This is a genomic window from Peribacillus sp. B-H-3 (assembly GCF_048572925.1).
Classification (GTDB): Bacteria; Bacillota; Bacilli; order Bacillales; family DSM-1321; genus Peribacillus.
The window spans coordinates 1,970,418-2,028,088 of record NZ_CP183879.1; the positions used below are offsets into that span (position 1 = coordinate 1,970,418).

53 protein-coding genes and 1 pseudogene (2 of these 54 cut by a window edge) are annotated in these 57,671 nt (G+C 43.5%); 52 read left to right on the forward strand and 2 right to left on the reverse strand.

Annotated features, from left to right (window positions below; all coding sequences use genetic code 11):
* From pyrR to pyrE, 10 genes are all read left to right on the forward strand, one after another.
* On the forward strand, nucleotides 1-338 hold the 3' portion of the coding sequence (pyrR, locus tag ACN6MY_RS09780) for a bifunctional pyr operon transcriptional regulator/uracil phosphoribosyltransferase PyrR (RefSeq protein WP_419883774.1). It extends 208 nt beyond the left edge of the window; the window shows 338 of its 546 coding nt (coding positions 209-546); its start codon lies off the left edge, out of view; the stop codon is at nucleotides 336-338.
* Between the two features lie 237 nt (nucleotides 339-575).
* Entirely contained in the window at nucleotides 576-1,916 is a 1,341-nt protein-coding gene (locus ACN6MY_RS09785; RefSeq protein ID WP_419884128.1) for a solute carrier family 23 protein, read from the forward strand.
* Nucleotides 1,917-2,132: 216 nt separating this feature from the next.
* Nucleotides 2,133-3,062, forward strand: coding sequence for an aspartate carbamoyltransferase catalytic subunit (locus ACN6MY_RS09790; RefSeq protein WP_419883775.1), 930 nt, complete (start codon nucleotides 2,133-2,135; stop codon nucleotides 3,060-3,062).
* Complete coding sequence (locus ACN6MY_RS09795) at nucleotides 3,028-4,311, forward strand: dihydroorotase (RefSeq protein WP_419883776.1); 1,284 nt, start codon at nucleotides 3,028-3,030, stop codon at nucleotides 4,309-4,311. The genes ACN6MY_RS09790 and ACN6MY_RS09795 overlap by 35 nt, the downstream gene beginning before the upstream one ends.
* A complete protein-coding gene (locus ACN6MY_RS09800) occupies nucleotides 4,311-5,393 on the forward strand; it encodes a carbamoyl phosphate synthase small subunit (RefSeq protein ID WP_419884129.1) in 1,083 nt (360 codons plus the stop codon). Before ACN6MY_RS09795 ends, ACN6MY_RS09800 begins: the two co-directional genes overlap by 1 nt.
* A gap of 2 nt (nucleotides 5,394-5,395) precedes the next feature.
* The gene (gene carB / locus ACN6MY_RS09805) at nucleotides 5,396-8,602 is read left to right on the forward strand and encodes a carbamoyl-phosphate synthase large subunit (protein WP_419883777.1); all 3,207 of its coding nucleotides are present in this window, start codon (nucleotides 5,396-5,398) and stop codon (nucleotides 8,600-8,602) included.
* Nucleotides 8,599-9,378, forward strand: a complete 780-nt coding sequence (locus ACN6MY_RS09810) for a dihydroorotate dehydrogenase electron transfer subunit (RefSeq protein ID WP_419883778.1) — start codon at nucleotides 8,599-8,601, stop codon at nucleotides 9,376-9,378. The genes carB and ACN6MY_RS09810 overlap by 4 nt, the downstream gene beginning before the upstream one ends.
* The gene (locus tag ACN6MY_RS09815) at nucleotides 9,375-10,316 is read left to right on the forward strand and encodes a dihydroorotate dehydrogenase (RefSeq protein WP_419883779.1); all 942 of its coding nucleotides are present in this window, start codon (nucleotides 9,375-9,377) and stop codon (nucleotides 10,314-10,316) included. The genes ACN6MY_RS09810 and ACN6MY_RS09815 overlap by 4 nt, the downstream gene beginning before the upstream one ends.
* Nucleotides 10,288-11,004 carry an orotidine-5'-phosphate decarboxylase gene (pyrF, locus tag ACN6MY_RS09820; RefSeq protein WP_419883780.1) on the forward strand — a complete coding sequence of 239 codons (717 nt, stop codon included), beginning with the start codon at nucleotides 10,288-10,290 and terminating at the stop codon, nucleotides 11,002-11,004. Before ACN6MY_RS09815 ends, pyrF begins: the two co-directional genes overlap by 29 nt.
* Complete coding sequence (gene pyrE / locus ACN6MY_RS09825) at nucleotides 11,001-11,633, forward strand: orotate phosphoribosyltransferase (RefSeq protein ID WP_419883781.1); 633 nt, start codon at nucleotides 11,001-11,003, stop codon at nucleotides 11,631-11,633. Before pyrF ends, pyrE begins: the two co-directional genes overlap by 4 nt.
* A gap of 228 nt (nucleotides 11,634-11,861) precedes the next feature.
* Here pyrE and ACN6MY_RS09830 read toward each other — a convergent pair whose 3' ends face one another.
* A complete protein-coding gene (locus ACN6MY_RS09830) occupies nucleotides 11,862-13,586 on the reverse strand; it encodes an Rqc2 family fibronectin-binding protein (protein ID WP_419883782.1) in 1,725 nt (574 codons plus the stop codon).
* Between the two features lie 410 nt (nucleotides 13,587-13,996).
* Between ACN6MY_RS09830 and ACN6MY_RS09835 the strand changes: the two genes are divergently transcribed.
* From ACN6MY_RS09835 to spoVM, 17 genes are all read left to right on the forward strand, one after another.
* Nucleotides 13,997-16,675: a cation-translocating P-type ATPase gene (locus tag ACN6MY_RS09835; RefSeq protein WP_419883783.1), complete on the forward strand. Its 2,679-nt coding sequence runs from the start codon at nucleotides 13,997-13,999 to the stop codon at nucleotides 16,673-16,675.
* 159 nt (nucleotides 16,676-16,834) lie between these two features.
* Nucleotides 16,835-17,710, forward strand: coding sequence for a YicC/YloC family endoribonuclease (locus tag ACN6MY_RS09840; RefSeq protein WP_419883784.1), 876 nt, complete (start codon nucleotides 16,835-16,837; stop codon nucleotides 17,708-17,710).
* A gap of 54 nt (nucleotides 17,711-17,764) precedes the next feature.
* Nucleotides 17,765-18,028 (forward strand): extracellular matrix/biofilm regulator RemA, encoded by a 264-nt coding sequence (remA, locus tag ACN6MY_RS09845; RefSeq protein WP_071349446.1) that lies wholly within the window; start codon nucleotides 17,765-17,767, stop codon nucleotides 18,026-18,028.
* An 8-nt stretch (nucleotides 18,029-18,036) separates the two neighbouring features.
* Nucleotides 18,037-18,651 carry a guanylate kinase gene (gene gmk / locus ACN6MY_RS09850; RefSeq protein ID WP_071349447.1) on the forward strand — a complete coding sequence of 205 codons (615 nt, stop codon included), beginning with the start codon at nucleotides 18,037-18,039 and terminating at the stop codon, nucleotides 18,649-18,651.
* A 1-nt stretch (nucleotide 18,652) separates the two neighbouring features.
* Nucleotides 18,653-18,859: a DNA-directed RNA polymerase subunit omega gene (gene rpoZ, locus ACN6MY_RS09855; protein WP_419883785.1), complete on the forward strand. Its 207-nt coding sequence runs from the start codon at nucleotides 18,653-18,655 to the stop codon at nucleotides 18,857-18,859.
* 261 nt (nucleotides 18,860-19,120) lie between these two features.
* The gene (coaBC, locus tag ACN6MY_RS09860; RefSeq protein WP_419883786.1) at nucleotides 19,121-20,329 is read left to right on the forward strand and encodes a bifunctional phosphopantothenoylcysteine decarboxylase/phosphopantothenate--cysteine ligase CoaBC; all 1,209 of its coding nucleotides are present in this window, start codon (nucleotides 19,121-19,123) and stop codon (nucleotides 20,327-20,329) included.
* Nucleotides 20,330-20,335: 6 nt separating this feature from the next.
* Nucleotides 20,336-22,747: a primosomal protein N' gene (gene priA / locus ACN6MY_RS09865; RefSeq protein WP_419883787.1), complete on the forward strand. Its 2,412-nt coding sequence runs from the start codon at nucleotides 20,336-20,338 to the stop codon at nucleotides 22,745-22,747.
* A gap of 567 nt (nucleotides 22,748-23,314) precedes the next feature.
* Nucleotides 23,315-23,800, forward strand: coding sequence for a peptide deformylase (gene def / locus ACN6MY_RS09870; protein WP_419883788.1), 486 nt, complete (start codon nucleotides 23,315-23,317; stop codon nucleotides 23,798-23,800).
* Complete coding sequence (gene fmt / locus ACN6MY_RS09875) at nucleotides 23,797-24,756, forward strand: methionyl-tRNA formyltransferase (protein ID WP_419883789.1); 960 nt, start codon at nucleotides 23,797-23,799, stop codon at nucleotides 24,754-24,756. Before def ends, fmt begins: the two co-directional genes overlap by 4 nt.
* A complete protein-coding gene (gene rsmB / locus ACN6MY_RS09880; RefSeq protein ID WP_419883790.1) occupies nucleotides 24,743-26,092 on the forward strand; it encodes a 16S rRNA (cytosine(967)-C(5))-methyltransferase RsmB in 1,350 nt (449 codons plus the stop codon). The genes fmt and rsmB overlap by 14 nt, the downstream gene beginning before the upstream one ends.
* Nucleotides 26,093-27,184, forward strand: coding sequence for a 23S rRNA (adenine(2503)-C(2))-methyltransferase RlmN (rlmN, locus tag ACN6MY_RS09885; RefSeq protein WP_419883791.1), 1,092 nt, complete (start codon nucleotides 26,093-26,095; stop codon nucleotides 27,182-27,184).
* Nucleotides 27,185-27,188: 4 nt separating this feature from the next.
* Nucleotides 27,189-27,938 (forward strand): Stp1/IreP family PP2C-type Ser/Thr phosphatase, encoded by a 750-nt coding sequence (locus ACN6MY_RS09890; protein ID WP_419883792.1) that lies wholly within the window; start codon nucleotides 27,189-27,191, stop codon nucleotides 27,936-27,938.
* 5 nt (nucleotides 27,939-27,943) lie between these two features.
* The gene (pknB, locus tag ACN6MY_RS09895) at nucleotides 27,944-29,962 is read left to right on the forward strand and encodes a Stk1 family PASTA domain-containing Ser/Thr kinase (protein ID WP_419883793.1); all 2,019 of its coding nucleotides are present in this window, start codon (nucleotides 27,944-27,946) and stop codon (nucleotides 29,960-29,962) included.
* A 21-nt stretch (nucleotides 29,963-29,983) separates the two neighbouring features.
* Complete coding sequence (gene rsgA / locus ACN6MY_RS09900) at nucleotides 29,984-30,865, forward strand: ribosome small subunit-dependent GTPase A (protein WP_419883794.1); 882 nt, start codon at nucleotides 29,984-29,986, stop codon at nucleotides 30,863-30,865.
* 2 nt (nucleotides 30,866-30,867) lie between these two features.
* On the forward strand, nucleotides 30,868-31,512 hold the full coding sequence (gene rpe, locus ACN6MY_RS09905; RefSeq protein ID WP_419883795.1) for a ribulose-phosphate 3-epimerase: 645 nt from the start codon (nucleotides 30,868-30,870) through the stop codon (nucleotides 31,510-31,512).
* A gap of 200 nt (nucleotides 31,513-31,712) precedes the next feature.
* Nucleotides 31,713-32,366, forward strand: coding sequence for a thiamine diphosphokinase (locus tag ACN6MY_RS09910; protein ID WP_419883796.1), 654 nt, complete (start codon nucleotides 31,713-31,715; stop codon nucleotides 32,364-32,366).
* Between the two features lie 116 nt (nucleotides 32,367-32,482).
* Nucleotides 32,483-32,563, forward strand: coding sequence for a stage V sporulation protein SpoVM (gene spoVM, locus ACN6MY_RS09915; RefSeq protein WP_046522178.1), 81 nt, complete (start codon nucleotides 32,483-32,485; stop codon nucleotides 32,561-32,563).
* A 230-nt stretch (nucleotides 32,564-32,793) separates the two neighbouring features.
* On the opposite strand, the gene rpmB is transcribed toward spoVM, so the two are convergent.
* Complete coding sequence (gene rpmB / locus ACN6MY_RS09920; RefSeq protein ID WP_028392895.1) at nucleotides 32,794-32,982, reverse strand: 50S ribosomal protein L28; 189 nt, start codon at nucleotides 32,980-32,982, stop codon at nucleotides 32,794-32,796.
* Nucleotides 32,983-33,232: 250 nt separating this feature from the next.
* Between rpmB and ACN6MY_RS09925 the strand changes: the two genes are divergently transcribed.
* From ACN6MY_RS09925 to ACN6MY_RS10045, 25 genes and pseudogenes are all read left to right on the forward strand, one after another.
* Nucleotides 33,233-33,595 carry an Asp23/Gls24 family envelope stress response protein gene (locus ACN6MY_RS09925; RefSeq protein ID WP_419883797.1) on the forward strand — a complete coding sequence of 121 codons (363 nt, stop codon included), beginning with the start codon at nucleotides 33,233-33,235 and terminating at the stop codon, nucleotides 33,593-33,595.
* Between the two features lie 15 nt (nucleotides 33,596-33,610).
* Nucleotides 33,611-35,284, forward strand: coding sequence for a DAK2 domain-containing protein (locus ACN6MY_RS09930; protein WP_419883798.1), 1,674 nt, complete (start codon nucleotides 33,611-33,613; stop codon nucleotides 35,282-35,284).
* 204 nt (nucleotides 35,285-35,488) lie between these two features.
* Entirely contained in the window at nucleotides 35,489-36,151 is a 663-nt protein-coding gene (gene sdaAB, locus ACN6MY_RS09935) for an L-serine ammonia-lyase, iron-sulfur-dependent subunit beta (protein ID WP_419883799.1), read from the forward strand.
* Between the two features lie 54 nt (nucleotides 36,152-36,205).
* Nucleotides 36,206-37,090, forward strand: a complete 885-nt coding sequence (sdaAA, locus tag ACN6MY_RS09940; protein WP_090988118.1) for an L-serine ammonia-lyase, iron-sulfur-dependent, subunit alpha — start codon at nucleotides 36,206-36,208, stop codon at nucleotides 37,088-37,090.
* A complete protein-coding gene (gene recG / locus ACN6MY_RS09945; protein ID WP_419883800.1) occupies nucleotides 37,087-39,135 on the forward strand; it encodes an ATP-dependent DNA helicase RecG in 2,049 nt (682 codons plus the stop codon). The genes sdaAA and recG overlap by 4 nt, the downstream gene beginning before the upstream one ends.
* A gap of 143 nt (nucleotides 39,136-39,278) precedes the next feature.
* The gene (gene fapR / locus ACN6MY_RS09950) at nucleotides 39,279-39,863 is read left to right on the forward strand and encodes a transcription factor FapR (protein WP_419883801.1); all 585 of its coding nucleotides are present in this window, start codon (nucleotides 39,279-39,281) and stop codon (nucleotides 39,861-39,863) included.
* Nucleotides 39,860-40,843: a phosphate acyltransferase PlsX gene (plsX, locus tag ACN6MY_RS09955; protein WP_419883802.1), complete on the forward strand. Its 984-nt coding sequence runs from the start codon at nucleotides 39,860-39,862 to the stop codon at nucleotides 40,841-40,843. The genes fapR and plsX overlap by 4 nt, the downstream gene beginning before the upstream one ends.
* Nucleotides 40,844-40,865: 22 nt before the next feature.
* Nucleotides 40,866-41,807 carry an ACP S-malonyltransferase gene (fabD, locus tag ACN6MY_RS09960; RefSeq protein ID WP_419883803.1) on the forward strand — a complete coding sequence of 314 codons (942 nt, stop codon included), beginning with the start codon at nucleotides 40,866-40,868 and terminating at the stop codon, nucleotides 41,805-41,807.
* A gap of 1 nt (nucleotide 41,808) precedes the next feature.
* Nucleotides 41,809-42,552 carry a 3-oxoacyl-[acyl-carrier-protein] reductase gene (gene fabG, locus ACN6MY_RS09965; protein WP_419883804.1) on the forward strand — a complete coding sequence of 248 codons (744 nt, stop codon included), beginning with the start codon at nucleotides 41,809-41,811 and terminating at the stop codon, nucleotides 42,550-42,552.
* A gap of 113 nt (nucleotides 42,553-42,665) precedes the next feature.
* Nucleotides 42,666-42,899, forward strand: coding sequence for an acyl carrier protein (locus tag ACN6MY_RS09970; protein WP_419883805.1), 234 nt, complete (start codon nucleotides 42,666-42,668; stop codon nucleotides 42,897-42,899).
* Nucleotides 42,900-43,051: 152 nt separating this feature from the next.
* On the forward strand, nucleotides 43,052-43,783 hold the full coding sequence (gene rnc, locus ACN6MY_RS09975; RefSeq protein WP_419883806.1) for a ribonuclease III: 732 nt from the start codon (nucleotides 43,052-43,054) through the stop codon (nucleotides 43,781-43,783).
* Between the two features lie 42 nt (nucleotides 43,784-43,825).
* Complete coding sequence (smc, locus tag ACN6MY_RS09980) at nucleotides 43,826-47,392, forward strand: chromosome segregation protein SMC (protein ID WP_419883807.1); 3,567 nt, start codon at nucleotides 43,826-43,828, stop codon at nucleotides 47,390-47,392.
* Nucleotides 47,393-47,427: 35 nt separating this feature from the next.
* Complete coding sequence (ftsY, locus tag ACN6MY_RS09985) at nucleotides 47,428-48,414, forward strand: signal recognition particle-docking protein FtsY (protein ID WP_419883808.1); 987 nt, start codon at nucleotides 47,428-47,430, stop codon at nucleotides 48,412-48,414.
* Between the two features lie 275 nt (nucleotides 48,415-48,689).
* A complete protein-coding gene (locus ACN6MY_RS09990; protein WP_071349473.1) occupies nucleotides 48,690-49,022 on the forward strand; it encodes a putative DNA-binding protein in 333 nt (110 codons plus the stop codon).
* A gap of 12 nt (nucleotides 49,023-49,034) precedes the next feature.
* Nucleotides 49,035-50,375: a signal recognition particle protein gene (ffh, locus tag ACN6MY_RS09995; protein WP_071349474.1), complete on the forward strand. Its 1,341-nt coding sequence runs from the start codon at nucleotides 49,035-49,037 to the stop codon at nucleotides 50,373-50,375.
* Between the two features lie 163 nt (nucleotides 50,376-50,538).
* Nucleotides 50,539-50,811 (forward strand): 30S ribosomal protein S16, encoded by a 273-nt coding sequence (rpsP, locus tag ACN6MY_RS10000; RefSeq protein WP_419883809.1) that lies wholly within the window; start codon nucleotides 50,539-50,541, stop codon nucleotides 50,809-50,811.
* 12 nt (nucleotides 50,812-50,823) lie between these two features.
* A pseudogene (locus ACN6MY_RS10005) lies at nucleotides 50,824-51,053 on the forward strand (KH domain-containing protein).
* A gap of 349 nt (nucleotides 51,054-51,402) precedes the next feature.
* Entirely contained in the window at nucleotides 51,403-51,789 is a 387-nt protein-coding gene (locus ACN6MY_RS10010; RefSeq protein ID WP_419883810.1) for a YlqD family protein, read from the forward strand.
* Nucleotides 51,790-51,799: 10 nt separating this feature from the next.
* Complete coding sequence (rimM, locus tag ACN6MY_RS10015) at nucleotides 51,800-52,318, forward strand: ribosome maturation factor RimM (protein ID WP_419883811.1); 519 nt, start codon at nucleotides 51,800-51,802, stop codon at nucleotides 52,316-52,318.
* A complete protein-coding gene (trmD, locus tag ACN6MY_RS10020) occupies nucleotides 52,318-53,055 on the forward strand; it encodes a tRNA (guanosine(37)-N1)-methyltransferase TrmD (RefSeq protein WP_419883812.1) in 738 nt (245 codons plus the stop codon). Before rimM ends, trmD begins: the two co-directional genes overlap by 1 nt.
* Nucleotides 53,056-53,183: 128 nt before the next feature.
* The gene (gene rplS / locus ACN6MY_RS10025) at nucleotides 53,184-53,531 is read left to right on the forward strand and encodes a 50S ribosomal protein L19 (protein WP_071349480.1); all 348 of its coding nucleotides are present in this window, start codon (nucleotides 53,184-53,186) and stop codon (nucleotides 53,529-53,531) included.
* Nucleotides 53,532-53,818: 287 nt separating this feature from the next.
* On the forward strand, nucleotides 53,819-54,685 hold the full coding sequence (ylqF, locus tag ACN6MY_RS10030; protein WP_419883813.1) for a ribosome biogenesis GTPase YlqF: 867 nt from the start codon (nucleotides 53,819-53,821) through the stop codon (nucleotides 54,683-54,685).
* Between the two features lie 171 nt (nucleotides 54,686-54,856).
* On the forward strand, nucleotides 54,857-55,627 hold the full coding sequence (locus ACN6MY_RS10035; RefSeq protein WP_419884130.1) for a ribonuclease HII: 771 nt from the start codon (nucleotides 54,857-54,859) through the stop codon (nucleotides 55,625-55,627).
* 7 nt (nucleotides 55,628-55,634) lie between these two features.
* On the forward strand, nucleotides 55,635-57,578 hold the full coding sequence (locus ACN6MY_RS10040) for a hypothetical protein (protein ID WP_419883814.1): 1,944 nt from the start codon (nucleotides 55,635-55,637) through the stop codon (nucleotides 57,576-57,578).
* A protein-coding gene (locus ACN6MY_RS10045) for an EscU/YscU/HrcU family type III secretion system export apparatus switch protein (protein ID WP_419883815.1) crosses the window boundary here: on the forward strand, nucleotides 57,575-57,671 show its 5' portion. It continues 182 nt past the right edge of the window; only the first 97 of its 279 coding nucleotides appear in the window; its start codon is at nucleotides 57,575-57,577; its stop codon lies beyond the right edge, outside the window. The genes ACN6MY_RS10040 and ACN6MY_RS10045 overlap by 4 nt, the downstream gene beginning before the upstream one ends.

Consider the following 57,671-nt stretch of genomic DNA (forward strand, 5'->3'; position numbering starts at 1 on the left):
CCTTATACCGCGATGATTTAACGAAGAAGACAGAAGATGGAAATCCGCTGGTGAAAGGCTCGGATATTCCGGCCGATATCTCTGAAAAGAAAGTAATCGTGATTGACGATGTGTTATATACTGGAAGGACAGTAAGAGCAGCCATGGATGCTCTAGTGGATATCGGGAGGCCATCACAAATACAGCTGGCAGTCCTTATAGACAGAGGCCATCGTGAATTGCCGATCAGAGCTGATTATGTGGGGAAAAATGTCCCGACATCACAAACTGAAAAAATCATGGTCGCTTTAAAGGAAATAGATGCAACAGACCAGGTAAGCATTTTTGAAAATGAATAGTATACCCTTTTAACGAGCAGTCCAGAGAGGCTGACAAAGGGGAGAAACAGACAATGCCGGAGGGGCCGGCATGTCTGCAGGACCCTCTTTGTATACAAAGAGGGTCTTTTTCATGCAATAATACGGGCAGACCATAGCCCGGCAAGGTCATTGGCAATTTTAATAAAAAATGAAAGCCGATGCCTGCCGTGGCTGTAAGATAACGGCTCATTTCTGAAAAATAAGGGGGATTTCATGATGGAAGAAAAGAAAAAAACGGCCGTTCTTGATGTACGGGATGTGCCTAAAGCAGGACAGTGGGTTACCTTAAGCCTGCAGCACTTATTCGCAATGTTTGGAGCAACGGTGCTTGTGCCGTTTCTAGTGGGGCTTAGCCCAGGTATTGCCCTAATATCAAGCGGGCTGGGTACCCTTTCTTATCTGCTGATTACAAAGGGCCAAATACCTGCCTATCTGGGATCTTCATTCGCATTCATATCCCCGATAATAACGGCCAAGGCTGCCGGCGGACCGGAATCGGCTATGATTGGCTGTTTTGCAGCGGGCCTTGTATACGGACTAATTGCCCTCATTATAAAAAAAGCCGGCCTGCGCTGGCTGATGAAGCTTCTCCCGCCAATAGTAGTGGGACCGGTCATTATCGTAATCGGACTCAGTCTTGCGGGAACTGCAGTGAATATGGCAATGTATAAAAATTTCGGTGCACCGGCAAATGAATTGATTTACAGCAAAACACATATAGCCATTGCACTTATAACACTGGCCGTGACCATTTTAAGCTCTGTATTCTTCAAAGGATTTTTTGGGATTATCCCCATCCTAATCGGAATAATTACCGGCTATGCCTCTTCTGTTATTGCAGGAATAGTGGATTTTTCCGGAATAAAGACCGCACATTGGTTTCAAGTCCCGGATTTCATGATTCCTTTTGGGACATACACGCCGCATTTTTCCTGGCAGGTAGTGTTCATCATGCTCCCGGTGACCATTGTTACTCTTTCTGAACATCTTGGACATCAAATGGTATTAAGCAAGGTAGTCGGCAGGGATTTTATTAAAAAACCGGGTCTTCACCGTTCGATCATGGGTGACGGGGCAGGGATCATAATTGGCTCATTGATAGGGGGGCCGCCGCTGACATCTTATGGCGAGAATATCGGAGTTTTGGCCATTACAAGGGCTTTCAGTGTCTACGTGATTGGAGGCGCTGCTGTAACGGCTGTCATCTTTGGATTTGTAGGGAAAATATCGGCTGTCATCAGCTCCATCCCGCAGGCGGTTATGGGAGGCATCTCCATCCTGCTGTTCGGCATCATTGCATCTAGCGGATTAAGAATGCTTGTAGATCATAAGACAGATTTTGAAAGTAAACGCAATTTAATGATTTCTTCGGTCATCCTGGTTGTTGGGGTAGGAGGAGCATTTATAAAGCTCAATAAAGACGTCTCTCTTTCCGGGATGGCCTTGGCAGCACTGATTGGAATTGTGCTTAACCTTATTCTCCCGGGAAAAGATAAGGAAGTTAAAGTTTTTGAGGATGCAGAACTAGATGAAAAGGGCAGCCGCTCAGTTTCCTGATTTAATGTGTGTATAGGATGAATGAAATAGACTTGAAATAACAAATACAGAGATTCACCTTTTAAAGGAAGTCCAGAGAGGCTGATAAGGGTGTAGCAATAAAAGTCCATACTGTGCGCAGTTTCACTGCATCACAGCCTTGAGCTTTTATTATATGCACCCTGCCTTGATGGCAGGGCTTTTTTTTGAGATAAAGCGTAAAGGGGAGTGTTTTGGATGAAAGATTTATTAACGATGAATGCCTTAACCACTGATGAAATGAAAGAAATCATCAGTTTGGCAGAAGGTTTTTCAAGAGGTGATGAGTGGAGGCCGGAACACCAGACGATGATTAGCAATCTTTTTTTTGAGCCCAGCACAAGGACGAAAATCAGCTTCGAAGCAGCGGAAAGGAAGCTTGGGCTAGATATAATTCCTTTTGAAGCAGGTTCTTCGAGTATGTTAAAGGGAGAATCTCTGTACGATACAGCAAGGACGCTGGAAGCGATTGGCATACAAGCTCTGGTCATCAGGCATGAACAGGATCATTACTTTGATGAACTGGCAGACAGGCTCAAGCTTTCGATCATCAATGCCGGAGATGGCTGCGGACATCATCCAACACAATCTCTATTGGATTTAATGACAATCAAACAAGAGTTTCATGGTTTTAAAGACTTGAAGATTTCAATCATTGGAGACGCTGCACATAGCCGGGTTGCGGGGTCAAATGCAGAGGCACTCAAACGATTAGGCTCAGAGGTAGTTTTTTCCGGGCCTAAGGAATGGTTTAATGATGATCGTGCGAGCAGTTATGTTGAAATAGAGGAAGCGATAGAAACTTCCGACGTGGTCATGCTGCTGAGAATCCAGCATGAAAGGCATCAAAGTCCATCATTTCTTGTGAAGGAGAATTACCTGCAGCAATATGGGCTCACCAAAAAGAGAGAGTCCAGCATGAAAAAAGGTGCAATCATTATGCACCCTGCCCCTGTCAATAGAGGAGTAGAAATAGACAATGACTTAGTTGAATGCAGCCGTTCCCGGATATTTAAGCAAATGGCAAATGGAGTATTTATCAGAATGGCTGTTTTAAGGACACTATTAGAGCGAAACGAAGGGAGATCTAACAATGAAAAAACTGATCAAAAATGGAGTATGGCTTGATGAAAATCATAACCTGGTGAAAACAGATATCGAAATAGATGGAAAATTGATCTCAAAAATTGGCCGCGATCTTCCTGTTGAGGGCTCTGAAATAATAAATGCAGAAGGACTGTTTATTTCACCGGGGTTTATCGACCTTCATGTGCACTTAAGGGAGCCTGGGGGGGAGAAAAAAGAAACAATTGCTACAGGTACGCTCGCAGCTGCAAGAGGAGGTTTTACAACAGTGGCTGCCATGCCAAATACAAGACCGGTGCCAGACAATGCGGAGCATTTGGAAAAGCTGGCAAAAAAAATTGAAGAAACGGCTGCAGTCAGGGTGCTGCCGTACGCGTCCATTACGGTACGTGAAGCCGGGAAAGAGCTTACGGATTTTGAAGAATTGAAGAATGCAGGGGCGTTTGCCTTCACAGATGATGGTGTAGGCATCCAGGAAGCGGGAATGATGCTCAGGGCTATGAAGAAGGCTGGGGAACTTGGCATGTCCATTGTTGCCCATTGTGAAGAGCATTCATTGATTAATAATGGTGCAGTCCATGAAGGAGCATTCTCAGCTGAATACGACATTCCCGGTATTCCTTCTGTATGTGAAAGTGTACATATTGCAAGAGATGTTTTACTGGCGGAAAAAGCCGGCTGCCATTACCATGTGTGCCACATCAGCACAAAGGAATCGGTAAGGACGGTCCGTGATGCAAAAAGGGCAGGAATCCGGGTTACTGCTGAAGTGACTCCCCACCATCTGCTGTTATGTGAAGAAGATATTCCCGGACTTGATCCTAACTATAAAATGAACCCTCCCCTTAGAGGAAGGGAAGACCAGCAGGCTCTGCTCGAGGGGCTGCTTGACGGTACCATTGACTTTATTGCTACAGACCATGCTCCGCACACAGCTGAAGAAAAAGCAGAAGGCATTCTTCTCGCGCCTTTTGGCATTACTGGCCTGGAGACAGCTTTTCCGCTTCTTTATACCAATCTGGTTAAAACAGGTGTAATCACCCTTGGTGAGCTAATTGATTTCCTGACCGTAAAACCTGCCGGGAGTTTTTCACTTCCATATGGCACGCTTGAAGAAGGCTCGCTGGCAGACATTGTGCTGATTGACCTTGAATACAAAAAAGAAATCAGGAGCGAGGATTTCCTTTCCAAAGGAAAAAACACCCCATTCATTGGGAAGATGTGCAGTGGGTGGCCGGTTATGACTATTTCAGAAGGTATAACAGCATGGGAACTTGGAGGGGGAAAATGATGAAACGGCAGCTTATCTTAGAAGATGGAACCATTTTTACAGGTGAAGCATTCGGAAGTGATTCAGAAAGATTCGGCGAGGTTGTATTCAATACAAGCATGACAGGCTATCAGGAAATCTTGTCAGATCCGTCATACTGCGGACAGATTGTCACATTAACCTATCCTTTAATTGGGAATTACGGAATTAACCGCGACGATTTTGAATCGATATCCCCTGCGGTTGCCGGTTTAGTGGTACGGGAAGCTGAGGATTTCCCCTCGAATTGGAGAAGCGAGCTGTCACTGGATGAATATATGAAGCAGAAGAATATTCCAGGCATCAGCGGCATCGATACAAGAAAGCTCACAAGGATTATCCGGAAGCATGGAACTCTAAAAGGCATTTTCTCAAACGAAGGGCGGAATGCAGAAGAAGCACTTCAGCAGCTGAAAGCTTCGGTGATTTCAGCCGACCAGGTGAAAAAGGTATCCGTAAAGACGGCATATCCTAGTCCTGGCAGGGGAAAACGGGTGGTTCTTGTTGACTTTGGCATGAAGCATGGAATCCTCCGGGAACTAAATAACAGGGACTGTGATGTGGTTGTCGTTCCATATAATGCATCACCTGAGGAAGTACTAAGCTTAAGCCCCGATGGAGTGATGCTTTCTAATGGACCTGGAGATCCAAAAGATGTTCCAGAGGCAATCCATATGATTAAAAACATTCAGCAAAAGGTGCCGCTATTTGGAATATGTCTTGGCCATCAGCTTTTTGCACTTGCAAATGGCGCGGATACAGAAAAAATGAAGTTTGGGCATAGAGGGGCGAATCATCCTGTCAAAGACTTAAAAACAGGAAAGGTTTCCCTTACTTCCCAAAACCATGGCTATACAGTCCAGGAAAGATCAGTTGAAGGCAAAGAGCTTGAAATCACCCATATCGGATTGAATGACAGCACAATAGAGGGATTAAAACATAAACGTTTTTCTGCATTCACTGTCCAGTATCATCCTGAGGCTTCACCAGGACCAGAAGATGCCAACTATTTATTTGATGAATTTCTTAGCATGATGCAAGCAGCTCAGAAAGAGGGGGAATGAATATGCCGAAACGAACAGACATAAAAAGCATTCTAGTAATTGGATCAGGGCCGATTGTAATCGGCCAGGCGGCAGAATTCGATTATGCCGGGACCCAAGCCTGCATTGCGTTAAAAGAAGAAGGATACAGGGTGATACTGATCAACTCCAATCCGGCTACCATCATGACGGACAGCGAAATGGCGGATGCTGTTTACATAGAGCCGATTACACTTGAATTCGTCTCTAGAATTATCCGTAAAGAACGGCCTGATGTGCTGCTTCCGACTTTGGGAGGACAGACAGGCTTGAATATGGCAGTTGAGCTTGCTAATTCAGGGATTCTCGAGGAATGCGGTGTTAAAGTTATCGGCACAAAGCTCTCTGCCATTGAAAAGGCGGAGGACAGAGATCTATTCAGGTCCTTGATGAATGAGCTGGGTGAACCGGTCCCTGACAGCGACATCATCCATTCCATTCAGGAAGCAAAGAATTTTGTCGAAAAGATAGGCTTTCCCATCATTGTCCGGCCGGCATTCACGCTTGGAGGAACCGGCGGCGGCATTTGTGAAAATGAAAAGGAGCTAGAAGAAATCGTAGCAGGCGGACTGAAAAACAGCCCTGTTTCACAATGTCTGATTGAGAAGAGCATTGCAGGCTTCAAGGAAATCGAATATGAAGTCATGAGAGATTCAAAGGATAATGCCATTGTCGTTTGCAACATGGAAAACTTCGATCCGGTCGGAATCCATACCGGGGATTCAATCGTTGCAGCCCCAAGCCAGACTCTAAGCGACAGAGAGCATCAAATGTTAAGAAATGCATCACTTAAAATTATCCGTGCGCTGAAAATTGAAGGAGGCTGTAATGTACAGCTGGCCCTGGATCCCGATAGCTATCAATATTATGTGATAGAGGTAAACCCGAGAGTAAGCCGTTCATCTGCGCTGGCTTCAAAAGCAACCGGCTATCCGATAGCCAAACTTGCTGCGAAAATTGCAGTCGGGCTTACGCTTGACGAAATGATGAATCCTGTTACGGGTAAAACCTATGCAAGCTTTGAGCCCGCACTCGACTATGTGGTAACAAAAATCCCGCGCTGGCCTTTTGATAAATTTGAATCGGCTAACCGCAGGCTGGGCACTCAAATGAAAGCGACCGGGGAGGTTATGGCCATTGGACGTACATTTGAGGAATCGATTCTAAAAGCGGTTCGATCGCTTGAGGCAGGATTGCACCATCTGGAGCTGCCAGGCGGATTTGAAGCCGCCATGCTGGAAAAACGTATCCGCAAAGCAGGGGATGAACGCCTGTTTTATATAGGGGAAGCAATACGCAGCGGAATAAGCATAGAAACCATCCATGAATGGAGTATGATTGATTTATTTTTCCTTCATAAACTGAAAAAAATTATATCGTTTGAAAAAGAAGCTGCTTCTTCTCCATTTGATAAAGAAACAGCCTGCAAAGCAAAGAGATTAGGATATTCCGATAAAAAACTTGCTTCACTATGGAATGCAAATGAAAAAGAAATCTACGCCTGGCGAAGTGAGGAAGGAATTGTTCCTGTGTTCAAGATGGTGGATACGTGTGCAGCAGAGTTTGAATCAGAAACTCCTTATTTCTACGGAACGTATGAAGAAGAAAACGAGTCTGCAGTCACTGATAGGGAGAGTGTCGTTGTCCTTGGATCAGGTCCGATCAGGATCGGCCAGGGGGTGGAATTTGATTATGCAACCGTGCACTCAGTCCGGGCTATTAAAGAGGCTGGCTATGAAGCGATTATCATCAACAATAATCCTGAAACGGTTTCAACGGATTTCAGCATTTCAGACAAGCTGTATTTTGAACCCCTGACAATAGAAGATGTCATGCATATTGTCGATCTGGAAAAACCGATTGGTGTTGTTGTGCAATTTGGGGGCCAGACAGCGATTAATCTGGCTGCACAGCTGGCGGAAAGGGGAGTCAGGATTCTCGGGACCTCCCTTGAAGACCTTGACCGTGCAGAAAACAGGAATAAATTCGAGCAGGCATTAACAGAGCTTGGAATTCCCCAGCCAAAAGGGAAAACAGCTTTTTCAGCAGAAGAAGCGGCAGCCATCGCAGATGATATCGGTTATCCAGTTTTGGTAAGGCCCTCATATGTGCTCGGCGGAAGGGCCATGGAAATCGTTTATAAACAAGATGAACTGCTTCACTATATGAAGAATGCGGTTAAGGTGAATCCAAAGCATCCAGTGCTTATTGACCGTTATTTAACAGGCAAAGAAATTGAAGTAGACGCCATTTCGGATGGGGAAACCGTGGTAATCCCAGGCATCATGGAACATATAGAGAGGGCGGGAGTGCATTCGGGCGACTCGATTGCAGTATATCCCCCGCAGAGCCTTACGAAAGAACAAAAAGAAAGAATTGCAGAATACACCACGCGCCTTGCCAAAGGCTTGAATATTATCGGTTTATTAAACATCCAATATGTGATCAGCAATAATGAAGTCTATGTAATAGAGGTAAATCCGAGATCCAGCCGGACCGTTCCCTTTTTGAGCAAGATTACAAATGTACCGATGGCCAATCTTGCAACAAAGGTTATTTTGGGAAGCAGCCTCGAAAAACTTGGATGGCCTGATGGCCTTATCGCTGAGAAAAAAGGAGTTTATGTAAAAGTTCCTGTGTTTTCTTTTGCCAAGTTAAGAAGAGTTGACATTACGCTTGGGCCTGAAATGAAATCTACCGGAGAAGTGATGGGTAAGGACCATACACTTGAGAAGGCTTTATATAAGGGACTTGTAGCATCGGGAATCAAGATAAAAGAGCATGGATCTGTTCTTCTGACAGTGGCGGACAAGGACAAACAGGAAGCTTTGAAGCTTGCACGCCGATTTCATAATATCGGATATAAGCTGCTGGCAACAAGCGGGACGGCGGCTCTATTAACAACAGCTTCTATACCGGTTTCGACTGTAGGGAAAATTGGCGAAGGGGAGAGAAGCCTGCTGGATGTAATCCGCAGCGGCGAGGCACAGCTTATTGTCAATACTCTGACAAAGGGAAAACAGCCAGAACGTGATGGTTTTAGAATCAGGCGTGAATCTGTAGAAAATGGCATTCCATGTTTAACATCCCTTGATACAGCTGCAGCAATTCTCCGGGTTATTGAATCAATGAATTTTTCAGCAGAAGCTATGGAAAAGACCGATAATATCCGGGAGATGATTACTTCGTGATTAAAAAAGAAAAAATGAAAATTGCCAAGCAGATAGAAATCGCTGAAAACATATTCGAATTGACACTTCAGGGCGGACTTGTCTCTGAAATGAAGCAGCCTGGGCAGTTTGTGCATGTGAAAACCGGGCCAGGAAGCGAGCCGCTCTTAAGAAGGCCCATCAGCATTTGTTCCATTAACAGCAAAGAAAATCAGTTTACTATGATATATCGGGCAGACGGGAAAGGTACATCACTTTTGTCGGAGAAAAAGGAAAATGATTCAGTGGACGTGCTTGGCCCGCTAGGAAATGGCTTTCCGGTTGAAAAAGTCAAGGCTGGCGATAATGTGCTTATTGCAGGAGGCGGAATCGGTGTGCCGCCTTTGTACGAACTTTCCTGGAGGCTGAAAAAACGCGGTGCAAATGTTCTTCACACATTGGGTTTCCAGACGAAAAAAGCTGTTTTCTATGAAAGACAATTTGCAACACTCGGTGAAACGCGTATAGCAACCGCAGATGGAACATACGGAAAGAAAGGCTTTGTCACTGATATTATGGACAGTATTGCCGGTGATTTTAAGTTCATCTTCTCTTGCGGGCCAACCCTTATGCTGAAGGAACTGGCAAAAAGATATGAAGATAAAAATTTGTATCTGTCACTTGAGGAACGGATGGGATGCGGAATTGGGGCGTGCTTTGCATGCGTCTGCCGTACTGGTGATGATAATGATGGAACGGGTTATAGAAAAGTTTGCAGCGATGGTCCAGTTTTTCGCGCAGGAGAGGTGATTTTATGAACAGGCTATACACTGAATTGCCAGGCCTGCAGCTGAAAAATCCTGTCATGCCTGCATCCGGATGTTTTGGATTTGGCAGGGAATTCAGCGGGCTATACGACTTAAACGAACTTGGGGCTATCATGATCAAGGCAGCAACACCCGAGCCCAGGTTTGGAAATGAAACCCCGAGGGTCGCAGAAACTCCTTCCGGAATGCTGAATGCTATAGGCCTGCAAAATCCAGGACTTGAAAAGGTTATAAATGAAGAGCTAAAATGGCTGACCCGTTATGACCTGCCCATCGTGGCGAATATAGCCGGCTCGCGGATTGAAGACTACATCACAGTCGCAAGGGAAATCAGCAAATCACAAAATGTGAAAGCGCTGGAGCTGAATATCTCCTGCCCGAATGTGAGGGAAGGCGGCATTGCTTTCGGAACGAATCCGGAAGTGGCTAAAACAGTCACAAAAGCAGTAAAAGAAGTATCTGAGGTTCCTGTCTATGTAAAGCTGTCCCCAAATGTAACAAATATCACAGAAATGGCTAAAGCAGCGGAAGACGGAGGAGCCGACGGATTAACCATGATCAATACACTATTGGGGATGCGCCTGGACATAAAAACGGCAAAACCGGTACTGGCAAACAAAACCGGGGGTCTTTCAGGCCCTGCAATCAAGCCGGTGGCGCTTCGGATGATTTATGAAGTAAGCCAGCAGGTGGATCTCCCGATTATTGGCATGGGCGGAATTTCGTCCGCAGAAGATGTAATTGAGTTTTTTTACGCAGGTGCAAGTGCTGTAGCAGTCGGCACAGCGAACTTTACCGATCCATTTATATGCCCGGAAATCATTAAAAAACTGCCTGTGCTTCTCGAAGAACTTGGGTTTGATCACATTTCTGAATGCAGGGGAAGGAGCTGGAAAAGACATGGAGAACCCGCTTATCATCGCGCTTGATTTTCCCGACGCAAAAAAAGCGAAAAAATTTCTATCGAATTTTAAAGATTCCGAGCTCTTTTTAAAAATAGGGATGGAGCTTTTTTATCAAAACGGACCGTCCATCATATATACATTGAAGGAACTTGGACATAAGGTTTTTCTGGATTTGAAATTGCATGATATTCCTAATACCGTTAAATCTGCAATGAAGGGTCTTGCTTCGCTTGAACCGGATATTGTCAACGTGCATGCAGCAGGAGGCAAGAGAATGATGGAGTCAGCGCTTGAGGGCCTTGATGCAGGAACGGCTGCCGGAAAGAAGCGTCCCATGTGCATCGGCGTTACACAGTTAACTAGCACTTCTCAATTGCAAATGCAAAATGAACAGCTGATAAAAGAAACACTTGATGCCTCTGTTTTGCACTATGCAAGGCTTGTCAGCGATTCAGGACTTGATGGTGCAGTTTGCTCAATACATGAAGTCAAAAGCATCCATGAACAACTCGGTACAGGTTTTTTCACGGTTGCTCCTGGAATCAGGGTGCAAGAAAATGATATTCACGACCAAAATAGAGTGGCTACACCGGAGCAGGCAAGATTGGCTGGTGCAGATGCCATTGTGTGCGGCAGGGCAATTACGGGTTCGGCTGATCCTGCCCTAGCATATGAATCTATTCTTAAAGCTTGGAAGGGGACAAGGGTATGAAAAGGAAAATAGCAGAGCATTTATTAGACATTGGTGCAGTCAGCCTCAAACCGCATGAACCGTTTACATGGTCTTCCGGGATTAAATCTCCTATATATTGCGATAATCGCCTGACAATGTCGTATCCGGAAGTACGCAATGAAATCGCGCTGGGCTTGAAGGAATTAATTCTTCAGCATTTCCCTGGAACAGAATTGATAGCAGGTACGGCTACAGCAGGGATTCCGCATGCTGCATGGGTCAGCACCCTTATGGATCTGCCGATGTGCTATGTTCGTTCAAAGGCAAAGGGGCACGGAAAACAAAACCAAATTGAAGGAAGGGTCAATCCAGGACAGAAAGCAGTCGTCGTGGAGGATTTGATCTCAACGGGCGGAAGCTCCATAACGGCTGTTAAAGCACTGCAGGAAGCTGGCTGTGTAATAGCTGGAGTTGCTTCAATATTTACCTATGAATTATCCAGCGGTATTGAGAGGTTTGAAAAAGAGCAAATCAAAACTTATTCGCTTTGTGATTATACATCTTTAATTCAAGCAGCAAGTGAATCTGGATATATTGCAAAAGGAGATCTGGAAAAACTTCGTCAATGGAAGAAGGACCCTGCTGATAAAGCCTGGCTCAGCGTGTAAAGCACAAACAAGCTTGCCCCCGGTGCGTGGGCAAGCTTTTAGCGGCTGGCAAACTATAATCACTTGAAAGTCATAAAAGAAGTCCAGGGCATGGCGAAGAAAACCATGGATGCTTTATTTAGGCTCTTTTTTTAAAGATGGCTGTTTTTATTAATGAGTTCTGAGAAGCGAACCCTTTAATAAAAACAGCCACTTTGTTCCGCAGCAACAAAGTTTACGAAATAGCCTTTATTTAACAGAGCGGTTTTCTTTTAGAGAGATGACCAAGTCAGCTTGTGGTGTGACGTAAACCGTCTGCTGGTTATCATAAATGACAAAACCCGGTTTTGATCCATTTGGTTTTTTTACATAGCGGACTTTTGTGAAATCCACCGGGACAGAACCAGAATCTTTTGCCTTGCTGAAGTAGGCTGCCAAAGCAGCTGCTTCCTTGATTGTTTGTTCGCTTGGTTCCTCGCTGCGGATGACAACATGGGAGCCTGGAATATCCTTAGTATGGAACCACAATTCATCTCTTCTGGCAAACTTATTTGTCAGATAGTCATTTTGCTTATTGTTTTTACCGACAAATATGGGATCTCCTTCAGAAGAATAGTAGGTTTCAAGCTGCGGCTTGCTATTTGCCGGTTTTTTCATTCCTTTTCTTTGCTTCTGGCGGATGTAACCTTCTTCCTGAAGCTCTTCCCTTATTTCTTCAATATCCCGCGGCGAAGCGGATTGAAGCTGCTGATAAAGGGTTTCGAAGTAAGCAACTTCTGTTTCAGCCTTTTCTATTTGATCCAGCACGAATCCTACAGAATTCTTTGCTTTTTGGTATCTGGAAAAGTATTTTTGGGCATTTTCAGAAGGTGACTTTTGTGGACTTAAAGGGATTTTTACCGTCTGGCTATCTTCGGTATAATAATTAACCACTTCAACCTCTTTCATGCCGCGTTTAATCTGGAATAGATTCGCTGTCAAAAGCTCGCCAAACAATTGATATTGTTCGCCGCGTTCACTATCCTTCAGTGTCTTTTGCAGTTTTCCTATTTTTTTCTGATTTTTGTCGATTTCATTTGAGATAAAACGCTCTAAATCATTCCCCTGCTGCTTGACCCTGTCCCTCTCAGCTTTTCCAAAATAATAACGGTCCAATAGCTCGCTTAAAGTAGGGAAGGTTCGCGTATTATGCCCAATATGTTCAAGCGGAATCATATAAAAGGACTCTTTATTTTCATCACTTATTAATGAAGGGGAATATTCCTTCCCTTTAAGAATATTAATCAGTGAAAAAAATGCGGCAGGAACTGTTGACCGGTTCGCTAATCCTGCGCGGCTGATTACTTCCTTTGCAAATAATGGAGAGACACCGGCATAATGGTCAACAAGCTGGCGATCAAGCTTTCCGGCATTGAAGTCAAGCACTCTTGAAAGTTCTTCCTCATTGGAAGTAAGAGGATTGATTTTCTCCTGCGGCGGCGGAGCCAGGTACGTTTGGCCCGGCAGGACAGCCCGGTAACTGTTGACAGCGTATGACACGTGTTTAACGCTGTCAAGGATCATATTTCTCTCTTGGTCAACAAGGATGATATTGCTGTGCCGCCCCATGATTTCCACAATTAATTTCTTCTGAGAAATATCGCCAAGTTCATTTCTTCCTTTTACCTCAATAATAATGATTCTGTCCAGGCCGGACTGATAGATATTTTCTATTGTGTACCCTTCAAGGTGCTTTCTTAAAAGCATGCAGAACATAGGCGGCTCTTTAGGATTCTCATAGCTCTCCTGTGTCACCTGAACCCTGGCATAGCTTGGATGTGCGGAGAGGAGAAGCTTATGGTTTTTCCCGCCCGCACGGACGATAAAAACAAGTTCATTTTTATACGGCTGATTAATTTTATTGATTCTGCCGCCTGTTAAAAGTGAGGAAATTTCCTCAGTCATTGCTTTGGTAAATAAGCCATCAAAAGACATATATCATACTTCCTTTACTCTAGTACTTGCATAATAAATATAAGGTTACCTTCCATCTTAACATTGAAGCGGGCAACTTTCGCTATAAGATGCTTTATTTTTGCCAATTCCCAGGCGCTTACGCTTTTCGTATATCCAGCTGCAGCGCCTAGCTCGCTGTGCAAAAGACGATTTGTCCTCCGAAGGCAAAGAACGCCTCCGATGGCCAAATCTCTATTTGCTTCGCGAGCTATTCAAGGCGCTTACGCTTTTCGGATAATTATATCATTTTTTGGGACGAGTCTGAATATGCATGGAAGAAGAGACGTGATGGATGTTTCATTGGTTCAGTGAAGGTGTGTTTGAATTTTATGGCTGCTAAAGGAAATGGGCCGCCGTTTTCATTCTAAGTGGAGGATGTGTGATACTGAATGAAGTTCCGGGAAATGAATGCAAAAGAAGTCGAGGCCGCCCTGCAGACAAATAGAGAGCTGGGGCTGACAGATGAAGAAGTTAAAAAGAGGCAGCAGGATAAGGGTTATAACGAACTTCACGAGGGTGAAAAACAATCGGCACTTTTACTGTTCTTTGCGCAGTTTAAAGATTTTATGGTAATCGTTTTGCTGGCAGCAACCTTGATATCCGGACTGCTCGGAGAATATATCGATGCCATTGCAATTATTGCGATCGTCTTCGTAAATGGTATTTTGGGCTTTTTTCAGGAAAGAAGGGCAGAGAAATCGCTTGAAGCTTTAAAAGACATGGCGGCACCGCAGATACAGGTTCTGCGGGGCGGTGAATGGAGGAAAGTCCCTTCGAGAGAAGCGGTTGTCGGTGATGTTTTTAAGTTTTCCAGCGGTGACCGTATTGGTGCTGATTTGAGAATTATAGAATCATCGAGCCTGGAGATTGAGGAATCTGCTCTAACAGGAGAATCTCTGCCTGCTGTCAAGACACATGAACCAATCGGACATGAACCCGATGGTATTGGTGATGAGGAAAATATGGCCTTCATGGGAACCATGGTCACCCGGGGAAGCGGTACAGGTATTGTTATTGGAATTGGCATGAATACGGCCATGGGAAAAATTGCAGACCTGCTGCATTCTGCAGAAACGGTGGTTACTCCTTTGCAGCGAAGGCTAGAGCAGCTTGGCAAGATCTTAATCGTTACAGCCTTGTTTCTGACTCTGATTGTAGTAGTTACAGGCGTAATTCAGGGCAATAACCTTTATACTATGTTCCTTGCGGGTGTGTCGCTTGCAGTTGCTGCCATTCCTGAAGGTCTTCCGGCCATAGTGACAGTAGCTTTATCTCTTGGTGTGCAGCGCCTGATAAAAAAGAAGGCAATCGTGCGCAAGCTGCCAGCTGTCGAAACCCTCGGCTGCGCTTCTGTCATTTGTTCGGATAAAACAGGGACTATGACCCAAAATAAAATGACTGTGACTCATTTATGGAGCGGCGGTACGACCTGGAATGTCAGCGGGACTGGATATGAGCCTCAAGGAGAATTCTTTCATGAAGGAAAAAAGATATCGCTGAAAGATGAAAAATCATTGAGGCAATTGCTTACATTCGGCATGCTTTGCAATAACGCAGAGCTTCTTGCAAAAGATGAAAAATACATCATGGATGGTGATCCCACTGAGGGAGCACTTCTGGTCGCAGCCATGAAGGCCGGGTTAAACAGAAAACAGTTAAACGAAAAATTCAGGATTATAAAAGAATTTCCGTTTGATTCAACAAGAAAAATGATGAGTGTTGTAGTGAGCGATGAGGCCGGCAAGCATTTCGTTGTGGCCAAAGGAGCCCCTGATGTGCTTATATCTCAATGTGAATCGGTATTATGGGATGATAAAACACAGTACCTAACAAGAGACAGCATCCAGCATGTACAAAAGGCAGTTGACGGCTTGGCAGAACAAGCTCTGAGGACTATTGCTGTAGGATATAAGCCGATTTCTTCCGGCACAGTACTGCTTGACGAATCAGAAGCAGAGAAAGACCTGATTTTCATGGGGCTGCAAGGGATGATAGATCCGCCGAGGCCAGAGGTAAAGCAGGCCGTAAAGGAGTGCCGGGAAGCTGGAATCAGAACGGTAATGATAACAGGAGATCATGCTGCTACTGCAAAGGCGATTGCAAGGCAGCTTGGGATATTGCGCGGAAAGGAAAAGGTCATGGAGGGAAGGATGCTTTCAAATATGTCTATAGAAGAACTGGAAAATGCGGTGGAAGACGTTGCCGTTTTTGCCAGGGTTTCTCCAGAACATAAACTGAAAATTGTTAAAGCTCTCCAAAATAAAGGCCATGTTGTCGCCATGACAGGGGATGGGGTAAATGATGCGCCTGCCATTAAGTCAGCAGACATTGGAATTTCAATGGGCATCACAGGAACAGACGTTGCAAAAGAAGCTTCCTCGCTGATTTTGCTTGACGACAATTTTGCCACCATCAAATCAGCAATTAAAGAAGGAAGAAATATCTATGAAAATATCCGTAAGTTCATCCGATACCTGCTTGCTTCAAATGTAGGGGAAATCCTGGTTATGTTTTTTGCCATGCTGTGTGCATTGCCGCTTCCCTTGATTCCTATCCAGATTCTTTGGGTGAATTTAGTGACAGATGGACTTCCTGCAATGGCATTGGGACTTGATAAGGCAGAGGGTAATGTGATGAAACGAGGTCCGCGCAGCCAGAGCGAAGGCGTTTTTGCAAGAGGGCTGGGCTGGAAAATTATTTCACGGGGGTTTTTAATCGGCCTATCCACATTGATTGCTTTTATGGTCGTGTATAAAGCACATCCGGACCGGCTGCCATATGCACAGACTGTTGCTTTTACAACATTGGTACTGGCTCAGCTCATCCATGTATTTGACTGCCGCAGTGAGGTTTCCATTTTTTCAAGAAACCCCTTTGGCAATCCTTATTTGGTAGGTGCAGTTCTGTCTTCACTGGTTTTGGTATTGCCTGTCATATATTATCAGCCGCTTCAGACGATATTTCATACTGTTCCCATTGTTCCTAGAGACTGGCTATTAATCCTCGGCATGGCATCCATTCCAACTTTTTTGCTTGCTGGATCTTTTTTAGTAAGAAAAACAAAGTGAAATATGATATAATTGTCAAGGTAGTAGAGTCCGCCTCTATTACCTTTTTATTTTATAATGATTTTAATGATATGCACTCATAATAGATTGCGTTTATTTAAGTAAAGTTTTAGAGCTTACAGGATCCATTAAGACAGTCATTGAAGGATGTGCCTCCACATGGTTATCAGTATGACAGGATACGGCAGAGGCATAGCGGAAAATAGCTCTGTGAAGGTGGCAGCAGAAATAAAGACTGTGAACCATCGATTTTGCGAATATAATATCCGGATGCCGCGGCAAATTTTGATGCTTGAAGAAAAGCTAAAGAAAAAAGCGAATGAATACATACGGAGAGGCAGGGCCGAAATCATGATTTCTATAGATGGTGCAGGCATGTCTCATAAAACGCTGGAGCTTGATTGGGGACTTGCAGAGCAATATTTTACGCTGATGGATGAGGCAAGCCGCAAATTCCAGTTAACTTCTTCAGCTTCCACTTCAGATTTGCTTCAAATTGAAGGCATGTTTGCCATCATGGAAACGGCACATGATCCCGATGCCATTGAACCTCTTTTAATGGATGCTTTTTCGTCTGCTCTCGATGCTCTCTGCAAGATGAGGGTTCAAGAAGGAAAAGCCCTTGCCAAAGATCTTGGAATGCACCTCAAGAAGTTTGCACATCGTTTGCAAGGTTTAAAGGATTACGCCCCTGCTGTTGCGCAGCATTATAAAAAACGGCTGGCAGACAGGATGATGGAACTCTCAGGAAATTTAATTGAGGAAGGCAGGCTGCTGACCGAAGTGGCAATATTTTCTGACCGTTCAGACATTAATGAAGAAATTACAAGGCTTGAAAGCCATCTTGCCCAATTTTCCGGCACGCTGAATGAGAAGGAGCCGGTGGGAAGAAAGCTTGATTTTTTGGTTCAGGAAATGAATCGGGAAGTCAACACAATTGGTTCGAAATCCTCTGATGCAGCTATTGCGCAAAATGTTGTGGAATTGAAAAGTTTTCTTGAAAAAATGAAAGAACAGGTTCAAAATATCGAGTAGTTTGATTATGATAATTGTAACATGGTCACAATAGAATATGGATGGGGGACAAAAATGTCTATCAAGCTCATAAATATCGGTTTTGGAAACATTGTTTCCGCAAACCGGATTGTTTCAATCGTGAGTCCGGAATCTGCTCCGATAAAGAGGATCATACAGGATGCCCGTGACAGGGGATCTTTAATAGATGCTACATATGGAAGAAGGACAAGGGCGGTTATTATAACTGATTCTGATCATGTTATTTTATCTGCCGTTCAGCCAGAGACAGTTGCAGCCCGTCTTCATGACCGGGATGACAGTGTGGAAGAGGGGTAAATAAAGAAATGAGAGAAAAAGGGTTACTAATCGTTTTATCCGGTCCTTCGGGAGTCGGAAAAGGTACTGTGCGAAAAGAAATTTTTTCACAGCCGGATACTGCCTTTGAATATTCAATTTCAATGACAACAAGGCTTCCTCGTGAAGGGGAAGTGGACGGAATTGATTATTTCTTTAAGACAAGGGAGGAATTTGAGGCCCTGCTGGATCAAGGGAAGCTTTTGGAGTATGCTGAGTTTGTGGGTAATTATTACGGCACCCCTGTTGATTATGTAAGAGAGACTCTGGACGCCGGAAAAGATGTTTTCCTGGAAATTGAAGTACAGGGAGCAAGGCAGGTTAGGGAAAAATTCCCTGAAGGCTTGTTCATTTTCCTTGCCCCACCAAGTTTGTCGGAACTCAAAAACCGCATAGTCACCCGCGGAACAGAGTCAGACGATCTGATACACCGCAGAATGACTGCTGCGAAGGAAGAAATTGAGTTAATGGACTTATATGATTATGTAGTGGAAAATGATCAAGTGGAGCTTGCGTGCAATCGGATCAATGCTATTGTTATTGCTGAACATTGCCGCAGGGAAAGAGTTTCATTACGATATAAAAAAATGCTGGAGGCTGAATAATATGTTATATCCATCTATCGATTCATTGCTGGAAAAAATTGATTCTAAATACTCCCTGGTTTCTGTGGCTGCCAAACGTGCAAGGGTCATGCAGATCAAGAATGACTGCAGGATTGAAAAGCCGGTGAGCTTTAAGCCAGTTGGCAAAGCGCTGGAAGAAATCCATACTGGCGAACTTACTTACAAAAACCAGTTTGAAGAGCAATAATTAGTTAACTGATTTATTTCCGAATATTCATCACATAGTCGATCTTATTCATTTTAAAGGGTTTGACACCGGATCCTAATTGAATTGAAGCTTTGCAAAAGGCTTTGCATTCAATTTTGGCCGGCTGTCTGCCCTTTTCATTTGCCGTAATAAGGCAGGAGCCAGCAAAAAAAAGAGGCAAATGTCTAAACCGCTAAAACGTGATTTTTTTGCCGGGTTCCTTCATAATGAAGGAAAAAGAGAGTAGTTGGGGGATATTAGATGCTTACAGATAAGAAAATACTCTTGTGTGTTACAGGAGGCATTGCTGTATTTAAGGCAGCTGCTTTAACTAGTAAACTTACTCAGGCAGGTGCAAAGGTGAAGGTCATTATGAGTGAATCAGCGTGCAAGTTTGTTGCCCCGCTGACCTTCTTGGCTCTGTCGAGAAATGATGTGTTCACAGATACATTTGACGAGAAAAATCCGGAAGTTATTGCACATATTGATCTCGCTGACTGGGCGGATCTCATTGTTGTGGCTCCTGCTACGGCAAATGTAATCGGAAAGCTTGCAAACGGAATTGCTGATGATATGGTAACGACAACAATTTTGGCTTCTAGCTCTCCTGTTTGGATTGCTCCTGCCATGAATGTAAATATGTATAGCAAACCTGCTGTTCAAAAAAATATTTTACAGCTTCATGATTATGGCTGCCGGTTTATCGAACCCTCCGAAGGCTATCTTGCCTGCGGGTATGTTGGAAAGGGCAGACTTGAGGAACCGGAAAAAATTATCAGCAATATCGAAAAGCATTTCAATCCGGTAAAAATCAGTAAACCCCTCAGCGGGAAAAAGTTTATCATTACCGCAGGCCCCACAAGAGAACATATTGATCCGGTCCGATATCTTACAAATCAATCATCCGGGAAGATGGGGTATGCCCTTGCCGAGCAGGCAATTGAAATGGGAGCGGAGGTTTTGCTGATTTCCGGCCCGGTTTCCCTGTCTCCTCCAGCTGGTGTGAGCTTTATTTCTGTCGAATCTGCTGAAGATATGTACCAGGAAGTCATGCGTGCATTTAAGGATTGTGACGCTGTCATAAAAACAGCAGCTGTAGCGGATTACACACCGGAAGAGTATCATGCGCAAAAAATGAAGAAACAGACTGGCGAGCATGTGCTTAGGCTGAAACGGACCAGAGATATCCTGCAGGAATTAGGCAGGGAAAAGTCTGGACAGATTCTGATAGGCTTTGCCGCTGAAACAGAAAACGTAGAAAATTATGCGCGCGGTAAACTGGAAAGAAAAAATGCAGACATGATTATTGCCAATAATGTATCCCTAGATGGAGCGGGATTTGGAACGGATACGAATATTATCACCATATATAAAAAAGATGGCACAAGCTTGGAGCTCCCTAAGATGAGCAAAAGGGATGCGGCCTTAAATATTCTTAACGAAGCTGTCCATCTGCTCAAAAAGGACTGATGATTCATGAATATAGCCTCGGTTATCGTTGATGTTCCTGCTAAACAGACAGACCGGGAATTCGATTACCGGATTCCTGATAAATGGATCGATGCGATCAGGCCAGGGATGAGGGTTATTGTCCCTTTTGGCCCGCGGATGGTCCAGGGGTTCGTTACTGCCCTAAAATCCGCCAGTGAGTTTGGGAAGCTGAGGGAAATAAAAGAACCTATGGATCTTGAGCCTGTTTTGAATGAGGAACTTTTGAGTCTTGGAGACTGGCTTACGGAGGAAACGATGTGCTTTAAGATATCTGCCCTGCAATCCATGCTTCCGGCAGCAATGAAAGCAAAGTATGAAAAAGTGCTCCAGGCTCCTCCAGGCAAACAAGAAACTCTGCATCCTGTCATCAAGCAATTGCTTGATCGAAACGGCTCTATAGAATGGAATGAAGCATTAAACAGCAATCATATGGCATTGCTCCAGGAAGAAGTTCAAAAAGGAAATCTGGAGCTGGTTTACCATGTGAAAAACAGGACTAATAAAAAAACGGCCCGTTATATCGAGCCGATCCTTTCTCCTGAAGAGCTGGAGGAATTTGATAAAACGCTATCGCAGAATTCAAAAAAACAGCGGGCTGTTGTCAGGTTTTTCATCAGCAGCCATGGGAAAATCAGCTTAAAGGAGCTTACGGAAAAAACTAATGCCTCCACAAGCACCATTAAGGCGCTTGAAGATAAGAAAATCCTTGCTGAAACAGAAGAAGAAATTTACCGCAACCCTTATCAAGACAGGATATTCGAAAGAACAAAGCCTTTTGACCTGACAGATGAACAAGCAGAAGCACTGAAGCCGGTGGTTTCGGCTATCGAAGCTGAAAAACATGAAGTATTCCTTTTGTATGGCGTGACTGGAAGCGGCAAAACGGAAATTTACCTCCAGGCTATTGATTCGGTTTTGCAAAAAGGAAAAGAAGCAATTATGCTTGTTCCGGAAATATCCCTGACTCCCCAAACAGTCAAGCGTTTTAAGGAACGTTTCGGTGAACAGGTGGCGGTCATGCACAGCGGGCTGTCTGCGGGAGAAAAATATGATGAGTGGAGAAAAATCCACCGCAAGGAAGTTAAGGTTGTTGTAGGCGCACGTTCTGCTGTTTTTGCTCCATTTGAAAATTTAGGGATTGTCATAATAGATGAAGAACATGAATCAAGCTATAAACAGGAGGAAACTCCAAGATACCATGCCAGGGATGCTGCAATTGAAAGGGCTCTTTCCCATAAGTGCCCGGTTATCTTAGGCAGTGCGACTCCTGCACTGGAATCCTTTGCACGGGGGCAAAAAGGAGTGTATACCCTTTTGACGCTAACTAAGAGGATGAACAATCATGCCATGCCTTCTGTCCAGATTGTGGATATGAGAGAAGAACTCCGTTCAGGAAACAGGTCTATGTTTTCAGAAATTCTTTTTGAGAAGATGAAAGATCGTGTGGAAAAGGGAGAACAAATGGTACTGCTCTTAAATAAAAGGGGCCACTCTTCTTTTGTTATGTGCCGGAGCTGCGGCATCGTACTGAACTGTCCCAACTGTGACATATCGCTGACCTATCACCGCTTTAATGACTCCCTTAAGTGCCACTACTGCGGACATGAAGAAGGCATGCCGTCTATTTGTCCAGAATGCAGCAGCGACCATATCCGATTTTTTGGTACAGGTACCCAAAAGGTGGAGGAGGAGCTGGTAAAGCTTTTACCCCAAGCGAGGGTAATCCGGATGGATGTTGATACAACAAGCAGAAAAGGTTCACATGAACGCCTGCTTACGGCGTTTGGAGAGGGAAAGGCAGATATCCTCCTCGGAACGCAAATGATTGCCAAGGGGCTCGATTTTCCCAATATTACACTTGTGGGTGTGCTCTCGGCAGATACCATGCTTCATTTGCCGGATTTCCGTTCTTCTGAAAAAACGTTCCAGCTGCTGACCCAGGTTAGCGGCAGAGCAGGGCGGCATGAATTAGAAGGGGAAGTTATCATCCAGACCTACACTCCTGAACACTACAGCATTGAATTATCAGGCACACAGAATTATGATGCTTTCTATGAGCGGGAAATGATGATCAGGAGACAAAATCATTATCCGCCATATTACTATGTAGCACTTGTTACGGTTTCTCATGAGGATTTAATGAAAGCCGTGTCCACTACCGAAAAAATCACAAAGTATCTAAGTTCAGGTTTGAGCAGCAAATCAATCATTCTTGGGCCGGTTGCGTCTCCAATTACCCGGATTAACAATAGATATCGCTATCAATGTCTGATAAAATACAAAAGGGAACCGATGCTGCCCAAACTCATGAGAACCATTCTGGAGCACTACCAGCAGGAAACATCACAGCATCACCTTCAGATTTCAATTGACTTAAAACCTCAAATCATGATGTAAACAGAATGAACTAAAAAATAAGCATGAATGCCATTCTTTAGCCCGGCCCATTATAATAATAATTAAAGCCTTCCTGAAAAACGGTTATCAGGAAGGCTTGTCTTTTGGCAAAAGGAGCGTTCCTTGAAAGAGTTTTGGCCTTTGAAGTCAAAGTGCGCCTTCTATTCTTCCGTGCCTTATGCTGGTTGAGGGCCCCCGGGATGGGGGTCACGAAGACGTTGCCGCAGGACGCGGCGTACTTAGTCTTTGTTCTGCTATTCAGGAACTTACGCTTTTTATGAAATCCAGCTTCAGTGCCTAGCCTCTCGAGGTCATAAGTCACGCAAGAATTGAAGTCAAATTGCGCCTTCTATTCTTCCGTGCCTTATGCTGGTCGAGGCTAAACAGGCACTTACGCTTTTTTAGGATGAAGAATTTTGTTTTTTAGCTTATAATGGTTTCTAGTTGTTGAGACTTCAGTTTCCTGCCGGCTGCCTGTTTTTTTACGGAAGCCGGCTGATTAGTTAAAATCGGGTTGTTTTTAAGCGGAGAACGTTTGCTGTTTTTATATAGGAGGTTTATTTTATATTGGCTATACTACCGATTGTTATGTTTCCGGATAAAATTCTGGAACAAAAGTGTGATAAAGTTACGAATTTTGACCGAAATTTGGCCATGCTGCTAAATAATATGCACGAAACGATGATTGAAGCTGATGGGGTGGGGCTGGCTGCTCCGCAAATCGGCTTGAGGAAAATGATTGCTGTAGTCGATCTTGATGACGAATCAGGTGTAATAGAATTAATAAACCCTGTTATTGTCGAACAGGATGGAGAGCAAACCGGACCTGAAGGATGCCTTAGTTTCCCCGAGATTTATGGAGAAGTAAAACGAGCTTACAAAATAAAGGTTCAGGCACAGGACAGAAAAGGCCGGCATTACGAAATCGAAGCAGAGGATTTCCTGGCAAGGGCGATCCAGCATGAAATTGACCATTTAAATGGCATTTTATTTACAAGCAAAATTACACATTATTTAACACAAGAAGAATTGGAAGGATATGAAGAAGAATGACAAAAATCGTTTTTATGGGAACGCCTGATTTTTCGGTGCCAGTCCTTCAGCGGCTTATCACGGATGGATATGAAGTGATCGGGGTTGTCACTCAGCCTGACCGCCCGGTTGGAAGAAAAAGGGTTCTTACTCCGCCGCCAGTCAAAATCGAAGCAGAAAAACACGGAATTCCTGTATTTCAGCCGGAAAAAATCCGCGTTAAAGAAGAATTGGATAAAATAATCTCATTAAAACCGGATTTAATCGTTACAGCGGCTTTTGGACAGATTCTTCCTAATGAACTTCTTGATTCCCCGAAAATAGGCTGCATCAATGTACATGCCTCACTGCTTCCGGAACTAAGAGGAGGAGCTCCAATTCATTACGCAATCCTCCAGGGGAAAGAAAAAACCGGCATAACTATCATGTATATGGCAAAAAAATTGGATGCCGGAGATATTCTGACTAAAGCTGTAGTGGAAATTGAGGAAAATGATAATGTAGGTACGCTGCATGAAAAGCTAAGTGCTGCAGGAGCTGATTTACTATCTGAAACCATTCCTAAACTCATCAAGGGAGAATTGTCTCCAATTAAACAAAATGATGAAGAGGCTACATTTGCACCAAATATAAAGCGGGCTGATGAGAAAATAAAATGGGATCATTCAGGTGAAGATATTTATAATCAAATCCGCGGGTTGAATCCTTGGCCAATCGCTTACACTTTGATGAACGGGGAAGTTTTAAAAATCTGGGAAGCGGCAAAACTGCATACTGACAAAGAAAAAGCTCCAGGTGAAATTATTTCAATTGAAGATAATGGGATTTTAGTAGCAACCGGAAATAAGACTGCCGTATTGATCACGGAACTGCAGCCGTCCGGGAAGAAAAGAATGAGTGCAAAAGATTACTTGCGCGGTGCCGGTTCGTTTATTACAGCCGGATTGAAGTTAGGAGAAGAGAATGAGTCAATATAAGAAAAATGTCCGTGAAATAGCATTGGATGTTATAGAATCAGTTGAAAAAAATCAGGCATACAGTAACTTATTGCTGAACACTGTCATTAATAAAAATAAGCTGTCCCAAGCAGACAGCGCACTGCTTACGGAAATTGCCTATGGCACCATACAGAGGAAAATGACACTGGATTATTATTTGCAGCCGTTTATCAAGAACCAAAAGAAAACACTTTCCTGGGTCATCAATCTGCTGAGACTGTCATTGTATCAAACCGTCTACCTAGATAAGGTCCCTGATCATGCGATTATTTTCGAAGCAGTTGAAATTGCCAAGAAGCGCGGCCATAAGGGGATTTCCTCTATGGTAAATGGAGTGCTGAGAAACATTCAGCGAAATGGCGTTCCTTCATTGGAAGATATTGAAGACGAAGCAAAAAAGATATCCATTTCAACAAGCACCCCCCAATGGCTTGTTGAACGCTGGATTGGACAGCTTGGGAAAGAAAGAACAGAAGAAATGTGCGAGCTGAACCTGATTCCCCCAGTACAGACAGCAAGGGTAAATACGAAAAAAATTACCAGGGATGAGCTGATCAGCGCATTAACAGAAGAAGGGTTTCAGGTTGAGAGAAGTACCATCATTCCTGAAGCAATACATTCCCTTAGCGGAAATCTTGCTCATTCGGAAAGCTATTCAATGGGTCTACTTTCCATTCAGGATGAAAGCTCCATGATGGCTGCATATGCACTGGGAGCAAGCGGCAATGATATGGTCCTTGATTGCTGTGCGGCACCTGGAGGCAAAACGACTCATATTGCGGAAGGTTTGTCGACTGGTCAGGTTACTGCTCTTGATCTCCATGAACATAAAGTGAAGCTGATCAAAGAGCAATCAGAACGGCTGGGTCTAAAGAATATCAAAGTTTTGGCATATGACAGCAGGAAAGTGCAGGAAGTTTTTAATAAGGAAGGATTTGACCGGATCCTTGTTGATGCTCCATGTTCAGGACTTGGTGTCATGCGCAGAAAGCCTGATGTAAAGTATACAAAATCAAAAGATGATATAATGAGGCTGTCCGTTATTCAGCAAAACCTTCTCGAGGCAGCTGCACCGCTCCTCAAAAAGGGAGGAAGGCTGATTTACAGCACATGCACAGTAGATAGGGAAGAAAATGATGAAGTCGCAGAAGCATTTTTGGCGGCTAATCCCGATTTTGAAATGGATACGGAATTGAAGGACAGAATGCCGGATGGAATTAAACCATTCGCAGTTAATCATAAAATCCAGGTCTTGCCTCAGGATTTTGGCGGCGATGGCTTTTTCATTGCCAGCTTTAGAAAGAAGGTACAGTAAATGGCAGAAGTGTTAACAGCAAGAAATAAAGAAGAAAAATCTCAGGAGAAGCCTTCCATCTATTCACTTGAGCTGCATCAGTTAAGGGAGTGGCTTTCAGGAAACGGTGAAAAGCCATTCAGGGCAGAACAGGTATATGACTGGCTTTACAAAAAAAGAGTCGGAAGCTTTGAAGAAATGTCCAATTTAAATAAAGGGCTGCGCGACAAATTAGAGGATAGCTTTTCCATAACAACTCTAAATACTTTAATACAGCAAACATCAAATGATGGCACAATCAAGTTTTTATTCGAACTCCATGACGGATATTCCATTGAAACAGTTTTAATGCGCCATGAATATGGTAATTCGGTTTGTGTCACGACACAGGTAGGGTGCCGGATTGGCTGTACATTCTGTGCTTCCACGCTTGGAGGATTAAAACGGAATCTTGAAGCAGGAGAAATCGTCGCACAAGTCGTAAAAGTACAGCAGGCGCTTGATGAAGCTGGAGAAAGAGTAAGTTCTGTCGTTATAATGGGTATAGGTGAACCGTTTGACAATTATGACCATATGCTTTCATTCCTTAAAAATATTAATCACGAAAAAGGATTGAATATCGGTGCCCGCCATATCACGGTTTCAACGAGCGGAATCATCCCAAAAATTTATAAGTTTGCGGATGAAGAAATGCAGATTAACTTTGCCATTTCCCTGCATGCCCCAAATTCGGAGCTTAGAAGCAAGCTTATGCCGATCAACCGTGCCTATAAGCTTCCAGATCTTATCGAAGCTGTGAAATATTATACAGAAAAGACAGGCAGAAGAATCAGCTTTGAATACGGCCTGTTTGGCGGTGAAAACGATCAGGTAGAGCATGCAGAAGAGCTTGCAAGGCTGATTAAAGGCATTAAGTGCCATGTGAATTTAATCCCGGTTAACTATGTGCCGGAACGCAACTATGTGAGAACACCTCGGGAACAAATTTTCCTTTTTGAAAAAACGCTGAAAAACCATGGTGTCAACGTTACGATCCGTAGGGAACAAGGCTCGGATATTGACGCTGCATGCGGCCAGCTTCGCGCTAAGGAGCGAAAAGAAGAGACGAGGTGAACCTATGAAGGCAATATTTATGACAGACAGAGGAAAGGTCCGCCAGCATAATGAAGATAATGGCGGTATCTTTCTTAATCCGCAAGGCGTCCGCCTGGCCATCGTTGCAGATGGCATGGGCGGCCACCGTGCCGGTGATGTTGCCAGTGAAATGACGATTGAATTTATGAGCAAAAGCTGGTCGCAGTCTGTTGACATTCTATCTCCGGATGATGCAGAGGATTGGTTTCGCGACCACATAGTCAAAGTGAACAAACTGCTGTTTGAGCATTCGGAAAAGAACACGGAATGCCAGGGCATGGGTACAACCATTGTTGCTGCCATATGTACGGAAGCTTTTATTACGATCGCCAATATAGGTGACAGCAGATGCTATTTATTTGACGGAAGCGAATTCAGGCAGGTTACTGAAGATCATTCTTTGGTTAATGAGCTTGTCCGTTCTGGGCAGATTTCGAGGGAAGATGCAGAGCATCATCCGCGGAAGAATGTTTTATTGCGCGCTTTGGGAACAGAATTATATGTAGAGATTGATATAACGACCATTTACATGAATCGGGGCAGCATGCTTTTATTATGCTCTGACGGCCTGTCCAATAAACTAAATGCAGATGATATGAAAAATATTGTGCTGAGAGAAAAGCAGCTCCAGGATAAAGCGGATTCTTTGATCGGCCAGGCCAATCAGAATGGCGGAGAAGACAATATCACCCTAGTGCTTGTTGAATTTTCGAATGAAAGCGAAAGCGGGTGAGTGGTATGCTGATCGGTAAAAGAATTAATGGCCGCTACAAGCTGTTGGATATGGTTGGCGGCGGAGGAATGGCCAATGTGTACCTGGCAAGGGATATGATCCTTGAACGCGAGGTGGCATTAAAAATTCTGCGCATGGATTTTAACAATGATGAAGAATTCATCAAACGTTTTAATCGTGAAGCCCAATCTGCAACTAGCCTTGCCCACCCTAATATTGTGAGTATATATGACGTCGGGGAAGAAGACGATATCTACTATATCGTGATGGAATATGTTAATGGCCTGACATTAAAGCAATACATACAAAAGCATTATCCTGTTCCGATAAGAAAAGCGCTGGATATTATGAAACAAATTACCGCAGCCATTTCACATGCCCATCATAATGGGATTATCCACCGGGATATTAAGCCGCAAAACATTCTTATTGATGAACAGGGAACCGTGAAAATCACGGACTTTGGCATAGCCATGGCACTCAGTTCCACAAATATCACCCAGACAAATGCTGTTCTGGGATCAGTCCATTACCTTTCTCCAGAACAGGCCAGAGGAGGAATGGCTAATAAAAAGTCTGATATTTACTCCCTTGGGATTGTTATGTTTGAACTTCTGACTGGAAGGCTGCCGTTTTCCGGGGAATCTGCTGTTTCTATTGCCCTTAAACATCTTCAATCAGAAACCCCGTCGCCAAAGCGCTGGAATCCGGCAATCCCGCAAAGTGTAGAAAATATTATTTTAAAAGCCACTGCCAAAGACTCCTATTACCGCTATGAAAGTGTAGATGCAATGGAAGAGGACATCAGAAGTGCCCTGGACCCCGAGAGGCAGAATGAAAAGCCCTTCATCATCCCAATGGATGATGATGCTACCAAAGCTATCCCGATCATAACCCAAGACAGCATTTCCAATTATGATGAAACAATTGTCAGGGGACATGAGAATGCTGCGGATCCTGGGGATAAACAGGCAGTGGCCAAGGAACCAGAGCCCGCGGCCAAACCTGAAGGAAAAAAGCTAAACAGCAAGAAGAAAAAGAAAATCAAGAAAAGACGGAAAAGGCTACCTGTTATTCTAATCACTACTTTTGTGGTATTAGCCTTGCTCGGAGTAATGTCCCTTACAGTATTCCCTAACCTGTTTGCTGCAAAAGAAATCAAGATTCCAAGTGTTAAAAATGAAAATCTTGATGATGCCATGACTCTTTTGCTCGATAAGGGATTGGCAATAGGAAACACTATAAAGCTTGAAGATGAAAATGTTCAAGATGGAAAGGTAATCAAGACAGATCCGGCAGAAGGCCAGGTAGTCAAAGAAGGAACAGAAGTGAATATCTACCAAAGTACTGGCAGGGAAAAGACCGATGTCACGGATTATACGGACATGGATATCGATGATGTAAGATCCAGCCTTAAAAAGATGGGTATCAAAGATATAAACATCACAGAAGAATATGATGACAGCGATGCAGGTACCATCCTTTCGCAATATCCTGGAGCCGGATTGAAAATTGTGCCTTCGGATACAGTGTTTGATTTTACAGTAAGCAAGGGTCCGGAAAAAATAACTTTACGAGATTTAACAAAGTACAGTAAAGCGAGCCTGGATGATTATGAAGCAGAAACGGGTATTACCATCAATTCAGATAAAGCAGAGTATAATGATGCCATTTCTGAAGGTTTGGTCATATCCCAGTCCCCTTCTGCCGGCACGGGGATTGAAAAAGGCAGCACAGTCAGTGTTGTACTTTCAAAAGGGGCTAAGGAACCGCCACCTAAAACGGTCAGCAAAGAAATTTCTATCGACTATGAACCAGATACCGAAGGGAAATCCCAGCTGGTGAAAATTTATATAAGTGACCTGACAAGAACCATGAAGGAGCCGGCAGATAGCTTTTCAATCACCCGTCCTGCCAAAAGAACGATTGAGCTTACAATTCCTTTTAACGATAAAGCAGAAATCAAAGTAATGAGAGACGATCAGGTCATCTTGGACGAACCGGTACCATATCCGGAAGATTGATTTTAAAAAAGGAGTGAGGCTATGCCGGAGGGCAAAATTATAAAAGCACTAAGCGGTTTTTACTATGTGCTGGACGGCGAGAATGTGATTCAATGCCGAGGCAGGGGAGTATTCCGTCTGAATAAAGTGAATCCGCTTGTTGGCGACTCAGTTGTCTATCAGGCTGAAAACCCCACGGACGGCTATATTTTAGAAGTGAAAGACCGGAAAAATGAGCTGGTACGGCCGCCAATAGCCAATATAGATCAGGCCATCCTTGTATTTTCTGCGGTCGAGCCTGACTTCAGCACGGCACTGCTGGACCGTTTTTTGGCCCTGATAGAAGATAATGAAGTTGAGCCGATTATTTGTATCAGCAAAATGGACTTGCTGCAGGAGTCCAAGATACAAGAAATTGAAAAATATATCGCCGATTATAAAAAAACTGGATATGCAGTGATCACTACTTCTTCAAAAACAAACGAAGGGATTGAAAAGCTGCAGCCGTATTTGCAGGGTAAAACCAGTGTTTTTGCAGGGCAGTCCGGCGTAGGGAAATCATCCTTGCTGAATGCCATGAAGCCCGAACTCAAACTTAAGACAAATGATATCTCATCACATCTTGGCCGGGGAAAGCACACAACCCGGCATGTTGAACTGATCCATGTAGGTTCTGGACTTGTGGCGGATACGCCAGGTTTCAGTTCGCTTGATTTCCTGGAGATGGAGGCTGAAAGGCTTTCATATTGTTTTCCTGAAATCTATCAGACAGGCGAGCGCTGCAAGTTCCGCGGATGCCTTCATGACAAAGAACCAAAGTGTGCAGTAAAAGAAGCTGTAGAAAGCGGAGAAATACCTCAATACAGGTACAATCATTATCTGCAGTTTTTAGAAGAAATAAAAGACAGAAAGCCGAGGTACTAATAATGGTTAAAATCGCACCATCAATCTTATCAGCAGATTTTGCAAAATTGGGGGCAGAAATCACGGATGTCGAAAAAGGAGGAGCGGACTTTATTCATGTTGATGTAATGGATGGAAAATTTGTTCCAAATATTACAATTGGCCCGCTGATTGTTGATGCAATCCGTCCAGTTACCAAACTGCCTCTGGATGTTCATTTAATGATTGAAGACCCTGATTCATACATTGAAGCTTTCGCGAAGGCAGGCGCAGATATTCTGACTGTGCATGTAGAGTGCTGCAGACATCTGCACCGCACTATCCAATTGATTAAATCTCATGGAGTGAAGGCGGGAGTGGTCTTGAACCCGGCTACTCCGGTTTCGACTATACAGCATGTTATCAATGACATTGATATGGTATTGCTGATGACAGTGAATCCTGGCTTTGGAGGCCAAAAGTTCATTGAATCTGTATTGCCTAAAATTTCTGAAGTCAAAGCATTGGCCGAGGAAAAAGGAGCTGCAATTGACATTGAAGTCGATGGCGGTGTGAATGAGGAAACGGCAAGGCTATGTGTCGAACATGGAGCAACTGTCTTAGTTGCGGGATCGGCTGTTTTTAATCAGGAAGACCGGAAAGCTGCCATCGGAAAACTCCGCAGCTAATCGCAAGAAAGCCGGACTTTAAGCATGTAATGGTTTATAGGCATCACTTGCCTGCCATATTCTGCTTAAAGGCGGCTTTTTTGTTATAGGCTCAGTTACATATTAACGAGACTTTATGATGATTTGTAAAGGCGGCGGCTGAAGCGGGAAACAATAGGCAAAAATAACAGAGCTTAATATATAAAAAAGGGAGGTTTAACATGATTATTTGCATGCTGGCAGGAGGACCTGTTCATTTATTGCCTGATCTTCTTCCTTATAAAAATAAGGCGGACGTGTGGGTTGGGGCAGACAGAGGTGTGCATCATCTGCTCGAAAGCGGGATTGTTCCTGATGCGGCATTTGGTGACTTTGATTCTGTAACTGAAGGAGAACTGGAAAACATCCAGCAGAAACTCGAAAATCTGAAGGTATATCCTTCAGAGAAAAATGAGTCGGACCTGGAGCTTGCCTTTCAATGGGCAATCCGGCAAAAACCAGAAGAAATTTATATTTTGGGGGCAACAGGAGGGCGGCTGGACCACTTTTTCGGAAACATGCAGCTTCTGCTTAAAGAATCAATCCTTCCGCTGCATAACTCTATTTCCATATACATTGCAGATAAACAAAATACAATCACGGTTAAAACACCGGGAACATATCAAATCGGCCGTGATCCCGAAAAAAAATACATTTCCTTTATCCCGGCGGCAAGCTGTATTGAAGGGTTAACGCTTCAAGGCTTTAAGTATCCGCTCGAAAACCGCCGTGTAAAGAGAGGCTCTACTCTTTGTGTCAGCAATGAACTAATTTCTGATATTGGTCATCTTTCCTTTTCTGAGGGCATATTATTGGTGATAAGAAGCAGTGATTAAAATTCACGCTTGAATGAGGATACGGACTTATTTTATTTCCTATATCCCTATTTTGGCTTATCTCGTAAAATGCAGATTCGCTTGTAAAAAGAAGCGGTTTACAGAGGAGGGGCATTATGAAGTTTTATACAATTAAGCTGCCAAAGGTGCTGGGAGGCCTGGTAAGGGCCATGCTTGGAGCGTTTAAAAAAGGCTGACATACTGCAAAACTGCTATAGCATCCTCTGCGGGGGGTGCTATTTTTTGATGCTTCAGTAAATTAAATGCTCTATAAACTAAAGAAGGATTGAGAAAGGCCGGAGGCGGGTTTTATCTTGTTTCACTGGGCCGGCAAGGAGAGGAGGCACAGGATGAGGAAAAGGAGCGGACAAACAGGAAGAGTAACAAAATAGAAAAAAGGCACCCTTTCTGGAAGGATGCCTGTACATTATACGCGTTCTACTTTGCCTGATTTAAGAGCTCTTGCAGAAACGTATACACGTTTAGGTTTGCCATCAACTAAAATACGCACCTTTTGAAGATTAGCGCCCCAAGTACGCTTGTTAGCGTTCATTGCGTGTGAGCGTTTGTTACCAGAACGAGTTTTTCTTCCTGTGATTACACATTGACGTGCCATGTTAAATTCCCTCCTAACTACAGCAAGCTTAAGTTACAATCAATCTTAAGTCTTTAGAAATACTTTAATAATTTACCATACCTAAAACGATAATGCAATACTTCTGTGCATTACTTTCAAGAAAAATACCTTGACATAGACTTAGGGGGATTGATTTATAATAGTACCGTAAGACAATAGCTTTTAAATGACCTGACATTATAGTAAAATGTTTTATAGCTAATAAGAGTTTTGGGAGGGGGAACGTATTATGTCAATCGAATTACAAACGAAATTTGGGCAAATTGATATATCAACAGATGTCATTGCCACTGTAGCAGGCGGCGCGGCTGTGGATTGCTACGGAATAGTCGGAATGGCATCCAAGAAACAGTTAAAGGATGGTATTACAGAAATCCTGAGAAGAGAAAACTTCACTAAAGGTGTAATCGTCCGTCAGGAAAATGGCCAAGTGCATATCGATATGTTTATCATCGTAAGCTATGGAACCAAGATTTCCGAGATTGCGCATAATGTACAATCGAAAGTAAAATACACCCTGGACAAGACGGTAGGGTTAGCTGTGGACTCTGTAAATATTTTTGTACAGGGAGTCCGCGTGACGAACCTTTAGTTAGGAGGAAAGTTAGTGTCTATTACGAATTTAAACGGACAACATTTTGCGGAAATGATTATTCAGGGTGCCAACCATTTGGCTGCCAATGCAAAAATGGTTGATGCACTGAATGTTTTCCCGGTTCCGGATGGAGATACCGGAACGAATATGAATTTATCAATGACTTCCGGAGCGAAGGAAGTAAAAAATAATGTTCAAGAACATATCGGGAAAGTCGGAGTTTCTTTATCAAGAGGCCTGCTGATGGGGGCTCGCGGCAATTCAGGAGTCATCCTCTCCCAGCTGTTTCGCGGATTTTCCAAATCTATTGAAGCAAAAGCATCCATAAGCAGTACGGAATTTGCCAAAGCTTTTCAAGATGGTGTTGAAACGGCCTATAAAGCTGTCATGAAGCCTGTGGAGGGAACAATCCTTACAGTAGCCAAGGATGCAGCAAAAGCTGGCCTGGCTGCGGCAAAACAGTACACAGACATCATTTCCGTTATGGAGGAAATAACAAAGGAAGCAAGGGCGTCCTTGGACCGCACCCCGGATCTCCTTCCAGTTCTTAAAGAAGTGGGAGTTGTTGACAGCGGGGGCCAGGGCCTTCTCCTGGTATATGAAGGGTTTCTTGCAGAATTGAAAGGCGAGAAGCTTCCTGAAACATTAAGTTTTCCTACAATGGATGAACTCGTAAGCGCCGAGCACCATATGAATGTCCAAGGGCATATGAATACAGAGGACATTGTTTACGGATATTGCACAGAATTCATGCTCAGACTGGAAAAAGATAAAACAGCCGAACATCCTTTTGATGAAGATAAATTTAAATTGGATTTAAGTGAGTATGGCGATTCTCTTCTGGTGATTTCTGATGATGAAATTGTGAAAATACATATTCACTCCGAAAAGCCTGGTTCTGTGCTGAATTACGGACAGCAGTACGGAAGCCTGATTAAACTGAAAATCGATAACATGAGAGAGCAGCATTCCGGATTAGTCGGCGAAACTCATGCTGCCCTTCAGACAGAGAACAAGCCTAAAGAAAAAGAAAAATACGGCATTGTCTCCGTTGCCATGGGTTTGGGAATCAGTGAATTATTCAAAAGTATCGGTGCAGATTCCGTGATTGAAGGCGGCCAGACTATGAATCCGAGCACTGAAGATATTGTGAAGGCCATTGAAGAGGCAAATGCCGAAAATGTCATCATTCTGCCCAATAATAAGAACATCATAATGGCTGCCCAGCAGGCGGCTGAAGTAGTTAAGGAAAATGTAATAGTCATTCCTTCCAAAACTGTTCCACAGGGCCTCTCGGCACTTCTGGCATTCAATTCTTCCAGGGGGACTGAAGAAAACGAGAGTGCTATGGCAGAAGCTCTGGCCCATGTGAAAACTGGGCAAGTGACGTATGCTGTGCGGGACACCAGCATAGATGGACTTGAAATCGAAAAAGGAGATTTCATGGGTCTTGAAGAAGGTAAAATAATAGTAAAAAGCAAGAATAAATTAGATGCCGCTAAGGATTTGCTTTCACGTTTGATTGACGAAGATTCCGAAATTCTGACCATTTTGTCCGGTGAAGAAGCGTCTCAGGAAGAAGTCAGCGAGCTTGCGGCTTATTGCAGCGAAATGTTTGAAGACGTAGAAATAGAATTGCATAATGGAAAACAGCCGTTATATCCTTTTATATTCTCGATTGAATAAGAGAATTTCTGGAGAAAAGAAGCCGTCCAAGGAACACAAAAGTAAAATTCCATGCGCCAGCTTTAGAAATGATTTGCTCCTTTAACGGGGAAAGAAGTAAAATAGAACTGCATATGCCTGGAGGCTATGCAGTTTTATTGTGCATGAGGCCGAATATTCCCAGCTTACATCAGGAATCCCAGGACTCTATTGAGGAGGCAGAATATGAAATATAAAAGTGTTTTTGATATAATAGGACCAGTGATGATCGGGCCATCAAGTTCCCATACTGCAGGTGCAGCCAGAATTGGAAGGGTAGCCAGGAACTTATTCGGCAGGGAACCAAAATGGGCAGAGATATCATTTTACGGCTCTTTTGCAAAAACCTACAAAGGGCATGGGACAGATGTTGCGATTGTCGGCGGACTTCTGGATTTTGATACCTATGATGAACGTATAAAAGAATCGCTGACCCTGGCAAAAGGAAATGGCATGAAAGTAAAATTCCATGAAGAAGATGCAGTGATGGACCACCCTAACACAGCGAAAATTGTGATGGGCGACGATGCAGGCGAATTGGAGCTTGTCGGAATATCCATCGGAGGGGGAAAGATTGAAATCATTGAATTGAATGGCTTCCAGCTTAATCTTTCCGGCCACCATCCCGCGATCCTGGTTGTCCATAATGACCGTTTCGGAGCGATTGCAAATGTGTCCAATATACTGGCCAAGCATCAGATCAATATTGGGAAGATGGATGTATCCCGCAAAGAAAAGGGCAAAATGGCATTAATGACCATTGAAGTTGATCATAATATTGAAAATCATATATTGCAGGAAATAGCAGAAGTACCTGATATTACACAGGTTGCGAGGGTTTCAGATTGATAGGTTAAAAAATATGAAAACGTTTGCATGCAAATGATGGGGAGGACAATAAAATTGTTTCGTAATGTCGCTGAGCTGGTAGAACTGGCTCAATCTCAGAATAAAAAAATATCCGCTATCATGATTGAACAGGAAATGGAAGTAACGGGCAGATCCCGGGAACAAGTGATCGAACTTATGGAAACCAACCTGGATGTCATGGAAAAGGCAGTTGAAAGAGGCCTTCAGGGTGTACAGTCCCATTCTGGACTGACTGGAGGTGACGCAGTACTTCTTCAGGAGTATATAAAAAAAGGGAACTTTCTTTCAGGTGAGCTGCTTTTGGACGCTGTAAGCAAGGCTGTTGCAACCAATGAAGTAAATGCTGCAATGGGAACGATCTGCGCCACACCGACTGCAGGTTCTGCAGGAGTAGTGCCTGGCACATTATTTGCCATCCAAAGGAAGCTTAATCCTACACGTGAGCAGAAGATCGAATTTTTATTTGCTGCAGGAGCATTCGGCTTTGTAGTGGCCAATAATGCATCCATTTCAGGAGCGGCAGGAGGGTGCCAGGCGGAGGTAGGCTCTGCTTCCGGAATGGCCGCGGCTGCAATTGTGGAAATGGCAGGGGGATCTCCTGCACAAAGTGCGGAGGCTATGGCCATTACACTGAAAAATATGCTGGGCCTTGTATGCGATCCTGTAGCCGGTTTGGTTGAAGTTCCTTGCGTGAAAAGAAATGCAATGGGAGCAGCCAATGCCATGGTTGCAGCAGATATGGCATTAGCCGGTATTACCAGCAGAATTCCATGCGATGAGGTTATTGATGCCATGTACAAAATTGGACAGACAATGCCCGTGGCACTGCGGGAAACTGCACAGGGAGGGTTGGCGGCAACACCGACCGGCCGTGAAATTGAGGCACGGATTTATGGTCTTCCGCTAAATAAGAAGTGAGCAAATCAATGAATGACCCCATTACCTTAATAAAGGGAATTGGAGAAGAAACGGCTGCTGCATTAAACGAAATGAATGTTTTTAAGGTGGCTGACCTGCTGGATTATCTTCCTTTCCGATATGAAGATTATCGCTTGAAGGATCTTGAGGCAGCAGAGCATGATGAAAAAGTGACTGTTGAAGGAAAACTCCATAGTGAGCCACTGTTAAGTTATTTCGGCAGGAAAAAATCAAGGCTGACAATCAAGCTTCTGGTTGGCAGGATCCTTGTTACGGTCATATATTTTAATCAGCCTTATCTTAAGAACAAGATGCATATCAATGATATCGTCACAGTTACCGGGAAATGGGACCGCAATCGGCAGACAATTACGGGAAGCGAGTGCCAGCTTGGCCCTTACCAAAAAGAAAAAGAATATGAACCGGTCTATTCGGTACATGGGAATATTACGGTAAAAGCTCTTCGCCGTTATATTACAAAGGCGTTTGCAGAGTATGGAAAGCAGGTGCAGGAAAACCTGCCCAAGCAGATAGTCGAGCAATACCGGCTGATGCCAAGGGGGGATGCTCTGCATTCCATGCATTTTCCTTTGTCGGCAAGTGATGTTAAACAGGCAAGAAGAAGATTTGTATATGAAGAGTTTTTGCTCTTCCAGCTTAAAATGCAGGCCATCCGCAAAATTCAGCGGGAGCAATCTAAAGGGATTCAGCAGAATTACAATCTTAAAAATGTTAAAAACTTTATTGAATCCCTTCCTTTTTCATTGACCGGAGCACAAAAACGGGTGGTAAATGAAATACTCTCTGATTTAAAGTCTCCATACAGAATGAACAGGCTGCTGCAGGGCGATGTTGGTTCTGGAAAGACGGCAGTGGCCGCCATTGCTCTATTTGCAGCCGTTTCTGCGGGCTATCAAGGTGCATTAATGGTTCCTACTGAGATACTGGCTGAGCAGCACGCGCGTTCTTTGAATAACATGCTGGCGCCTTCTGGCATCAGGACAGCGATGCTTACAAGTTCAGTCAAGGGCAAAAAGCGGCGGGAGCTTTTAAGTTCCCTGGCTTGCGGCGAATTGGATATTCTGATCGGCACCCATGCACTGATACAGGATGAAGTGAATTTTTCAAAACTTGGCCTTGTGATTACAGATGAACAGCACCGCTTTGGTGTCCAGCAGCGCAAAGTGCTCAGGGAAAAGGGGGAAACACCTGATGTGCTTTTCATGACGGCAACTCCTATCCCAAGAACACTTGCGATTACAGCATTTGGCGAAATGGACGTTTCAACAATCGATGAGATGCCTGCAGGGCGCAAAGTTATTGAAACCTATTGGGCTAAACACGATATGCTTGACAGGATCCTTTCATTTGTTGAAAAAGAATTAAAGCAGGGGCGCCAGGCTTATGTGATTTGCCCCTTAATTGAGGAATCAGAAAAGCTTGATTTGCAAAATGTGCTTGATGTCCATTCCATGCTCAACCAATATTTCGTACCGAGGTATAGGGTAGGCCTTATGCATGGCCGCTTGCCTGCTGCTGAAAAAGATGCGGTCATGAACGAATTCAGCCAAAATGAAGTTCAAATCCTCGTTTCTACCACCGTGGTTGAAGTCGGTGTCAATGTTCCCAATGCAACTGTAATGGTCATCTATGATGCAGAGCGATTCGGTCTGGCACAGCTCCATCAGCTTAGAGGAAGAGTCGGCCGCGGATCTGACCAGTCCTATTGTATATTGCTTGCGGATCCTAAAACGGAAACAGGCAAAGAAAGAATGAAAATCATGTCCGAAACCAATGATGGCTTTGTCCTATCTGAAAAAGACCTCGAGCTTCGGGGGCCTGGTGACTTTTTTGGAAAAAAACAAAGCGGCGTGCCTGAGTTTAAAGTAGCAGATATGGTTCATGATTACAGAACGCTTGAGGTGGCCAGAAATGATGCGGCGAAACTGATTAGCTCAGACAGCTTTTGGCATGATCCGGAATACGGTTCCTTAAGAAAGCATCTTGAAGATACCGGTGTATTAAAAGGGGAAAAGTTAGACTGATAGTCTCACAGAAAGCTTTAGTTAATCAGGAGGCATACGGCTTTATTAAGGCAGAATGCAGGATGTCGTATCTTGCATTCTGCTTTTTTTATCTATATACTACTATTAGTACCTAGTCTTAATACTGTGGATGGTGACCTTCAATGCGAAGAAATAAGAAGGAACGCCAGCAGCTTTTAATCGAAACGATTAATGAAAATCCTTTTATCACGGATGAGGAGCTGGCTGAGAAATTTTCGGTGAGCGTCCAGACTGTAAGGCTGGATCGTCTGGAATTATCTATTCCAGAGCTGCGGGAAAGAATAAAAAACGTGGCCGAGAAAAGATTCAGCGACGAAATCCGGTCTTTGCCATTGGATGAGGTCATCGGGGACGTGATTGATATAAATCTCGATCGGCATGCGATATCTATATTGGATATAGGACAAGAGCATGTTTTTAAACGCAATAAAATTGCAAGGGGGCATCATTTGTTTGCCCAGGCCAATTCGCTTGCTGTTGCGGTCATTAATGATGAACTGGCGCTAACCGCAAAGGCTACTATTTTATTTACACGTTCCGTGAAAGAAAATGAAAGAGTCATAGCAAAGGCGGCTGTGAAAGATCTGGAACACTCAGGAGACAGGACAACGGTCGAAGTGAATAGCTTTGTCGGAAACGAACTGGTTTTTAAAGGGGAGTTCGAAATGTTCCGTTCTCATCACCAGGAAAAGGATGAAGAAAGATGAAAATAGCAATTGATGCCATGGGCGGAGATCATGCGCCCAAGGAAACTGTACTTGGCGCGATGAAGGCTGTACAGGAGTTTTCCGATATAGAAATCCTGCTGGTTGGAAATGAACCAGAAATCAATCAATATTTAAATGCACATCCAAGGATCAGTGTCCTGCATACCGAGGAAAAGATTTTAAGCACGGATGAACCTGTCCGGGCAGTTCGCCGCAAGAAGAACAGCTCTATGGTTCTTGCAGCACAGCATGTTGCAGACGGAAAAGCGGATGCATGCATTTCGGCTGGAAATACTGGGGCCTTAATGGCTTCCGGATTATTTGTGGTCGGCCGCATCGAGGGGATAGAGCGGCCAGCATTAGCCCCTACACTTCCAACCATAGACGGCAGCGGCTTTGTTCTCCTTGATGCCGGGGCAAATGCTGATGCGCGCCCTGAACATCTTGTTCAATATGCAATCATGGGCTCGATATATGCGCAAAAGGTCAGGAATATCGAAAAACCGAGAGTGGGACTTTTGAATATAGGAACAGAAGAGAAAAAAGGAAATGAACTGACTAAGCAGGCATATGGGCTCTTGAAAGAATCCGGGATTCATTTTATCGGAAATGTTGAATCGAGGGATTTGCTTCAAGGTGCTGCTGATGTTGTTGTAACCGATGGATTTACGGGGAATATGGTTTTGAAAACGATAGAAGGAACGGCATTGTCTGTCTTTTCTATGTTAAAAACCGCATTGACTGCCAGCTTTAAGAGCAAACTTGCTGCAGGAGTCCTGAAACCCCAATTGAAAGAATTGAAAAATCAGATGGATTACTCTGAATATGGCGGGGCGGCTTTGTTCGGTTTAAAGGCACCGGTCATTAAAGCGCATGGCTCATCAGATGCCAACGCTTTTTATAACAGCATCCGCCAGACGCGTGATATGGTCGGGAATGAGATGGTCAAAACCATCAGCAAGGTGATTGAAGTAAACTAAAAGAAGATAAGGAGCTAGAGATATGGGTAAAATTGCATTTGTATTTCCCGGACAGGGATCGCAAATCGTTGGCATGGGCCAGGATTTATTCGAGAAGGATGAACAGGCTAAGAAAATATTCCAAAAAGCGGATGAAGCACTTAGTGCTCCTCTGTCCCGGCTGATTTTTAATGGGCCGCAGGAAGAACTTACACTGACTGTTAATGCACAGCCGGCTTTAGTGACAACCAGCTATGCCCTATTTCAGGCTTTAAGCGAGGCTGGAATAAAACCTGATTATACAGCTGGACATAGTCTTGGGGAATATTCTGCTCTTGCTGCTTCGGGAGCAATAAGCTTTGAGGATGCGGTCACTACTGTCCGCCAGCGCGGAGAATTCATGGAAGATGCTGTACCGAATGGCACAGGATCTATGGCAGCTATCCTGGGAATGGAACGCGGGCTGCTTTCAGAGGTAACTGCAGAGATTTCTTCCAAGGGCGAACCTGTGCAGCTGGCAAATATTAATTGCCCTGGCCAGATTGTCATTTCAGGCAGTACGGAAGGTGTCAGATTGGCAGGGGAGCTTGCAAAGGAAAAAGGAGCAAAACGCGCCATTCCTCTAGTAGTGAGCGGACCGTTCCATTCTGAGCTGATGAAGCCTGCAGCTGCACGCCTTCAGGAAGTTTTGGATTCAATTTCTGTCAATGATGCAGCAGTTCCGGTCATCTCAAATGTTACCGCACAGCCAATACATAAACCTGAAGAAATAAAAGAAAAACTCATTGAACAGCTTTATTCCCCGGTCCTCTGGGAAGATAGTGTAAACACCCTTCTTTCACTGGGTGTCGATACATTTGTTGAAGTGGGGCCCGGAAAAGTATTAAGCGGGCTTATTAAGAAAATTGACAGGAAGGCTTCCGTTTACTCGGTATCCGATCAGGAAAGCCTGCAAAACACTGTACAGGCTTTGAGGGGGAATTAATATGTTGCTTGAAGGAAAAAAAGTACTGGTTACTGGAGCGTCAAGAGGCATTGGCCGTGAAATCGCCCTTGAAATGGCCAGGCAGGGAGCAGATGTTGCAGTGAATTTTGCGGGAAGCGAAGCCAAAGCAAATGAAGTTGTCGAAGAAATCCGGTCATTGGGCAGGCAGGCATTTTCAGTTCAGTGCGATGTAGCAGATGCTGATGCTGTTACGGCTATGACTAAACATGTGATTGATAGCTTTGGTTCATTGGATATCCTGATTAATAATGCAGGAATTACCCGCGACAACTTATTGATGAGAATGAAGGAAACAGAATGGGACGATGTGATCAACACGAATTTAAAAGGTGTTTTCCTTTGTACAAAAGCAGTTACGCGCCAGATGATGAAGCAGCGCAGCGGCCGGATCATCAATATTGCATCTATTGTGGGTGTCAGCGGGAATCCGGGACAAGCTAACTATGTAGCAGCTAAAGCAGGAGTAATCGGACTGACGAAGTCTGCTGCCAAGGAACTGGCGTCGCGTGGAATAACAGTAAATGCTGTAGCTCCAGGCTTTATATCAACGGATATGACGGATAAGCTGACAGAGGAAGTGAAAAATTCAATGCTTGCGCAAATCCCGCTGTCACGTTTCGGCGATCCAAAGGATGTTGCAGCAGTGACCGCTTTTCTTGCTTCTGATGCCAGCGGATACATGACAGGTCAGACTTTGCATGTTGATGGCGGAATGGTTATGTAACTGATTTTTCTCATTGTGAGTGGTTCAAATGGCTAAGCACATGCTTTTCTTAAAATAAAGGATTTATTATTTAGCTAAAATACTCTATAATGGCTTGAGGGGAGGTGAATGCAGTGGCAGATGTAGTAGAACGCGTTAAAAAGATCGTTATCGATCGTTTAAATGTTGAAGAAGCAGAAGTGAAACTTGAAGCTTCATTCAAAGATGATCTTGGTGCTGACTCCCTTGATGTAGTGGAATTGGTCATGGAGCTTGAAGATGAATTCGGCATGGAAATTTCCGATGAAGATGCAGAGAAAATTGTCACAGTTGGAGATGCTGTGAATTACATAAAAAGCACTATGTAATTAAATGATCTCTTGGCAGAAAGCTCCGTTTTATAACGGGGCTTTCTCTTATGTAAAGAATTAATGTATGATAGTAACATACAGCGGTGCTGGCTTTGCCATGGTGCCGCAATATGCAAGTGATTTTTGAGCTTTAGTGGAGGATTGGTTACATGAGAAAGAATGCAAATGAACGTAAGCCATCAATCAAGGAAAATAAGTTCAAACAATTTCAGCAGAGCTCAGGCTTTCATTTTCATGATGAAAAATTGCTGAAACAAGCGTTTACACATTCATCTTATGTGAATGAGCATCGCCGCAAGCCTTATGAAGACAATGAAAGGCTTGAATTTTTAGGAGACGCCGTATTGGAACTGACCATTTCAAAGTACCTTTTTAAAAAATACCCGCTGATGAGCGAGGGGGAACTTACCAAATTGCGTGCAGCGATTGTTTGTGAGCCATCTCTTGTTGATTTTGCGGCGCAGCTATCATTTGGAGACCTTGTCCTTCTTGGCAAAGGTGAAGAAATGACAGGGGGAAGAGAACGGCCTGCGCTTCTTGCTGATGTATTTGAAGCGTTCGTAGGTGCATTATTTCTGGATTTAGGTCTGGATTCCGTTCTTGTGTTTTTAGAAAGAGTTGTGTTTCCTAAGATTGACGAGGGTGCTTTTTCTCATGTGATGGATTATAAAAGCCAATTGCAGGAGCTGGTCCAAAGAGATGGCAGCGGAATTCTGGAGTACAGAATTTCACAGGAAAAAGGCCCTGCCCATAATAGGGAGTTTGTTTCCCAGGTGAGATTAAATGGTGAAGAATTAGGGACCGGGATCGGCCGTTCCAAGAAAGAAGCAGAACAGCAGGCAGCACAATTGGCTTTAAAAATACTTAAAGAAAAATTATAGAAATGATCAACATCGCAGGTTGAACATAGAGGGGGAAAAACCATGTTCCTCAAACGGCTGGATATTGTCGGATTTAAATCGTTTGCAGAAAGAATTGCCGTGGAATTTGTCCAGGGAGTTACAGCTGTAGTCGGGCCAAATGGAAGCGGAAAAAGCAATATCACAGATAGCATACGCTGGGTATTGGGCGAGCAATCCGCCAGGTCTCTCCGCGGAGTAAAAATGGAAGATATTATTTTTGCGGGCAGCGATTCAAGAAAAGCACTGAACTTTGCTGAAGTTACTCTCACTTTGGATAATGAGACGAATTCCCTGCCGATTGATTTCCAGGAAGTCAGTGTCACGAGAAGAGTATATCGTTCAGGAGAAAGTGAATTCCTGATCAACAAACAGCCTTGCCGCCTGAAGGATATTATCGATTTATTCATGGATTCAGGTCTCGGAAGGGAAGCTTTTTCAATCATCAGCCAGGGAAAAGTTGAAGAAATTTTAAGCAGCAAGGCAGAAGAAAGAAGAGTGATCTTTGAGGAAGCTGCAGGTGTGCTGAAATATAAAACCAGAAAAAGAAAAGCGGAGAATAAACTCTCAGAGACCCAGGAGAACCTAAACCGCGTAAATGATATTTTATTTGAACTGGAAAGCCAAGTGGAGCCTTTAAAAATCCAATCCTCTCTGGCGAAGGAATATCTGGAAAAAAAGTCAGAACTTGAAAAAATTGAAATTGCGTTAACGGTTTATGAAATAGAAAGTTTGCATCAAAAATGGGAAAAGCTTTCAAAGGGTTTTGCTGAACATAGCGAATCTGAAGGGAAAATGTCAGCGGAGCTTTATAAAAAAGAAAAAATGATTGAAGAAATCCGCGGCAAAATTTCAGACCTTGATGCATCAAGTGATCATTACCAAGGTGTTTTGCTTGCTGCTAGTGAAGAGCTGGAAAAGCTTGAAGGCCGGAAAGAGGTATTAAAGGAACGCAAAAAGAACGCCTTCCATAACAAAGGACAGCTTGAAAAGTCCATTGAAGAGGGAAGCCGAAAGATTATTTCGTTAAATGATGAAAAAAAGCGGGAAGGTGCAGCACTGCAGGTTCTCGAACGTGAAGTACAGGAGCTCCAAGGCAGGCTTCGGGCCATGCAAAATGACCTGAGTCTTTTTAATGCTAATATCGAAGAAACCATTGAAATGCTGAAGAGCGATTACATCGACTGGCTGAATAAACAGGCATCTGCAAAAAATGAAAAGCAGTATCTCGAACAGCAAATATCGAAGGGGATTCAAAGAGGCAGTATACTTGATGAAAACAATGCGAAATTTCTTGAGGAAAGATCCGCTATTGAAGAGAAAAAATCGCTTCTAAGTGCCTCTCGCTCCGAAACTGTAAAAAAAATCGAAGAGCATGTGCATATATTCAGAGATGGCCAAAGAAAGCTTGAAGGAGCTAAAGCGGCTTATCAAAAACAGGAAACCACCCTCTACCAGGCATATCAATATCTGCAGCAATCCAGGTCAAGAAAAGAACTGCTTGAGGAAATGGAAGATGATTATGCGGGCTTCTTTCAAGGTGTTAAAGAAGTTCTGAAAGCAGGAAAGCACACGCTGCAAGGAATTAAGGGAGCTGTTGCGGAGCTTATTACCGTTCCAAAGGAATATCAGCTGGCAATTGAAACGGCGCTTGGCGGGGCCATGCAGCATATTGTTGTCGAAAACGAAGTGCATGCAAGGCAAGCAATCACATTCCTGAAGAAAAATTCGTATGGACGGGCAACATTCATGCCTCTTTCTGTTATTAAATCGAGGGAAGTGCCTTTATCACAATATAATCTAATGAAGGGCCATCCTTCCTTTATGGGGACGGCAGCTGAATTAATTTCTTATGAAAAACAATACCAAGCAATAGCTGCTAACCTTCTTGGCTCTGTAATTATCGCAAGTGATCTAAAAGGTGCGAATGAATTAGCGAAGCTCGTTGGCCATAAATATCGATTTGTGACTACAGACGGTGATATTGTTAACCCGGGCGGTTCCATGACGGGAGGAGCCCTCAAACAGAAAACATCTTCACTTCTTTCCAGAAAAGCAGAACTGGAAGAGCTTAAAAACAAGCTTTCCGGAATGGAAGAGAAAACAAATAAGCTTGAACAGCATGTTAAGCAGCTTAAATCAGATGTTGCTTTACTGGAAACGAAAATTGATGGCATTCGAGCAGAAGGGGAACAGCTGCGTCTTGAGGAACAGTCATTGAATGGCCAGATGCGGGAAGTTGAGCTGCTGGAAAAGAATGTCAACGAAAGACTTCATCTCTATGACCTTGATAAAAAAGCGGCAGATGAGGACTATCATGAAAAAGCTTTGCGGCTTGATGAACTTGAGGAATTGCTCAAGAGCTCCGGAGTTGAAATTCAGAGACTTGACATAAAAATTGCCGAGTTGACAGAAAAAAGGAAAATACAGCAGGAAACAAAAGAAAGCCTGGCGGAGGAGACCAGCGAGCTGAAGGTGAAGCTGGCATCCAAGAAGGAACAGCTGCAGCATCAGCATGAAAAATACAGCCGTATCCAGCATGAACTGGCTGAAATAACGGAAAAAACACTTGAACATAAAGAGGATTTATCCATGCTCGCAAATGCCATGACTGACAGTTCAAGCGGTGCGGAAAAATTAGAGGAGTCAGCGAGAAAATGCCTCCAGACGAAGAATGAAACACTTGAGCATATCACATCAATAAGGGAAGAACGAAAAAGCCGGCAGGAATTTCTTGATGATATCGAGCTTGAAACCAGGGAATTAAAAAGGCTGCATAAGGGTATGGCTGAAGTGGTGAAGGATGAGGAAGTCAAACTAAACAGGCTGGATGTTGAACTTGAAAATCTCTTAAATCAGTTGAGTGAAGAGTACTTTATGGCCTTTGAGGCTGCCAAGGAAAAATACCCGCTTGCCATAGCCCCTGATGATGCAAGAAAACAGGTGAAATTAATTAAGCTTAGCATCGAGGAATTGGGCACCGTGAATCTTGGAGCCATCGAGGAATATGAGAGAGTATCAGAAAGGTACCAATTTTTAGTCGCTCAAAAAGATGATCTTCAACAGGCAAAAGATACGTTATTCCAGGTGATTGAAGAAATGGACGATGAAATGAAACGGCGTTTTGCGGATACATTTTTTGCCATCCGATCAGAATTCGAACACGTTTTTAAAGCGTTATTCGGAGGAGGGAAAGCGGAGCTTAAGCTGACAGACCCAAGTGACCTGCTTAAGACAGGGGTAGACATCATTGCGCAGCCCCCGGGGAAAAAACTGCAGAATCTTGGTCTGCTGTCAGGAGGCGAAAGGGCATTGACGGCCATTGCCCTGCTCTTTTCCATTCTAAAAGTCCGCCCTGTTCCTTTCTGTATTCTCGATGAAGTGGAAGCTGCACTGGATGAGGCCAATGTAATTAGGTTTAGCCAATATCTCAAGCAATTCAGCAGCGATACGCAATTTATTGTAATTACCCATCGAAAAGGCACAATGGAAGAAGCAGATGTCCTTTATGGAATTACCATGCAGGAATCTGGCGTATCCAAACTTGTATCTGTACGTATGGAAGAGACAGAGGAATACGCACCTTTTTAAACGATGCAAATGATCATTCGAAAGGAAGTGTTTAAATGAGTTTTTTTAAAAAACTGAAAGAAAAATTTACGAATCAGACTGATTCTGTATCTGACAAGTTTAAGCAGGGTCTTACAAAAACCAGAGATTCGTTCACTGGAAGAGTGAATGACCTTGTAGCCCGCTACAGAAAAGTGGATGAAGATTTCTTTGAGGAGCTCGAAGAAATCCTGATCAGTGCAGATGTTGGTTTTGATACTGTCATGGAATTGATTGATGAGCTGAAAATGGAAGTTAAACGCCAGAATATTTCTGATACCAAAGAAGTACAATCGGTTATTTCTGAAAAGCTTGTTTCCATTTACCAAGGTGATGAGCCGGTTTTGTCCGCTCTGAACATCAAGGAAAATGAATTAACTGTCATTTTGTTTGTGGGTGTCAATGGTGTAGGGAAGACTACGACAATCGGGAAAATGGCACATAAATTCAAGGAGGAAGGTAAATCTGTCCTGCTAGCAGCCGGTGATACCTTCCGTGCGGGGGCCATCGAACAGCTTGAAGTCTGGGGAGAACGCTCAGGAGTTGAAGTGATTAAACAAGGCGAAGGCTCCGATCCTGCTGCTGTCATGTTTGATGCCATAAGATCGGCAAAGGCCCGCAAGGCAGATATTTTGATTTGTGATACGGCTGGCCGGCTTCAAAACAAAGTTAATTTAATGAATGAGCTTGAAAAGGTCAAGCGTGTCATTGAAAGGGAAGTGCCTGGAGCTCCGCATGAAGTGCTGCTTGTTTTAGATGCAACAACCGGCCAAAATGCTTTAGTACAGGCAAAAACCTTTAAAGAAGCCACAAATGTATCTGGAATAGTGCTGACAAAGCTTGACGGGACTGCAAAGGGAGGAATAGTCCTTGCCATCCGTAAAGAACTTGCCATACCTGTGAAATTCGTTGGACTTGGTGAAGGCATGGACGACCTGCAGCCGTTTGACGCTGAAAAATATGTGTATGGACTATTCTCGAATTTAATTGACGAAGAAGAATAGCAGCTGAAGAAAACCGGAAGGGGCCCCCTTCCGGTTTTCTTTATAGTGATAAATTTTTTCCTTCTCGCAGCTTGCTGATTCTATGACAGCAAGTTCCCGCCGCCCCGGCATACGATTTGTTCTAGGATGCCTGGAACGGATAGGTAAATTAAAACTACGGACTATTAAAACTCCTTTCATTAAGACAGATATGTTCACCCTTGACAGGACTATTTGAACAATGTACACTATATTCTTGTAAAGTGTTTTCACTTAACAGCTGGGAGGGTCTGCAAATGCTCGAAAAAACAACGCGTGTAAATTACCTGTTTGATTTTTATCAATCGTTGTTAACAGAAAAACAAAAGAGCTATATGTCCCTCTACTATCTGGATGATTACTCTCTTGGCGAAATTGCCGAAGAATACGAAATCAGCAGACAGGCAGTTTATGATAATATAAAAAGAACAGAGGCAATGCTTGAGGAGTATGAAGCAAAGCTGTTGTTATTCCAAAAATTTCAAGAGCTGAACGAGTGGATTGCTGAACTGAAGGCGTCGGCTGAAAAGGATTCCTTTTCAAAAGATGATCTTTTATCTGCGCTCTCAAAGCTTGAGAAGTTAGATTAGGAGGCGGCAATAATGGCATTTGAAGGATTGGCCGACCGACTGCAAAGCACCATGCAAAAAATCCGCGGAAAAGGTAAAGTGAATGAAGCTGACGTAAAAGAAATGATGCGTGAAGTGCGTCTGGCGCTTCTTGAAGCGGATGTTAACTTTAAAGTCGTGAAGGATTTTGTGAAGCGCGTCAGTGAACGTGCAGTAGGTCAGGAAGTGCTAAAAAGCTTAACCCCCGGTCAACAGGTAATTAAGGTTGTTCAGGAAGAACTGTCAGAGCTAATGGGTGGGGAGCAGAGCAAGATTGCTGCGTCCAGCCGGCCGCCGACTGTCATTATGATGGTAGGCCTCCAGGGTGCCGGAAAAACCACAACAACCGGAAAGCTTGCAAATCTTCTCAGGAAAAAACACAACCGTAAGCCATTGCTTGTTGCAGCGGATATTTATCGTCCGGCGGCGATTAAGCAGCTTGAAACGCTGGGAAAACAATTGAGTATGCCTGTATTTTCTCTTGGTGATCAGGTAAGTCCAGTGGAGATTGCGAAACAAGCCATCCAAAAAGCAAAGGAAGAGCATCATGACTATGTTCTGATTGATACTGCAGGCCGCTTGCATGTGGATGAAAAGCTCATGGATGAACTGAAAGATATTAAAGAGCTTTCAAAACCTGATGAAATTTTCCTTGTGGTAGATGCCATGACTGGGCAGGATGCTGTCAATGTTGCCCAAAGCTTCAATGAACAGCTTGGCCTGACTGGCGTGGTACTGACAAAACTTGATGGAGACACCCGCGGCGGAGCCGCACTGTCCATCCGTGCTGTCACCAATACTCCTATTAAATTTGTGGGTATGGGCGAAAAGCTGGATGCGCTTGAAGCATTCCACCCTGATAGAATGGCTTCAAGGATTCTTGGAATGGGCGATGTGCTATCCCTAATTGAAAAAGCCCAGGCAAACGTTGATGAAGAAAAAGCAAAAGAACTCGAGAAAAAAATGAGGACCGCAACATTTTCTTTTGATGACTTCCTGGAGCAGCTGGGCCAGGTCCGCAACATGGGACCCTTAGATGACCTGATTAAGATGCTTCCTGGTGCAAATAAGATTAAGGGCATGGATAATCTGAACATTGACGAAAAACAGATCGGCCATGTTGAGGCAATTATCCGCTCAATGAACAAAAATGAAAAAGAGCATCCTGAGATTATCAATGCAGGGCGCAAAAAACGGATTGCGAAAGGAAGCGGCACAAGCATTCAGGAAGTAAACCGTCTCTTAAAGCAATTTGAAGAAATGAAAAAAATGATGAAACAGGTTACAAACATGCAAAAAGGGAAGAAAAAAGGTTTTAAATTCCCGTTCATGTAAAGGATTTCTTAGTCTTATTTTGGACTTTGAACTGGCAGATTGGCCTCTTTTAGGCCGGCCGCTAAGGTATTTTATGACTGTTAAGAAAAAAACCTTTACAAACATACCATACATTTGATATTATACTATCTTGTGTGAAACTATTCGGAGGTGCTTATTTAAAATGGCAGTAAAAATTCGTTTAAAACGTATGGGAGCAAAAAAGACTCCTTTCTATCGTATCGTAGTTGCAGATTCTCGTTCACCGCGTGACGGCCGTTACATCGAGGTTGTAGGAACTTACAATCCTGTAACTCAGCCGGCAAAGGTTGAAATTAATGAAGAGCTTGCTCTTAAATGGATGCAAGATGGAGCAAAACCATCTGATACAGTCCGCAACCTTTTCTCTAACCAAGGCATTATGGAAAAATTCCACAATGCAAAAAACAGCAAGTAAAGGTTTTAATTCATGAAAGAATTAATTGAAACGATTGTTTCTGCTCTCGTAGATTATCCTGATGAAGTAAACATTACTTCACGGGAAGAAGAAGACCGTGTCGTGTATACTCTTTTTGTAAACAAAGAGGATATGGGCAAGGTCATCGGGAAACAGGGACGCGTTGCAAAGGCGATTCGGACTGTGGTATATGCAGCAGGATCTCACAGCATAAGAAAATCTATTTGGAGATTTCCGAATAAGGGAGGGCTTACACCCTTCCTTTTTTCGCTATATAAATCTTCTTTTCCTCAATGCAAGCAGGCAGCGTAACAGTCTGTATCCCCGTACAGCAGTGAAGCATACATGAAGGACAGGCTTGCCTGATTCATGTATTAAAGGCAAATGGTAAACGGCCAAACGAACTCTCTCTGATTTAAATTATTCACATCTAAACTCTTCTAATAAGCCGTCTGCATATTTTAAAATGGATGAAACAAACTGCTTTGGCAGCTGCTGCAAATCAGGTCCTGATATGGGGACAGGCTTTCAAAATATTTATACATACCCTTGTTGCCGATGCTGAAAAATACCATTAAAGGAGGCGCTGGAGTGAAAATTCTCCAAAATGTGATTGTCAATCAGGTTTTAACAGAGTCCAGCAAGAACAAGCTCCTTGAAAAGTATAAAACAAAAAGGCTGCAGCTTCAGAAAGAAGCTGAGCAGCTGCGGTTTGAATTAAAGAAACTTGAAAAAACAAGGCCGCTCCAGCCTGCAACCCTTCGTTCTCATTTTGAAAAGGAAATCAATCAGCGCCAGGAAAAAATAAAACTGGTTGAATTTCAAATTGAACAATTGGATATCCTCCCGATTGGAAGCGAGCTGAAGGAGAGAGAAGTTCAAAGCATTATAGAAGTAGAAATAGGTGCAGATTGGGATGAAACAATTGGGACAAAAACGATTGTTGTCAAAGACGGAGTTGTCTCAGAAATACGTTAGAGGTGAAGACATGGAAAAAATGTTTAATGTAGGGAAAATCGTGAATACTCACGGCATCAGAGGAGAAATACGTGTTATTTCCAAAACTGACTTTTCCGAAGAGCGCTATCAAAAAGGCAACATCCTTTATTTATACATGGATCATAAAAGTGAGCCCATCCAATTAACTATCGAGCATCACCGGGTTCATAAAAACTTTGATTTATTAACCTTTGAAGGTTACAGCAACGTTAATCAGGTAGAAGTCTTTAAAGGCGGAATCCTTAAAGTCCCTGAGTCACAGCTGGGCACATTGGAAGAAGGGGAGTTTTATTTTCATGAAATCATCGGCTGTGAGGTGTTCACAGACACTGGCGAAGAAATCGGGAAAATAACAGAAATATTGACTCCGGGTGCAAATGATGTTTGGGTCATCAAACCTAAGACGGGAAAAGATGTCTTAATTCCGTATATCCCGCAGATTGTTAAAGAAGTGGATATTGCTAATCAAAAAATAGTCATTACACCAATGGAAGGGCTTTTGGACTGATGAAAATAGATGTACTTTCCATTTTTCCAGAAATGTTCTCAGGTGTCCTGCACTCCTCCATCTTAAAGAAGGCTGCAGAGAAAAATGCCGTAAGCTATCATGTTACAAACTTCAGGGATTTTGCAGACAATAAGCATCATACTGTTGATGATTACCCATACGGCGGCGGAGCAGGGATGGTGCTGAAGCCTCAGCCGATCTTTGATGCTGTCGATGCCTTGACTAGCCAGGCTGGCAAAAAGCCCAGGGTGGTCCTTCTATGCCCCCAGGGAGAGCGCTACACTCAAACAAAGGCGGAGGAGCTGGCGAAGGAAGAACATCTAATCCTGGTATGCGGCCATTATGAAGGATATGATGAACGGATAAGGGAGCATCTGGTCACAGATGAAATCTCAATCGGCGATTATGTGCTTACCGGCGGCGAACTGGGTGCAATGGTGATTATAGACAGTGTCGTTCGCCTTCTGCCCGGGGTTCTGGGCAACGAGGATTCTCCTGTCAAAGACTCTTATTCATCTGGATTGCTGGAACATCCGCATTATACAAGGCCGGCGGATTTCCGCGGTATGATTGTTCCTGAAACACTGACATCAGGAAATCATAAAAAAATAGAAGAATGGCGCCTGAAGGAATCATTGAGAAGAACCTATAATAGAAGGCCTGACTTGCTTGAAAGTTACCCTTTGAATGATTCAGAGCGAAAACTGCTGAAGGAAATTCAAGGAGAGGATGAATAGCTATTGCAACAGGCTCTGCAGTATGTTATGATAAGTTTCGTGACTTGGCAAGATGCCTAAGTCTAATAACGATGTTCCGCTGCAATCATTAATGGATTGGCAAGAGCATTTTGGGAGGAGCAAAAAACATGCAAAACATTATTCAAGAAATCACAAAAGAACAGCTTCGCACTGATCTTCCAGAATTCCGTCCTGGTGACACTGTACGTGTACACGTAAAGGTTATCGAAGGAACTCGCGAACGTATCCAGTTATTCGAAGGTGTTGTAATCAAACGCCGCGGCGGCGGAGTCAGCGAAACTTTCACAGTACGTAAGGTTTCTTACGGTGTCGGAGTTGAGCGTGCATTCCCTGTACACACACCAAAAATCGCTAACCTAGAAGTGATTCGCCATGGTAAAGTACGTCGTGCTAAACTATACTATCTTCGTGAACTTCGCGGTAAAAAAGCTCGTATTAAAGAGATTCGCCGCTAAGATATCTAAGATTGCCTAAACTAAAAGAGTTAAAAGGAGCTTGTTTTGCAGGCTCCTTTTTTTAATGAGGAATACATATTATTCAAGGCATCATGAATAACAGGCTATCTTGAATGACTGAATATAATCTGAAACACGTATAAAGTGTTTTTTCTCGTACAAGATAAGAAGCAATTGATGAAACAGTAATGCAAGCCCTTCGAACTATCCCATATAGTGCAGAGGCAGTATCGTTTTAGAGTATTAAAACGATTTAGCTGAAAAAATAGCAAGAGAGGTGGATCCAGTTGACAATACAGTGGTTCCCGGGCCATATGGCCAAAGCGAGAAGAGAAGTAACGGAAAAACTTAAACTTATTGATATTGTATATGAGCTGGTCGATGCCAGAATTCCGGCTTCTTCAAGAAATCCGATGATAGATGAAATAATCCAGCATAAACCAAGACTTATCTTGTTAAACAAATCAGATATGGCAGATCAGGCAAAAACCAGGCAATGGCTGGATTATTACAAGGAGCAGGGAGTAACTGCGCTCGCAATTAACTCTCAGTCAGGAAGCGGTTTAGCTCAAATTACTGCTGTATCAAAGGAACTTTTGAAAGCGAAATATGACAGGATGAAGGCAAAAGGAATAAAGCCAAGGGCAATAAGAGCCATGATTGTCGGGATTCCGAATGCGGGAAAATCGACACTTATAAACCGGCTTGCAAAAAAAAATATTGCCAGAACAGGAAACGTTCCGGGAGTGACGAAAGCCCAGCAGTGGATCAAGTTTGGAAAAGAGCTTGAACTGCTGGACACTCCAGGGATATTATGGCCGAAATTTGAGGATCAGGAAGTGGGCTTAAAGCTTGCTTTAACAGGTGCCATTAAAGATACCCTTTTAAATCTTCATGATATCTCATTATATGGATTGCGTTTTTTGGAAAAAGAATATCCTGAACGCCTGAAAAGCCGTTACAACCTCGAAGCCCTGCCAGAAGAACCTGTCGAGCTATTTGATGCCATTGGAACATTCCGGGGCTGCTTAGCAGGAGGCGGACTGGTTGATTATGACAAAACAGCAGAACTGATTGTCAGAGAAATCCGCTCTGAAAAGATGGGGCCGCTGACTCTCGAAAAACCTTCAGATTTACAGACAGAAAAAGAATGAGTATAAAATAACGGGATTTAGATAATGAGTACTGTATCATTATTTCTAAAACCCCGTTTTTTTTGAGTTTAGCATAGTATCTGCCGGCTATTTCCTATGAAAAACTGAAAATAAGGAAGACTTGGCCGATAATTAAAATGATAGGTGATGAAATTGACAGCAGCATTAAAAATGAAGGAAATAGCTTACAAATTAAAAAGTATTCATAATCCAAAGGATGCCTTTCTTGCTGAATGCAGACTGGATGAAAGAAAAGGCGTTAAAGATTTAATAAAAAAATGGGATAAGCAGCTGACAAAGCTGAAAGAAGAAAAGGAATTGTTCCAAAGCATGTCTTCTTATGAACAAGCATTGAAGAAGGAAGGCTTCTCGGCACTCTGCGGTATTGATGAAGCAGGAAGAGGCCCTCTTTGCGGGCCGGTCGTCGCTTGTGCTGTTATTCTAAAACCTGATTTTTACCTGGCAGGATTGAATGATTCCAAAAAACTCTCTGAAGCAAAACGCGAGGAATTTTTTACTGTTATACAAAATGAAGCCGAGTCAATTGGTGTAGGAATCATACATAGTGATGAAATCGACTCCTTGAATATTTACCAGGCATCAAAGAAAGCAATGAATGAAGCGATCTTGAATTTATCCTCTGTTCCTGATCATCTGCTAATAGATGCGATGGAACTGGAGATTGATATTCCGCAGTTTTCCATTGTAAAAGGAGACTCGAAAAGCATTTCAATTGCAGCCGCTTCGGTTATAGCAAAGGTAACCAGGGATAAGCTAATGAAGGAATATAGCATTGAATTCCCTCAATATGGATTTGAACAGCATATGGGCTATGGAACCAAGAGACATTTAGAAGCCTTGCATACATATGGCCTGACCCCATGGCATCGCAGAAGCTTTGCACCAGTAAAGGAGATAGCCGAAAAAACTGTAAAAAGGTGATAGGATAATGAAGCCAGCCTTTATATCTATGAAAACGATTTTGCCAAACACTCCCGAACAGAAACCAGGGTTTAAGAGCGGCCAGATATTCTTGGGAAAGGTGAATAAGATTTTTCCGAACCAAACGGCAGAAGTGCAAATTGGATCACAAAAGATCATTGCCTCACTTGATGTACCGCTGAAGGCAGGCAGCAGCTATTTACTGCAGGTGCAGCCTGATCAGGGTATGGTACATCTAAAGGTCATTGATACGGGTAAATCCAATTCAGCTGGAGGGGGCAGTGGCTCGGCAGAACAGCTATTGAAACTATTGTCCTCTCCGGCAGGCAGGGAATCAATCGATCTTGCAGGGTTTATGCTCAAAAATCAGCTTCCTGTTACAAAGGATTCTTTTGAGCAGATCTTAAGCTGGATGAAAACTGCGGAAAATGAAGGCGAAGCTTTTACAGCAATAAAAACGATGCATACTTCAGGACTTCCTTTTGTGAAAGACGTATTTCAGGCTCTGTTAGCCCACAGCAAGGGAGAGCCGATTCATAAAGTATTAAGTGAACTTTTAACACAGCTGGAAGGAAGCCATACGGAAACGTCATTAAAGACGCGCTCTCTAATCACTTCAATGATGTATACTGCCAAAGAGCGTCTGTTGAAAGACCCGCTCCCTCCAATTATCGCAAGCTGGATGGACCCGCGGTCATCAGAGGACGAAAATAAAGCCGCATTTTCTATTCTGCAAAAAACCGGGCTGATATCTATAGATAAATCGGAGCATGAAGTGATTGGGAATTTGCTCATGAATCCCAGACTTCAGGCACAAGCTGAATCAGTCGGGATTTTGCCTTTCTTGAAAGAGGCCCAAAACATGCTGACTCAGGCGAAATCAGTAAATGCGGGTAACCAGGAAGCATCAAAGCCTGTTTTAGAAAGGTTTATCAGCTTAGTGAATACCGCTTTTGATGCAGGGGCAGCAGCTAAGGGAGAAAAGATTACTGCTGATCATTCGCTCCCTGTAAAATGGGTGAATGCAGATATGGAAACTGGCGGGCTGCCTAGAAAACTGCTGCAGGCTGTCCAAAACCTGTTTGAGAAAAATGAGCCTTTAGCAAAGGGATTTCCGGCTAAAGGCGCTTTGCTTTTGTCGCTTTTGAACGCAGATGCAGGAACAGACTCAGCAGAAGGAGCAGTTGAAGAGGCAGCAAACTTACTGATGAAGGCAATGAAAGGAAAAACTGCAGATAATATTCTACCAAAGAATGAACTTCTGTTATTAAGCAGCCTGGCGGAAAACGCATTATCAGAAATTGATAGTTCTCAAGTTTCTGCGCCGAGGTTTTTGAAGGACGCCGCAAAGCTGCTTGGGCTGAATCATGAACATTTTTTAGTACAGCCTGAAGAAACGGGCAGGCAATCCTTCGGGGATCATCCTCTTTCGCTGAAATCTTTGCTTTTACAGCTGGTAAAGGAAGATCATCCAAAAGAAGTGAAGGATACGGCAGCTCTATTAATAAATAAAATCACAGCACAGCAAATACTATCACAGGAAAACGGGCCGCTCCAAAATGTGTACATGCAGCTTCCAGTTGCCCTTCCTGGTTTTCAGACAGATGTGAGCATTCAATGGAGCGGACGCAAAAAAGAAGATGGAAGCATTGACCCGGATTATTGCAGAATTTTGTTTTACCTGGATTTACAGCAACTTAAGGAAACGGTTATCGACATGAAAGTCCAGAACCGGGTAATAAAAATCACGGTTATGAACGAACAGCATCGGGAAATTGAACAGCTTTCAGGGGCATTTATTTCTCTGCTTAAAGAAAAAATAGAAAACTTGAACTATCAGTTATCCGCTATAAAGTTTTCAGCATGGAGCAAAAGCGAACAAGGTCCGAGCAGCAGTTCATTCGGGCAGGGTGCGGAAATACCATATAAAGGATTGGATATGCGGGTATGACCAAGGAAAATAGAAAAGAAGCAATTGCGCTGAAATATGATACGGAAAAAAACAGCGCGCCTGTCATAGTGGCAAAGGGCAAGGGAAAGACAG

Excerpts from the sequence above, each read along its gene's own strand:
- ACN6MY_RS09835 (WP_419883783.1), top strand. The coding sequence starts at position 13,997 with ATGAAGTTCCGGGAAATGAATGCAAAAGAAGTCGAGGCCGCCCTGCAG.
- rpoZ (WP_419883785.1), top strand. The coding sequence starts at position 18,653 with ATGTTATATCCATCTATCGATTCATTGCTGGAAAAAATTGATTCTAAA.
- rsmB (WP_419883790.1), top strand. The coding sequence starts at position 24,743 with ATGAGTCAATATAAGAAAAATGTCCGTGAAATAGCATTGGATGTTATA.
- ACN6MY_RS09800 (WP_419884129.1), top strand. The coding sequence starts at position 4,311 with ATGAAACGGCAGCTTATCTTAGAAGATGGAACCATTTTTACAGGTGAA.
- rpsP (WP_419883809.1), top strand. The coding sequence starts at position 50,539 with ATGGCAGTAAAAATTCGTTTAAAACGTATGGGAGCAAAAAAGACTCCT.
- plsX (WP_419883802.1), top strand. The coding sequence starts at position 39,860 with ATGAAAATAGCAATTGATGCCATGGGCGGAGATCATGCGCCCAAGGAA.
- coaBC (WP_419883786.1), top strand. The coding sequence starts at position 19,121 with ATGCTTACAGATAAGAAAATACTCTTGTGTGTTACAGGAGGCATTGCT.
- priA (WP_419883787.1), top strand. The coding sequence starts at position 20,336 with ATGAATATAGCCTCGGTTATCGTTGATGTTCCTGCTAAACAGACAGAC.
- ACN6MY_RS09890 (WP_419883792.1), top strand. The coding sequence starts at position 27,189 with ATGAAGGCAATATTTATGACAGACAGAGGAAAGGTCCGCCAGCATAAT.
- remA (WP_071349446.1), top strand. The coding sequence starts at position 17,765 with ATGTCTATCAAGCTCATAAATATCGGTTTTGGAAACATTGTTTCCGCA.
- fabG (WP_419883804.1), top strand. The coding sequence starts at position 41,809 with ATGTTGCTTGAAGGAAAAAAAGTACTGGTTACTGGAGCGTCAAGAGGC.
- fmt (WP_419883789.1), top strand. The coding sequence starts at position 23,797 with ATGACAAAAATCGTTTTTATGGGAACGCCTGATTTTTCGGTGCCAGTC.
- ACN6MY_RS09840 (WP_419883784.1), top strand. The coding sequence starts at position 16,835 with ATGGTTATCAGTATGACAGGATACGGCAGAGGCATAGCGGAAAATAGC.
- ACN6MY_RS09815 (WP_419883779.1), top strand. The coding sequence starts at position 9,375 with ATGAACAGGCTATACACTGAATTGCCAGGCCTGCAGCTGAAAAATCCT.
- fabD (WP_419883803.1), top strand. The coding sequence starts at position 40,866 with ATGGGTAAAATTGCATTTGTATTTCCCGGACAGGGATCGCAAATCGTT.
- pyrF (WP_419883780.1), top strand. The coding sequence starts at position 10,288 with ATGGAGAACCCGCTTATCATCGCGCTTGATTTTCCCGACGCAAAAAAA.
- sdaAB (WP_419883799.1), top strand. The coding sequence starts at position 35,489 with ATGAAATATAAAAGTGTTTTTGATATAATAGGACCAGTGATGATCGGG.
- ftsY (WP_419883808.1), top strand. The coding sequence starts at position 47,428 with ATGAGTTTTTTTAAAAAACTGAAAGAAAAATTTACGAATCAGACTGAT.
- rplS (WP_071349480.1), top strand. The coding sequence starts at position 53,184 with ATGCAAAACATTATTCAAGAAATCACAAAAGAACAGCTTCGCACTGAT.
- ACN6MY_RS09795 (WP_419883776.1), top strand. The coding sequence starts at position 3,028 with ATGAAAAAACTGATCAAAAATGGAGTATGGCTTGATGAAAATCATAAC.
- rpe (WP_419883795.1), top strand. The coding sequence starts at position 30,868 with ATGGTTAAAATCGCACCATCAATCTTATCAGCAGATTTTGCAAAATTG.
- rimM (WP_419883811.1), top strand. The coding sequence starts at position 51,800 with ATGGAAAAAATGTTTAATGTAGGGAAAATCGTGAATACTCACGGCATC.
- ACN6MY_RS09790 (WP_419883775.1), top strand. The coding sequence starts at position 2,133 with ATGAAAGATTTATTAACGATGAATGCCTTAACCACTGATGAAATGAAA.
- ACN6MY_RS09990 (WP_071349473.1), top strand. The coding sequence starts at position 48,690 with ATGCTCGAAAAAACAACGCGTGTAAATTACCTGTTTGATTTTTATCAA.
- ffh (WP_071349474.1), top strand. The coding sequence starts at position 49,035 with ATGGCATTTGAAGGATTGGCCGACCGACTGCAAAGCACCATGCAAAAA.
- rlmN (WP_419883791.1), top strand. The coding sequence starts at position 26,093 with ATGGCAGAAGTGTTAACAGCAAGAAATAAAGAAGAAAAATCTCAGGAG.
- rpmB (WP_028392895.1), bottom strand. The coding sequence starts at position 32,982 with ATGGCACGTCAATGTGTAATCACAGGAAGAAAAACTCGTTCTGGTAAC.
- spoVM (WP_046522178.1), top strand. The coding sequence starts at position 32,483 with ATGAAGTTTTATACAATTAAGCTGCCAAAGGTGCTGGGAGGCCTGGTA.
- ACN6MY_RS10040 (WP_419883814.1), top strand. The coding sequence starts at position 55,635 with ATGAAGCCAGCCTTTATATCTATGAAAACGATTTTGCCAAACACTCCC.
- pknB (WP_419883793.1), top strand. The coding sequence starts at position 27,944 with ATGCTGATCGGTAAAAGAATTAATGGCCGCTACAAGCTGTTGGATATG.
- ACN6MY_RS09830 (WP_419883782.1), bottom strand. The coding sequence starts at position 13,586 with ATGTCTTTTGATGGCTTATTTACCAAAGCAATGACTGAGGAAATTTCC.
- ACN6MY_RS09925 (WP_419883797.1), top strand. The coding sequence starts at position 33,233 with ATGTCAATCGAATTACAAACGAAATTTGGGCAAATTGATATATCAACA.
- ACN6MY_RS09910 (WP_419883796.1), top strand. The coding sequence starts at position 31,713 with ATGATTATTTGCATGCTGGCAGGAGGACCTGTTCATTTATTGCCTGAT.
- ACN6MY_RS09785 (WP_419884128.1), top strand. The coding sequence starts at position 576 with ATGGAAGAAAAGAAAAAAACGGCCGTTCTTGATGTACGGGATGTGCCT.
- fapR (WP_419883801.1), top strand. The coding sequence starts at position 39,279 with ATGCGAAGAAATAAGAAGGAACGCCAGCAGCTTTTAATCGAAACGATT.
- rnc (WP_419883806.1), top strand. The coding sequence starts at position 43,052 with ATGAGAAAGAATGCAAATGAACGTAAGCCATCAATCAAGGAAAATAAG.
- ACN6MY_RS10035 (WP_419884130.1), top strand. The coding sequence starts at position 54,857 with ATGAAGGAAATAGCTTACAAATTAAAAAGTATTCATAATCCAAAGGAT.
- pyrE (WP_419883781.1), top strand. The coding sequence starts at position 11,001 with ATGAAAAGGAAAATAGCAGAGCATTTATTAGACATTGGTGCAGTCAGC.
- rsgA (WP_419883794.1), top strand. The coding sequence starts at position 29,984 with ATGCCGGAGGGCAAAATTATAAAAGCACTAAGCGGTTTTTACTATGTG.
- smc (WP_419883807.1), top strand. The coding sequence starts at position 43,826 with ATGTTCCTCAAACGGCTGGATATTGTCGGATTTAAATCGTTTGCAGAA.
- carB (WP_419883777.1), top strand. The coding sequence starts at position 5,396 with ATGCCGAAACGAACAGACATAAAAAGCATTCTAGTAATTGGATCAGGG.
- trmD (WP_419883812.1), top strand. The coding sequence starts at position 52,318 with ATGAAAATAGATGTACTTTCCATTTTTCCAGAAATGTTCTCAGGTGTC.
- gmk (WP_071349447.1), top strand. The coding sequence starts at position 18,037 with ATGAGAGAAAAAGGGTTACTAATCGTTTTATCCGGTCCTTCGGGAGTC.